We start from the raw sequence: 57671 nt of genomic DNA on the forward strand, positions 1-57671 counted from the left end.
GTGCTACTTAAATAGCATAGCCTGCTCCTTTTTTATTTCCCTTATAATATTGCGTAAAATGTTTATCCATGCCAAATTTTGTATTACAAGGTTATATCCTTGTCCCTGAATCAGACTTGGCTGCGGTTAAGGCGGAACTACCTAATCACATAGCTCTGACGTGTAATGAGAAAGGATGTATTGTGTTTAGCGTGAATCAATGCGTTAAAGAACCGCTGCGTTTTAATGTGTATGAGGAGTTTGTTGATCAGTTAGCATTTGATTTACACCAAAAACGCGTAAAAGCTTCACTTTGGGCCGAGGTGACTGTAAGGGTTGAGCGTCATTATGAAATATTAATAAAGTGAAATTTTACTTCTATTAAGACTTTCGTTTTTAATCGAAACAAGTAAAAATGCCTGATTGATTACTTTGATGTCCGACACTAACGGATGTCTGCCTCTTAGATATGTGAAGTTAAAAAAGCGAATCTTATAATGAGTCAAATTGACAAGGAAGTAGAGCGTAGCCTGGTCGGAAAAGGTGTGCTGTTGTGTTTGGCTGCTATGCTGGTCTTCGCTTCCCAAGACGCCGTCACAAAGATGTTGGTGCAAGAAATGTCAGTAGCTCAAGTAGTGCTCGTTCGCTACTGGGTATTTGCTCTGTTTGCGATCATATGGGTGACACGTACTAGCACGATTCGTCATGCATTACGCTCTGTGCGCCCTAGGTTGCAGGTATTTCGTTCGTTGTTATCGATTGCCGAAATTGCGATTTTTAATTTAGCGCTACGCTATCTTGGTTTAGCGGAGTCACATGCTCTGATGGCAGTGTTTCCATTGATGGCAATTGCCTTGGCGGCTCCGATTTTAGTTGAGCACGTTAGCCGTAACTGTTGGCTGGCTGTCATGGCCGGTTTTGTCGGCACACTGATTATCCTACGACCAGGATTAGAGGTGTTTAAAATAGAATCACTGATACCTTTGTCAGCAGCGTTATGTTTTGCTGGCTATCATGTTGTCACTCGACAGGTCAGTTCGGCGGGTGATGGTTTTAATACCAATGTATTGTATATGGCTCTGGTCGGCTGTATTTGTGCCACGCTTTTTGGTATCACAGCTTGGCGAGAGCCTAGCATGCAAGAGTGGTTCTTATTGAGTGTGATTTCAGTGATGAGTGTTGCAGCACAATTATTACTAGTGAAGGCACTTGAGCATGCACCAGCTTCCGTTCTGCAGCCCTTCAATTACAGTCTGTTGGTGTTCGCTACAATTATCGGCTATTTAGTGTTTAATGAATTTCCGGACAGCTGGACCTTGGTGGGGGCCAGTATTGTTATTTTGAGTGGTCTGTATGTGATCTATTCCCAACGAATGAGTTGATTCCTTCGCTAAATCAAATTTTTGCATTTTTGGTTCATTCAACGGTTTATATCTGCACAGTTTTAACTTTCTATTAAAATGTGTTCGTAAACATGCATATGTGCAAAGACAAGATATGAAGCTTTACATCCCCCTTTCGCTGTCTCAGCGTACTCTGTACTGACTTTTCCGTAAAATATCCCCTATCGCATACATCATATATAGGGAAAGTACATGACACATCTATTTGGACAGGCGCTGAAGTTTGGCTCTATTGGTTTAATGTTGTTGGTGTCAGGCATACTGGGAGCTTCTTCACTTAATCAAGTCTCCTCGACGTCAGACAATAATGATCACTATTGATTCTTATGGTTTGATTGTACTACTCGCTACTTGAACACCTAAAAGGAGGGAGCATGCAAAAATTGATTGCCACAGCTTTATCAGCAGCTATTTTATCCGGTTGTAGTCCGACAGAAGACGTTAGCAAAGAAACGTTTAAATACGCAATCAATAACCAGATGTCGCAAGACTGCTTAATGCTGAATACTCGGGACTCTAATTTCCCTGTGAGTGTTGATGTTCCTCAAACGGAGCGTGAAAAGTTAATTTCAATAAACAGTGACAGAATCGCTCAATATGATGCATTGGTAGAGGCGGGTCTACTGACTGTCGATAGTAACACGAAGACCATTGAATCTGCTTTTGAAGATGAATCGAGCACAATTACCTTAAATGTATACTCTCTTACAGATTTGGGGCAGAAGTCTTTTAAAGAAATACCGTCAAATAGCAATATGGCCGGTGACACCAAAGGGTTATGTGCAGCATCTTATCATGTGGGTGAAGTATTAGAATTTTCTGAGCCAACTCAGTCTATGTGCGAAACCATTTCTCATGTACGTTACACTATGTTGCCGACGGGTATTCAAGACTGGGCTCGAAATGACAGTGTTCAAAATGCTTTTCCAACGATGGTAAGTCTTCTTAATGCTGAGCGTCGTCAAAGTGCGACCTTAGTTTTAAAAGAGGATGGCTGGGTTTTTCAAGACAACATTAGGTAATCAGGTCAATTCATTTAATGACTGTTTATAAGGGCTTTTCTAAGAGCTTGGAAGGTCCTAATTAAGCATACTGAGCATTGTTTTTAGCATCTTTTAAATGGTTCGTTATTTTCAATTTTTCAAGATAAGTGGTCGCGGGAAAATCTTTCTTAACAGGAAGCATTTTTCTCTTCTAAACTCAAAGTTATCACGCATTTAAGCAATAACATCATGCTTAATACTCATTTCCTGTCCATCACGATTCGCGGCTCGATGTGAATGTTTCTCAGCCTCTAGTATTAAAGAATATTTACGGAGTGCATTGGCAAGGTTAAATTCTCCTGCTTGAAACAGCTTATCAGTCAAGTCTGGTATTTCATTTCGCATCAACCTGTTTGGATCAAGACTTTTACTAACTCAGCTAATGAACTTGTTGCCGATGCTTTCGCTGGCAAACCATTATCTGTTTTTGAGCTAAATACATTTGTTATTTGACTAGTCAGTCCTTCTGTTCGCATAAATCACCTGTTGTTTATGATCTTGATTTGAGTAATGGGCGTGCCTACTAATGTTTAGTAAAAAGTTTTGTGGTTCAGGTGTCATATTCAAGCCTTTATTTCATGTGTGCTTGCGAATTAAAGGCCAATTACTGCACAGTCGTATTAAGAGAACATATTTCTTGGTTAATCAATAACTTGTGCATTGCCTACTGCATTCACTTTACATAGCCTTTGCTTTCCTTTAATACAAATTGACGCTGTAATCGTCATAATAGAAGTCACTTAAAGCACATTCAAAGAGGTACGAAACATGACTATTTCAGCGAAGAAAGCAGGTAAGTTAGGTGTGGTCGGATTAGCCGTTGCGATGGCAGCCTCCGTGGCGACAACGTCCTTTGCCGGAGAGGCAATGCAGGCAGCCCCAAATGCTGTTAAACCTTACTCTGAACAAATGGTGCAACGTATGTCCACTCAGCTTAAGTTTGATGAAGAGACCAAAGCGGACGTATCAGAACTGTTTGCAGAAGCCCGTGAAGAGCATCAGGAGTTGTTAGATGACATGCGCGCTTTCAGCAGTCCTGTTAAAATGCTGAGCCCTAAAGATGATGGCTATGTTGACCAGATCGAAGAGCTTGCAGAAAAACGCAGTGAATTGATGGTACGCATGGATGTGCAGCAAGCCGAGATTCGTCATGAGTTCTACGAGCTACTGAGCGATGAACAAATTGCGATGTTAGAAGCTAAGAAGCAAGCAGGTAGCTAGTCGGTTTGTAATGCAGAATTTTCTGCTAGACCAAAAAAATAGCCGCATCATGTGATGCGGCTATTTTAGTTGTATTTAGCGTTTCTTACCGCCTTTATTGTTTCCACCTTTGCCTTTCGCTTTGCTTTGAGGCTTTGGTTTATAGGCTTTTTTCTCAGGCTCGGTACGTAGCGCCAAGAATAGGTCTGTTACCAATTGCGGGATTTGATCGATGCAAGATTGTGTCAGTTTTTCGCTTTCACGAATTTGCTGAACTTCTTCGTCTTCAAATAATCCGGATGCCACCATAAAGGGTAATAGAAGCTCGGCAATCTCTTCTTCTTTATCTGTTTCAAACCAATGACGTTCAGTGAAAAATACACCTTCCATGAAGCCTGATGCCCATTCTTCCAGTTCGCTTAGCTCATCTGGGTTGGAGCTAACTTCGATTTCACAAGGCACTAGGAAGTCATCTTCTGACTCTAATTCTTTTTGAATGTCCCCAAAAAGACGAGTAAATAAATTCTCAATGTGCTTTTGTTCTTTATCAGAGGTAAAATTAGGCGTTTCCTCGAATACAATAGGTAACCATTGGGACGCAGCAGGTGCTTCTGTACTGATCGAAAGGGCTGTTAAAAAGCCATGTGCCATAACAAAGTTTTGGCAATCTTCGTGAACAGAGTCCGAGTCCAAAAAGTTTTCTAGTTCTTCAAATTCTAGATCATCAAGAGGTTGGTGTTGCATTTAGGTTTTCCTATTATTCAATCGCAACACAGTTTAAACACATCAGTTGTAAAAAACCATGAGCAAGCCAGTCAAAATCAATACAGTTGTTGCCATTAATCCTGTGCAGACAGCATTAAAGCGCTTAGGGTTCGATGATTTCATTGGGTCGCAGCAAATCTGTGTCGAATCCCTGATGCGTGGTCAAGATGTTTTAGCCTTGTTACCAACAGGGGCGGGTAAATCCGCCATTTATCAAGTCGCGTCAATGGCTCGGACTGGAGTAGGTTTAGTCATCAGCCCTTTGATTGCCATTATGCAGCAACAAGTGGTCAGTCTTCAGGCGCTTGGAGTCAGGGCGGAATTTTTAAACTCTACTCAAAATGGTGCTGAACAAAACGACTTGTACTGGCGCTTGCGACATAATGATGTGGAGATTTTGTATATGTCTCCTGAAAAATTGTTACAGGCTAGTGTTCTTGGATTGTTGGAAGATGTTGATGTTTCATGCATCGCTATTGATGAAGCGCATTGTGTGATGCGCTGGGGCAGCCAGTTCCGTCCAGAATATGCTCAGTTAGGTTGCCTAAAAGAAAAGTTTCCTGAAGTACCTGTCATCGCGTTAACGGGGACGCTGTTGCCAGAAAATCAGCAACAAGTTCAAGTGGCGCTTGGTCTTTTTGAGCCTAATGTGGTTCGAGAAAGTGTGAATCGCCCCAATATTCGGCTACAGGTATCGCAAAAACGTCGTGCAAAACAGCAGCTCTTATCCTTTTTAATGAAAGATGGCATGGCTCAGCCAGGAATTGTTTACTGTCGATCGCGCTCGAAAACTGAGGAGCTATCAGAATGGCTTACATCCCATGGTATTCAAGCGACTTGCTATCACGCCAACTTATCATCGAGTGAGCGTGACTTTGCCCATCAGCATTTCGCTCAAGGTGAAGCGCAAGTTTTGGTGGCGACAACGGCTTATGGAATGGGGATCGATTTAGATCACGTAAGATTTGTTGTGCATATGGATTTACCTCTGTCAATTGAGAACTATGCCCAAGAAATTGGTCGAGCAGGACGCGATGGCAAGCCCGCGCAAGCACTTCTTTTTTATGGTCTACAAGACATTATGCAGACATGGGAATTTGTTCAGCAAGAAGGGTTAGAGCCTGAATTCTGGCGTTTGATGAGCTGTCTGGAACACCCTCAGTGTCGAAGAGCCTCGCTGCTGTCCGCGTTTGACGAAATGGTAGAAAGCGAGTGTGGTAATTGTGATCGTTGTACGAACAAAGGCAAGCAACACAACGTCACGGTCGCCGCGCAGAAGTTTTTGAGTTTAGTGCATTTTACTCGCGGAGGAGTACCCTTTGCCTCACTTGTAAATACCCTATTGGGTAAAAGTATTAAGAGTGTGACCAATTTTGGTCTTGAAAAGCATGGGCTATTTGGAGCAGGGAAATCACTGGATGAATTACAGTGGAAGGCGGTGGTGCGTCAGCTGTTAGCAAAAGGTTTTTTGACTCAGCGAAGTGTGAGGCCATTTTCTGTTATGTTGACAGAAAAAAGCCGTTTGGTATTGCGTTCGGAAGAGCAAATCATTGTTTCATCTGACTGGTTTTATCCTGCATTAAAAGACACTGATTTGGAAATGCTTAGCCAAGGAGCTTGGAGCGAGCTAATGCAATGGAGTGTGGCAAACCGAGTATCGGAATATTTATCAGAAACTCAATTGCATAAAGTGTTTGAATCGCAGCCGAGCTCTTTAGCGTCTATGAGTCGAATCACGGGATTAAGTAAAAACCGCCTAACCGAGTTGAATGCCCATATGTTGTTCGTAGAGGGGCAATATGAGTAGTGTTGTCAGTCACAAAAATGTTGAGAGAATCGAGAACAAAATCTGTGACTGTCTTAATAAAGCAGAACGCTATTTCAAAATTGGCCTTCAGCGTCCCAGTTTTAATTTTAAGCAGCGAGGTCGAACCGCTGGCACGGCATATTTGCAACGCAATGAGATGCGCTTTAATACCTATATGCTACAACAGGACCCAGATAAATTTATTGACCACGTAGTGCCACATGAGTTGGCGCACATTGTGGTCTATCAGGTGTTTGGTTCAAAAGTTCGTCCTCACGGGAAAGAATGGATTGCTGTGATGGAGCATTTGTTTGATGTTGAAGCCAGCCGCACCCATGACTTTGATGTACCCAAGCCACGTAATCTATTCCTATATCAATGTGCCTGCCAAGTGCATGAGTTTACCGCCCATCGGCATGGTCGTGCAGTGAAAGGCACGCAGTATATATGTCGTCTTTGTCGAAAAAATTTGAATTTTCTAAAAAAGAAGTAAACCTATTCATCCATTCGTTGATAGGGTGCTTCAACAAAGTGGTTGTAGTAAGATACCGCCATCTGTTTTATGGTAATTAAGAATGAACGCTGAGATCGATCGAAAAGAAAAGCTTGAGCTAAATAAACTGCAAAAACGTCTTCGTCGAATGACTGGACAAGCGATTGCGGACTTCAACATGATTGAAGATGGCGATAAGGTAATGGTGTGTTTGTCAGGCGGCAAAGACTCTTACACAATGTTAGATATCCTTTGCAACTTGAAAAAGAGTGCGCCAATCCACTTTGACATTGTGGCCGTCAACTTGGATCAGAAACAGCCGGGATTTCCAGAGCATATTCTGCCTGCTTACCTTGCCGATTTGGGTGTGGATTATCATATTCTTGAAAAAGATACTTACAGTATCGTTAAGGAATTGGTGCCTGAAGGTAAAACGACTTGTGGCTTATGTTCTCGCTTGCGCCGCGGCTCTTTGTACGGTTTTGCTGAAGAAATTGGCGCAACGAAAATTGCGTTAGGTCATCATCGTGACGATATCCTTGAAACCATGTTTTTGAATATGTTCTTTGGTGGCAAGCTTAAGGCAATGCCGCCAAAACTATTGAGTGATGATGGCAAGCATGTGGTGATTCGTCCCCTTGCTTACTGTAAGGAGTCCGATATTGAGCAGTATTCTTTACGAAAGGCTTTCCCGATCATTCCTTGCAATCTTTGCGGGTCTCAGGAAAATCTACAACGTCAAGTAGTGAAAGAAATGCTTCAAGGATGGGAGAAACAATACCCTGGCCGTCTTGATACTATGTTCTCAGCGGTTCAAAATGTTGTACCGTCGCATTTAGCCGATACTGAACTGTTTGACTTCAAAAGTTTGACGCAATCCGAAGATGCATTGAAACGCTTAAATATTATTGAGCTTTAAAAAAGGAAGCAGTATGTCGATGAAGAAACTTTTACCAATCGTATTAGGGGCCGCTATTTCAATGACAGCCCATGCGAGTGATACCGTAGAAGGCAGCCTTTCAAATGATGCTGTTAAAGTGGATATGAGCCTTGAACAAGGTAAATACTTCTTTGATGCAGGCGGCATGTATCACACTGATGATGGCAAATACGGCTACATCGGTGCTCATATTGAAGATATTGATACAGCTAAAGATTATCCAGTACAAATTGGTTTAGGCATGCGCTTAATGGCTATTGATACTGAGTATGATGTAGATAATGCTGGTATGGCAATTGCGCTAGGTGGTTTCTACCGTTATACCTTCCCGCAAGCAAACCGTTTTAGCGTATTGGGCTCGTTGTACTTCTCGCCTAAAGTACTGGCGTTCCAAAATATCGACAGCATGTATCAAACTGAAATTCGTGGTGAATACCGTACTTTACGCAACGCTCGCGTATTTCTTCGATATGGGTTAACAAGTGTAGATCTAGATAGCTATAGTAACGATGTAGACATGAACAAAGGTGTTGCCATTGGTGTTTCCACTACATTTTGATAGTGGCTTGATAGATTGTTTATAACGAGTATATAAAAAAGGTGGCTTAGGCCACCTTTTTATTAATCAAAAGAAGGGTTGGGTTACTCACCTTCAAAAGCACATAATGAAAACACTGGAATGTCCATTCCTTGAATCTTTGTACTGCCGCCTAAGTCAGGTAAATCGATGATTGCCGCTACTTCATTAATATTTGCACCTTGCTGCTTAAGCAAGCTAGTAGCTGCAATGAGAGTGCCGCCTGTGGCGATTAGATCATCAAACAATAAAACTTGATCACCTTCCTCGACTGCACCTTCTTGGATTTCTAATTCAGCGCTGCCATATTCCAAATCATAACTTTGCGAAATGGTTTTACCAGGTAACTTGCCCTTTTTACGAATCAGCACTAGAGGCTTGCGTAATTCATAGGCTAATACTGATGCGATTAAAAAGCCACGTGCATCAATGCATGCAATGTGAGTTATATCGCTATCAATGTAGCGGTGTACGTAAGCATCCACCACCATGCGCAACCCCTTAGGGTTGCTAAAAATCGGGGTGATATCACGAAAGCTGATGCCCGGCTTAGGCCAGTCTTCAACAGTGCGAATTAAAGACTTAAAGTAAAAGTCGTCAAAGAGCATAGATAAACCTTAACTAACTGGTTAGATTAAACGTGCTCAATAGTAGCACATTCCCCAGCAGCTCCGACAAGTTTCTCCATTTCGGGAAGGTTGATAATGGAAATTTCTTTACCATCCACATCAATCAAACCGTTCTTTTGGAAGCGTGTCATCACTCGACTTACTGTCTCTACAGCTAAGCCTAGGTAGTTACCAATTTCACCACGAGACATCGATAAGCGGAAAGAAGTTGCTGAGTATCCACGCTTTTTAAAGCGGTGTGATAAATTAAGAAGGAAAGAAGCAACTTTTTCATCAGCATTTTTCTTGCCAAGCAATACCATCATTTGTTGATCATCACAGATTTTTCGGCTCATTAAACGAAAGAGTTGATGCTTTAATGATGGGATTTGAGAAGACAACTGTTCAAGGTGCGAGAAAGGAATTTCGCAAACAGTGGTTGTTTCAAGAGCTTTTGCGGATACAGGATAATGATTCTCATCGATACCACTTAGGCCAACAAGCTCGCTTGGACAGTAGAAGCCGGTGATCTGTTCTTCACCAGAGTTTGTGATGTTAAATGTTTTTAGTGTGCCTGTGCGGACTGCAAACACAGAGTCGAATTCTTCACCTTGATGAAAAAGCATTTCGCCTTTTTTTAAAGGACGTTTACGCTCAATAATTTGATCTAGACGGTTTACGTCCTCATCCGCTAATGCAATTGGCAAACATAATGCGCTTAAGCTGCAATTCTGACATTGTGATGTCAGTTTACTGTTAAAACGGTTGTTTGAATTGGAAATTGCCATGGAAACTCTCCCTGAGCTCGATCGGGTAATTTATATTACTTTAGAAAAATTAGATTGGGTTGTTAGGTATTTATCAAACGCCATACACACGCAGCGTACGAGTAAGCGACCTTCTTCCGTTATTTTTATAAAGATATTGTTATTGTCATAATTGAATTTTATCACGCCATCTTCCTCTAGATTTTTTAGAGAATCCAGCTCTGAACTGAAATATTCAATAAAGCTAATACTAAAGTCTAATTCGATGTCTTTGCAATTTAATTCGTTATTACAAAGTAATTTCATGATAACTGCGTGTCGAATTCGGTCATCTAAGCTACTTATATAGCCTTTCATAATGGCTAGTTGACCATTCTCGATACTATTTTGGTAAAGTGAAAGGTCGGTATGGTTTTGAAAGTACGCTTCTCCAATTTGGCTGATAGCTGAGACGCCAAAAGCTAATAAGTCCGTTTCTGCGTGGGTCGTGTAACCTTGAAAATTACGCTGTAGATGACCTTCTTTTTGTGCTTTTGTTAATGTGTCTTCTGGCTTTGCAAAATGGTCCATACCAATATAGACATAGCCTGCATTAGTGAGCTTATCAATGCTTAATTTTAATAGAGCAAGCTTTTGATCTGGAGACGGTAAATCTTCATCCAGAATGCGTCGTTGAGGTGCGAAGCGTTGCGGTAAGTGAGCGTAATTGAATACAGAAATACGATCAGGAGACAGTTCGATTACTTTGTCTAATGTGTCTTCAAAACCTTCTAAGGTCTGCTTGGGAAGCCCGTATATTAAATCAAAGTTAATTGAGCGATAGTCTAAATCACGTACGTCCGCCAATACATCGCTTACTAGCTCAATTGGTTGAATTCGATGAATAGCTTTTTGAACATCATGATTAAAATCTTGAATGCCTAAGCTTACTCGGTTAAAACCAAGGGTTTTAAGCAATTCAAGTTTCGACCTATCTACTTCACGAGGGTCTATTTCAATGCTGAAATCTTGCGTACCATCGGTAACTAAATTGAAGTGATCCCCAATCATAGAAAAAAGGTGTTTAAGATTATCTTCGCTTAAAAAGGTTGGTGTGCCACCCCCAAAATGCAGTTGAGTAACAGGGCGTGACTGGTTAAGCATTAGCGCTCGTAAACGCATTTCTTCACCTAAAAGTTCTACATATTCAGTACCTTTATCGTACTGCTTAGTAACGATTTTGTTACAAGCGCAGTAATAGCAAAGGTGAGCACAAAAAGGCACATGAAAATATAAACTCAATGGCGCACTGGAGGGCTCAAGCATCTTACCAATCAATTCCATCTTGCTAATATCAGTGCTGAACTGAGGTGCAGTAGGGTATGACGTGTATCGCGGCCCTGCAAGGTTGTATTTCTGGATAAGTCTGGAGTCCCAAAGCATAAGGTTTTTCCTATTAAAATTTCTAATAGGAAGTGTACTCGGATCTTTATTTGGCTTGATGACTTAGATCAATTATTGAGTTTATACGATATTAGAAAGCAGGTTTTTTATAAAAGGGATTGTGTACAGACCATAGCACGTCAAGCTAATGCCAAAGATCCAAGCGAGATGGTAGTGGCTCCAAATTTGTTTGAATTGTTGACTAAATAAAGCAGCTAGAAGCATTGCTGGTAAAGTACCCATTGCGAAACCAAAAATGGCGATAAGGGATAATTCGATAGAACCTAATGATGATGCCCATAAAACTGTTGAGTAAACCAGTCCGCAAGGGAGCCATCCCCATATCATACCCGCCCCGAAAGCTTGACCAAGGGTTTGGATGGGTAAAAATGATTTAGCAAAAGGTTGGACGTATTTCCAAATGTAACGTCCCAATGACTCGATCCGAAGAATAGCTTTAGACAATCCGCAGATATACAGGCCCATTAGAACCAACAAAATACCAGCAAATGTACGTAGTGGTATCATCAACTCTGAGTAAACGGAAGCAAAACCAAGGTTTATAGCTAGCGCAAGTATTAATGTTAAAGTGCAGTAAGATAAAATGCGGCCAAAGTTATAGGCTAAAATAGTTTGAAAAGCAGTTTTATTACCAATTGACAGCATGGATGCTAAACCTCCACACATCCCCAGACAGTGCCCAGCGCCAGCGAGCCCTACTAATAATGCGCTGATGAAAATCGAAATCACAACTTTTTGTCCGTATCATCATCTTCAAATAAAATACGTTCACCTTCTCGATTTAAGTCATCAAACTGGTCTCCTTTAACGGCCCAAATAAATATGATGATGGCGATGACAACAAATATCCCAGCTATTGGGATAAGTAAAAAAAGGCTTTCCATGAGTTAGTCCTATACATTTGTAAGTCGAGTAGCGTTCACGACGACCAGTAATGAGCTTAACGCCATACCAATGGCTGCAACCCAAGGAGGTATCAATCCAGCAATTGCTAAAGGCAGTAATGTTGCGTTATATGAAGCAGCCCAAATCAGATTTTGCTTAATAACCTTACGACAACGTTTTGCAGAACTTATAGCGGTTATAATGGTGGATAAATGCTCGCTTAACAAAATCGCATCTGAATGAAGCTTGGCTAAATCCGAACTTGCACCCATTGCTAAAGATGTTGTTGCGCCAGCAAGCGCAGGTACATCGTTCAAACCATCACCTACCATTAAAATATTATGATTGGATTGTTCTTTAATCCATTGCCATTTCTCGTCTGGCAAACAGTTAGTTTTAAAATCATCAAACCAGCTAGAGCTAAGAATACCTCTGGCTGATTCAAGTGTGTCACCCGTTAGTAAGCTAACTCTAATACCCTGCTGCTTGAGAGCTTTGATGGTAGATTCAGTTTCAGGACGCAGTACATCACAAAGTGTTATTTTCGCTATCACATGTTGAGTGTTAGCTAGGTAAAGGCTTAGTTCTGCAGCGTTAGCCCCATCACATTTAGGAACACTTAAACCGATATTTTGGATGAGAGATGAATTGCCAAAATAAAAGGTATTTTGGTCTAATATGCCTTGAACTCCTAAGCTTGAAAGGTTCTTGATTTGGGTTACATTTGCGGGAATGAAGCTACAAAATGCATTTGCTAACGGGTGCTTAGAGTGTTGTTCTAGACCACTGATGATGCTTAATATCTGTTCCTTGGACAGAGACAAATCAAAGCACGTCACGTCAGTGATTGAAAAATTTCCTTGAGTTAACGTCCCTGTCTTATCAAATACAATATGGTTTGTGTTAGCTAATGCTTCAATAACGTGTCCACGAGTGATTAAAAAACCATTGCGCTTTAATGTATTGGTAATAGTAGTCAATGCTACGGGTGTGGCTAATGATAAAGCGCAGGGGCAAGTCACCACCAATACGCTGACCATAATCCAATACGCTTCGCTTTCTCCCATGTAACTCCAAAAAGCATACGTCAATGATGCGGTAATCAGAACTGCGATAACGAAGTAGTGGGCAACTTTGTCGGCAACGATAGCGACTTTTGGCTTGTCACCAAGAGCACGCTCAGTAATTCTAGAGATAGCTGCAGCGTGTGTATTTTGGCCAACATTTTCGACATGTATTTCTATCTGCTGTTCAATATTGATGGTTTGAGCTTTGAGGCGATCGCCTTGTCTTTTTGTAATTGGGGTGTATTCACCAGTTAGGCTTGATTCATCAACACTGGTCGTATTACTCAGTAGTACTCCGTCAACAGGTATCGTTTGCCCTGGCTCAATAATTACCGTATCACCAGCTTTTAGCTGTTGCTGCGGAATGGTTTTCAATTCATTTTTTAATTTGATTTTAACGGCCGCTAGTGCGTCTTGTTGATGAGCGCCAATGTGGTATGTGCGGGCAATTGTCTCTAGAAAACGTCCAAGAAGTAAGAAAAAAATAAACATCGTGACCGAGTCGAAATAGACGTGGCCCGTTTGCGTATATAGCGCTAGAACGCTGGATCCGAAGGCTAATAGAACGCCAATAGATACGGGCAAATCCATTGTGAAGTGGTGATTCTTTAAATCACGTACTGCACCCTTGTAGAATGGCCACCCAGCATACATCACAACAGGTGTAGCAAAAATAAAGCTTATCCAGCGTAGCATTTGGCGATAGATATCATCCATCCCTTGTAAGTCGCCTGCGTACATAGCAATAGCGCTCATCATAACTTGCATCATGCCTACGCCAGCGATGCCTAGACGAATAATCGCTTTCTTTTTTTCTTTACGGGATTGTTGGTATTGCTCGCCGGGTAAGTATGGGGTTGCAGCGTAGCCGATGAACTGCAGTTCTGATGCTATGGTTTGAACTGAGGCTTGCGCTGGGTCCCATGTAATAGTCGCCACTGAACTACTAAGGTTTACATGAATATTCTTTATTCCAACTTGTTGACCTAAGTGTTTTTCTATTAGCCAAGCACAAGCTGAGCAAGTAATGCCTGTTAACGAGACTTGGATAACATGCTCATTTTCGGTCTGGTGAACATATTGGTTGTACAGCTGTTTATTATCTAATAACTCAAAAATCGGAGTATTGTCTTCAGTAAGTCGGCTACCTGCACTGCTTTCTCTGCGCTCATAATAAAGGGATAGGTCAGCACCACAAATATGCTCTGCTATGGCTTGGCAACCATAGCAGCAAAATTCGCAATGCATATTTTGAAGGTTGCTGGTGATGTTGATACTCGCAGGAATCGGATCACCACAATGGAAACAACTTTTGCTCATAAATTAAAGTTTAAGCTGGTATGAACGTCACTGTTAATTCGACCATTCAGTTGCCAGCCGTTATCTGATTCTAAATAGATGTTCCAAATACCGCTAAGGGGCTTATTTAGTTGGGCTCGATACTCATTTTCAGCAACTCGAATTAGCTCTACATTGAAGTCTTTTTTGGATAAGGCGGCATGAGCAAATAATACAGACAGGGTATTTGCAGTTGCGTTTTTAGTTGTCAGCAACAATTCACCAGTTAAGTTATCTAGGCGAAGGTCAGCTTCGATACCTAAGTCTCTCGCCGCTTCACGCTTTGTAATTACCTGATTGATTGCTAGACCGTCTTTATAGTAATCATCTTTTACAAGGTCACTTGAGGAATGCAGTGCAGCATAAACTTGTACCACTGCAACCAAAACTGAAGAAAGAGGAACGCTAATAATAAACCACGGCCAAAATTGTTTGTACCAGACCGGAGCTTCTGATGTTGACATAAAGGTACTCCAATAAATAAATGTAATAAGCGGTGATATTATCACCGCTTATAGTTAATTATTTTGATACAGGACCAATAAATCGACTTTCAGTCACTTTTTCTATTGGATAATCTGGATCTTGTGATGTCACTTTGAAGTAAATGGTATTGCGTTGTTGTGAAATGGCAGTCGGTGGTACTTGAATAGAAAAGGGCACCGATCGAACTTCACCCGCATTTACGGTAACTTTTTTACGACCAATCATGTCCATGTTATCGAGGCCATTTACGGACAGTAAAAAAACGTGAGATATCTGATCCATATTGATGACTTTGACCGTGTAGATGTTCTCTATCATGCCGCTTGGTGTCTCGTTGAAAAGACGATTTCGATCGCGGATCACGTCTAGTCCTAATGCTTCACGGTCGCTTGCAAAATAAAAGAATGCAGTGAAAACAACCAACATGCTCATCGCATAGCCAATGACTTTAGGGCGCAACATATGAGTAGTTTTCCCTTCCAAACGTCGCTCTGTGGTGTAACTTACCAAGCCTCGCTCGTAGCCCATTTTATCCATAATGGAATCGCATGCATCGACGCATAGGGCACAGCCAATGCACTGATACTGCAAACCATCACGAATATCAATACCCGCAGGACAAACATGAACACATAGGCTACAGTCAATACAATCACCTAGTCCTTGGGATTTATGATCTGCTGAGCGTTTACGTGCACCGCGTTGTTCTCCGCGATTGTAATCGTATGAAATCACCATGGTGTCTGGATCAAACATTACAGCTTGGAAGCGAGCGTAAGGGCACATGTAGGTACAAACCTGCTCACGTAACCAACCCGCAAATAAGTAGGTTGCACCCGTGAAAAATGCTACCCAGAAGTAGGCCCATGGATGCGCTTGGTAGGTAAATAAGTCAATAAGTAACTCACGGATGGGAGTGAAATACCCGACAAAAGTCAGTCCGGTTAGCCAGCCAAATATGAACCACAAGCTGTGCTTGTTAAATTTCTTGAGAAATTTGCGTTTGGACATGGGTTCTTTATCAAGCTTCATTCGTGCATTGCGAGAGCCTTCAGTCTTTTCCTCAATCCACATAAACACCATAGTCCAAACTGTTTGTGGACAGGTATAGCCACACCATACTCGACCAAAGAGCGTGGTTACAAAAAATAAACCAAAGGCACAAATGATTAATATCCAAGCCAATAGGAAAAAATCTTGCGGAAAAAAAGTAATGCCAAAGATATGAAACTGTCGCGCTGGCAGGTCAAATAAAACACCTTGTCGATCATGCCAGTTAATCCAGGGCGTTAGAAAGTAACCAAGCATTAAGATCCATAGGGCACGGGTACGAATCTTTTGAAAAAATCCTGAGATTGCTCGTGTATAAATTTTTTTGCGCTTCTCATACAAGTCGAATTCAACAGTTTCAGGCTCGACATTTTGAACAGGTATTTTTTCACTCATGCTGCTTTCCTTAACGATCAACAGGCTGTTTAAGTACTGACTAATATTACAATTTATAATGAAAAAAGGGTGTGCCTTTCGGTCACACCCTTTTGATTCACATCAGAGGTTTAATGATTTACTGATTTGATAAACTGTAAACGTAACCTGCTACAACGTGCGCTTTGTCTTTACCTAGAATTCCTTCCCAAGCAGGCATTTGTCCATTACGTCCATTACGAATGGTTTGCATGACTTGTTGTGGACTGCCGCCGTATAGCCAGATGTTATCTGTAAGGTTAGGGGCACCAAATAAGTGATTACCTTTACCTTCAGCACCGTGACACGCTAGACAGTTAGTTGCGTAAAGTTGCTGACCTTTTTGTACTGCTTTTACGTCAGTTTCTTTACTGCTTAGGCTTAAAACGTATTGAGAGACGTTATGAACACCTTCTTCTCCTAACATAGGGCCCCAAGCAGGCATAGCAGCCATTCGGCCATTCAAAATGGTATGTGAAATTGCTGCGGCGTTACCGCCATATAGCCAGTCATCGTCCGTTAAGTTAGGGAAGCCGTAGCTACCAGTTGCTGCAGAGCCATGACATTGTGCACAGTTGTTGGCAAACAAGCGTTGACCGATGCGCATGGCCTGATCATTTTGTGCTAGCTCTTCAATGGGTGTTTGAGAGAACTGAGCAAACATTGGACCAAACTCTGCTTCTGCTTTAGCGACTTCTCGCTCGTAAGATGACTCTTGTGTCCAACCTAATAGCCCTTTGTAGTTACCAAGGCCTGGGTAAAGCGCCAAGTAAGCTAATGCAAAGATAACGGTCAAAACAAACATCCAGTACCACCAGCGTGGTAAAGGGTTGTCATATTCTTCAATGCCATCGAATTCATGGCCCATTGTTTGTTCAGTCTCAGAGTTGAATCGTTGACCTTTACGTACAACACTCAACAAGATGAAACTACCGAATATGGAACCTAGCGAGATCACAATGATCCAGCCGCTCCAAAAAGAAGTTAATTCATTCATTTTGTATTCTTCTCCACGGATGGCTCGCGCTGAACGTTGCTTGCATAATCTTCTTCGTCTGCAAAAGGGAGGTTAGCGGCTTCATCAAAGCCCTTCTTACGTCCACGACTGAATGTCCAAAAAAAGATTCCTATGAACGCAACGAATGCGATCGGTGTAGCAAGTGCTCTTAGCGTATTAATGTCCATGATTAGCCCTATCGTTCGATCACTGTGCCAAGTTGCTGTAAGTAAGCAACTAGGGCATCGATTTCACGTTTGCCACGCACCTCAGTTTTTGCCGATGCAATTTGCTCATCAGTGTAAGGTACACCAACCATGCGCAGTGCTGACATCTTGTCTGCAGTGTCATTGCCGTCAATTTTGTTTTCAAACAACCATGGGAAGCCAGGCATATTTGATTCAGGCACAACGTCGCGAGGATTGTATAAGTGAGCACGTTGCCACTCATCACTGTAACGCTGACCAACTCGAGCAAGGTCAGGTCCAGTTCGTTTAGAGCCCCACAGGAAAGGGTGATCGTATACAGACTCCCCTGCAACACTGTATGGGCCGTAACGTTCTGTTTCTGCACGGAATGGACGAATCATTTGAGAGTGGCAGCTTAAGCAGCCTTCTCGTTGATAGATGTCGCGTCCTTCTAACTCAAGCGCTGTAAGAGGCTTTAAGTTCTCTACCGGTTGAGTGGTTTGTTTCATAAAGAATAGAGGAATGATCTCAACCAAGGCGCCGAAACTGATTGCGACGACAATTAGGATGATCATAAGCCCCATATTTTTTTCAATAACTTCATGGCGCATTTGTAAAACCCCTATGCTGTTTGAGTATCGGCTTCGAAGCTTTCAGCTTCTTTGCTGTTCGCTTGACGGACAGTCATGTAGGTGTTGTAAGACATGATCAACATACCTAGCAGGAACACTGCACCACCTAGAACACGAACAAACCAACCGGGGTAACTTGCATCAACGGCTTCTACGAACGTGTATGTCAAAGAACCATCGTCATTGAATGCGCGCCACATTAGTCCTTGCATGATGCCATTTACCCACATTGAAGCGATGTAAAGTACTGTGCCAATAGTCGCTAACCAGAAGTGAACATTGATAAGACGAGTTGAGTACATTGCACTTGCTTTTAAGCCTAGGACGACTGGTAGCATGTGATAAACCGCACCAATACTCACCATTGCAACCCATCCTAACGCACCTGCGTGTACGTGGCCGATAGTCCAGTCGGTATAGTGAGATAAAGCGTTTACAGTCTTAATTGACATCATCGGACCTTCAAATGTAGACATACCATAGAAAGACAATGAAACAACCAAGAAGCGTAGAATTGGGTCATGGCGGAGTTTGTGCCATGCACCAGAGAGTGTCATCACACCGTTGATCATCCCCCCCCAAGATGGCGCTAATAGAATTAACGACATAACCATACCTAAACTTTGCGTCCAGTTTGGTAGCGCTGTGTAATGTAAGTGGTGAGGGCCAGCCCAAATGTATAGAGAAATCAATGCCCAAAAATGGACAATAGATAAACGATACGAGAATACTGGTCTTCCGGCTTGTTTAGGTACGAAGTAATACATCATGCCTAAGAAACCAGCTGTTAAGAAGAAGCCAACCGCGTTATGGCCATACCACCATTGCACCATTGCATCGGCTGCACCAGAATATACAGAGTACGATTTGAATGCGCTGACAGGGACAACGGCACTGTTACCAAGATGCAATACTGCAACGGTAATGATGAAGGCACCAAAGAACCAGTTTGCAACATAGATATGTTTCATTTTGCGCTTAGCAATCGTACCGAAGAAATTGATAGCAAAGGCTACCCAAACTAAGGTAATTAAAATGTCGATTGGCCATTCTAGCTCTGCATACTCTTTGGTTTGAGTATAGCCAAGCGGTAATGTAATGGCGGCAGCAACAATGATGATTTGCCAACCCCAGAAGGTGAAACCTGACAAGACGTCAGAAAACAGTCTGGCTTGTGTGGTACGCTGTACAACATAGTACGACGTCGCAAACAAGGCAGAGCCACCAAATCCAAAGATGACTGCGTTAGTGTGAAGTGGGCGTAAACGTCCAAAATGAAGGTAAGGTATGTTAGCAAGTAAATCTGGCCAGACTAATTGTGACGCAATTAATACGCCGACGGCCATGCCTACTACGCCCCATACCACCGTCATAATGGTGAATGCGCGCACCACTCGATAGTTGTATGTTGGGTGATCAAAAGCTGTGCTCATAGTTTCTTCCACAAACCACGTTGAGTGATAGACCTTGTTAAAGATAATGCTGTATTGATTAAAGTGATGGGCTGGTTTGCTTCGAACGAATTGTGCGCAGCAGTCGGACCTTCCCTCTAATTCCAACAGCGGTAAACTAGCAGAATTGATTCTAAGTCTTTTCACATTTCAAAGAACAGGAGCGCCGAATGCTTTGTGGAGATTCCTTGTCACAGAGCAACGTTTTTAACCAATATGATTAAAGTTTATCTCTTACACGGCGCGGGTGCTGGGCATCAGAGTGATTTTCTACAAAGCTTCAAGCAACGTTTTGAAGATGAAGTTGGCTTGCAGGTGAATCCTGTAACGCTTGATTATATGGTGCAAATTGAGACAACTGGAAAAATGCGTCCGCCGCCACGTATTCCTAAGTTGGTTGAAGAAGTGCAGCAGAAAATTGACCCGGAAACACCAATTGTTTTGATTGGTAAGTCAATGGGATGTCGGATCATTGCTGAGCTTTGTGCCAGCCATAATGTTCAAGCATGTATTGCATTGGGATTTCCTTTTTACCCAGCTAAGAAAACAGATAAACATCGATTAGCGCATTTTGAGCAGACTGGCGGCGTGCCTTATTATATTTTGCAAGGAACAAGAGATAGTTTAGGTAATCATGAATGGGTAACTGAGCAGAACTTGCCAGAAAATGTTCATGTTAAATGGATAGAAGGGGCTGATCACGATTTTCGCGTATTAAAACGCTATAATATGTCCGATTTAGAGGTTGTTCAAAAGTTGGCCGCTCATTGTGCGGTCATTTTGCATGACATTGATATCATTCGATAACGTAGAGGTCGTTCGTGGATACAGAAGAGTTCAACCAGATACTAGATACCCAAGGTTTATATTGCCCAGAACCTGTCATGATGCTGCATGGAGTGGTTCGCAAAATGGCAGCCGGTGAGGTGGTTAAAATTATTGCAACAGACCCTTCCACTGAGCGTGATATCCCCAAGTTTTGTAACTTTCTTGGGCATCCCCTATTAAAGCAAGCACAAGAGAACGAACTCTATTATTATTGGGTGCAAAAGAAAAAGGCCAGCGACTAGGCTGGCCCTTTAAGTTTTATATTCTAAGCAACTCGTATTCTTTTGCTGTCAGCATATTCGTGCTCAAGGATCTCATTTAGTTTGGCAAAACTAGTGGATGTCGCTACATCAATGTTCAGTTTTAATTGACGTACTATATCATTTGCTGAGATCAGTCCGCGTATGCTCATGGTTTCTTCATCGACCACTAGTAAGTGCTGATGAGGATTGTTTTTTTGACTTAAGATGAGTGACTCAATGTCTCCACTAGCCAAAGACTTATATGAGACAGCTAGCAAGTCATCTTTAGAGCGCATTAGGTCAATTGCGAGCAGTTCATCACGTACGTAGCCAGCTGCAATGTGCTTAATAAAGGCTTCTTCAGATAAATCCTCTAAGCTCACCACTCCCAGAAAGTTGTTTTGGGAATCAACTACGATTTTCATACGAACATGCTCTTTTTTCATGATTTCTACCAGCACGTCAGCACGAACGGTTGGTTCTATCAGACGAGGGCTTGAACTTTTGAAGTCAGTTAAAACATGCAAAGCTGAAGTGAATAGACCAACGTTTTCTTCTATTACAGGCCAAGTCAAATCACGGATGTCAGTAGTCGTTACATAAGTAAGTGTTTTCATAGTGGTCACCATTGAGCTTATTTAGTTATTTAATATGTATGTGTTATCAACAAAATTAAGCAACAAAAGGTGGGTCACGGCAGGACAGTGTGTAAGCAAAATTGGATACGTTGGTTGGAGCAAAATAATAGAGAGGTTTAGCTTCAGATTCACTGAGTTTAGTTCGTGCTATAGGTAGCAAGGTGTGATCTAAATCTGGTGTAACTTCAGCGGAAGGTAATTCGAAAGGGGCTTCAAGAAGACCGCTTTTAACAAAGCTATGATCTAAATTATCATCAAACGCCTTAGCACTGATACTAAAGAGCACAAGCAGCGGTATGAGTAATAAAATGCGAGTCATAGAAACGCTCCGTTAAAGTAATAAATTCAGCATAGCCTGAAAAACAGAGCTTTGACAATGATCAATTTTAAGTTTTCTATTTTGATCAAATTTATTTCACTTTCCATATTTTCTTATGCTAGTGAAAAAGCATATCGATACGAATGTTTTTGAAAATGACTGAAACAAATGATTGTTTTCGATTATTATTCTATATAATTATATTTTATTACCTCTTCAACTAGAAGGTTGCCCTAAGCGCTATGGACACAGATCCTTTTGCTCAATTATTGATCCCTGTTAATGTCATGACACTTGTCGTTTTTCTCGGATGTTGGTGGGGATATGCTTGTTACGCTCTTTATCATTCTAAGCGTCGGACTTGTTTGGTGAGTGTTTTGCACCAATTTAGGATAGCTTGGATGTCACGTCTACTACGTAGAGACAACCGAATCGCCGATGCGTCCGTTATGGCGAATTTGGAGCGGAGCAGCTTATTCTTTGCGTCCAGCAGCTTATTGATTATTGCCGGCTTATTTACAGCGTTCAATTATTCTGAACAAGCCTTAAGTATCATCAACGATTTTCATTTTCTGACGCCTACTACTCAAACAGAATGGGAACTCAAAGTCATAGTACTAGTTGTTATTTTTGTTTATGCCTTTTTCACATTTACGTGGTCTGTACGTCAATATAATTTCTGCTCTGTGCTGGTAGGTAGTGCGCCACTTGCAACCGAACGCGGAGTTGAAGAAAGTGAGCGTGAACTGTATGCCATGCACATGGCTAAGGTATGCAGTCTTGCTGCGAACCAATTCAACTATGGGTTACGAGCTTATTACTTCGCTATGGCCTTTTCCGCATGGTTTTTGGGTCCATACTTTTGTATGGCTGCATGTTTTATGGTTGTAGCTGTGTTGTATAGGCGCGAATTCCGCTCAAAAACGTTTAAAACATTAAGTCGTGGACTGGTTATTAAATCGCATGCTTCCTAATTTTCCAAAACAGGTCACTGTTTCAAATCCACCTGTTAATCGAACAGTAAAGGTGGATGACCAACTTTATAACTACATTATTAATCATTCGGTTAATGAGCCAGCTGTGCTTGATGATTTGCGTCGTGAAACTGCTCAATACCATATGGCGCGCATGGCTTTATCTCCGGAGGTTGGTCAGTTCTTAGGTTTGTTGATTACGATGCAGGCACCTAAACGCGTTTTAGAGATAGGCGTATTTACTGGATACAGTACCATCTCCATGGGGCTAAAGTTGCCTAAAGATGCGCAGCTCTTGGCGTTAGATAAAAAGCAAATGTGGTTGGACATCGCCAATAAGTATATCGATCAAGCAGGATTGTCTTCGCAAGTCGAAACGCGATGTTGTGATGCAAAAATAACAATGGCCCAATTGCAGGAAGAGCAACCAGAGACCTTTGACTTTATTTTTATTGATGCAGATAAAGCCAATTTACTTTCCTATTACAGCATGGGTAAAGCGCTTTTGCGTCAAGGCGGTTGTATGGTCATCGATAATACCTTGTGGTGGGGAAATGTTGCCGATGAGTCTTTCGATGACAAAGACACTCGTATCGTTAGGGCTCTCAATGATCGTGTTCACCAAGACTCTGAAGTGACAGCAAGCTTGCTTCCAATAGGCGATGGATTGACGATCATTCATAAGTCTTAACTTTTTACGCTTGAATTTTTTTTCTGTGCCTCCATATCCTTTAACATCATAAAGTTATGCGCTAATGCGCGTTGTTGTAACAAAGGAGCATGGAGAAACATGACAACTGAAACTCAAAAAGAAACCTTAGGATTCCAGACTGAAGTAAAACAATTGCTTCATTTAATGATCCACTCTTTGTATTCAAACAAAGAAATCTTTCTACGTGAGTTGATCTCAAACGCGTCGGATGCAGTAGACAAATTGCGTTTTGAATCAGTATCTAACGCAGATCTATTGTCTGACGATCCTAACCTACGTGTTCGTATTGGTTTCGATAAAGATGCGGGTACGATCACGATCGATGATAACGGTATTGGTATGAGCCGTGATGAAGCGATCTCAAACCTTGGTACCATCGCGAAGTCAGGCACAGCTCAATTCCTAGATCAACTTAGCGGTGATCAGAAGAAAGATAGCCAATTAATTGGTCAATTCGGTGTGGGTTTTTACTCAGCGTTTATTGTTGCAGATAAAGTGACTGTAGAAACACGCCGTGCAGGCCATGAAGAAGCGATTCGCTGGGAGTCAGAAGGCACTGGTGAGTTCACTATTGAGGCAATCGATAAATCAACTCGCGGAACAAGCATCACGCTTCATTTAAAAGACGATTCGCAAGAATTCGCTGATAACTGGCGCCTACGTTCTTTAGTGTCTAAGTATTCGGATCATATTTCTATTCCGGTTGAAATGCTTAAAGTGGCGACACCAGAATACGATGAAGAGGGCAATGTTAAGCCTGTTGAAGAGAGTGCTGAGCCTATTTGGGAAGCTGTTAACTCTGCTAAAGCCCTTTGGACTCGTCCGCGTAACGAAGTGTCGGACGAAGAGTACCAAGAATTCTACAAGCATGTTTCTCATGATTACCAAGATGCTTTGAAATGGTCTCATAACAAAGTTGAAGGCAAATTAGAGTACACAAGCTTATTGTACATCCCTGCTAAAGCACCACAGGATTTGTGGAATCGCGATATGCTGCGTGGTCTTAAGCTTTACGTTCAACGTGTGTTCATTATGGACGACGCGGAAGCCTTTTTGCCTCCTTACATGCGTTTTGTTAAAGGTGTAGTGGATTCAAACGATCTTTCTCTTAATGTCTCTCGTGAGATTCTACAAAACGACAATGCAGTCGACTCAATGCGTTCTGCGTTGACGAAACGTGTGCTGGACATGTTGTCTAAAATGGCGAAGAATGATCCAGATACTTACCAGTCTTTCTGGGATGAATTTGGTAATGTGCTGAAAGAAGGTCCAGCTGACGACTTTGGTAACAAAGATAAAATTGCTGAACTGCTTCGCTTTAGCTCGACGCATACTGACAATGTAGCGCAAACAGAATCTTTAAAAGGCTATGTTGAGCGCATGGCGGAAGATCAAGACAAGATTTACTACATTTACGCTGAGAATCATAACACAGCGAAAAATAGCCCTCACTTGGAAGTGCTTCGCAAGAAAGGTTATGAAGTGCTGTTATTGAGTGATCGTATTGATGAGTGGATGATGTCGTCTCTACGTGAGTTTGATGGTAAGACATTCCAAGATGTGACTAAAGGTAAGTTAGACATTGAAGTAGAAGAGTCTGAAGAACAGAAAAAAGAGAAAGAGCAAAAAGCCGAGCAAATGAAGCCGCTGCTTGATCGTATGAAATCTGTTTTGGAAGGCAAGGTGACGTCTGTTAACAGTACTGACCGTTTGACGAACTCTCCAGCGTGTTTGGTGGTAGGTGAGTTTGATATGGGTCTACAGATGCGTCGTTTACTTGAACAGGCGGGTCAACAACTGCCTGAATCTAAGCCATCATTGGAAATCAATCCTGATCATCCAATTGTTCAGAAAATGGACGCGGAATCGGATGAAGAGCGTTTTGCTGATATGGCTTGGTTATTGTACGAACAAGCAACCCTTGCAGAGGGTGGTCAACTAGACGACCCTGCAACGTTTGTAACACGTATGAATAAGTTGATTGTTCAAATGTCGAACTAATCAAAATTAGAGCCCAAGCATTGCTTGGGCTTTTTTGTATCTGTCGCATGACAAGGAGGTCTTATGCGTCTATGTTTATCGGCTGCTTTATGCTGCCTAATCGGTAATTCTATTGCTCAACCTGTACAGCTGGCTACGATTTATGATGGTGAGCGTGTTGAGTCTTATCTTGTCAGTGAAAAGCTAGATGGAATACGTGCTATCTGGGATGGCCATCAATTGACAACTCGACAAGGCAATCTAATAGTCGCACCTTATTGGTTTATCAATGGCTGGCCTGATCAATGGATGGATGGTGAATTGTGGGCAGGTCGTCAAGGCTTCAACACAGTTCAAAAGACCGTATTAGATCAAGTACCAAACGAATCACAGTGGAGACAGATTCGTTATATGGTTTTTGACGCACCAAGTGTCGAACATACCTTCGCTGATCGCTATAAAATCTATTTAAATGCTATTGAGTCAACTCAGAATGAATATTTGCAGCCTGTGATTCAGCATGCCATTACGACTTCTGATGAATTGTATCTGCTGCTGGATGAAATTGTGTCTCAGGGAGGAGAGGGTTTAATGCTTCACCGTAAAGATGCTTCTTTTAAAGATGGTCGAAGTGATGCGTTACTTAAGTTGAAGCCCTATAAGGATGCTGAGGCGAGAGTTGTTAAGCATGTTCCTGGAAAGGGCAAATATTCAGGTCAAATGGGATCTATGGTGGTTGAACTGGCCAATGGAAGGCAGTTTAGAGTTGGCTCGGGGTTTAGTGATCAAGAGCGATCTGAGCCGCCCGCAATCGGTGAATACATTACCTTTCGCTATCAAGGCTTAACCTCAACTGGACTGCCTAGGTTTGCTAGTTTTATAAGAGTTCGCAAAGGGCCGTTTGAGTTTAGAGAGCCAAACTAATAGCCTCTTTTTAGGTATTGATAGTGTCATAAATTGTGTGCACAGTTCGGGATCTCAAGAGGCCATGTGTTACTGCTTGAGATCCTGACATGCGAAGTTTTGAAATTACTTATTAATCAGATTAAACACAAAATAAATCGTGCAGCTTCTGAATTAATTCTTTCACTCTAGAATCTCCAATAGAGTAGAAAATGGTTTGTGAGTCTCTGCGTGTACTTACTAAGCCATCTTTTCTAAGTACGGCTAAGTGTTGTGATAAAGCCGATTGACTGAGCAAGACTTTTTCATTTAGTGAGCCTACCGAGAGCTCTCCTTGTAAAAGGTTGCAAAGAATAATAAGTCTGTTCTCGTTGCTCATTGCTTTTAGGAAGCCAGAGGCTTCGCTCGCGCGTTCGAGCATTTCTGCGATAGTAAGTTCTGATTTAGGCATAGGTGTAAGTATCGTTATTAGTATAATTGAGAATGAATATCAGTGTTATAACAAAAATTTATGGGAAAATAAATAATCCACATCTATTGTGGATAAGACTGGGGGTATGAGGCGTAAAAGCAATTGCATCAGATGAATATCCTCAGTCTAGCTGTGTTGATTAAAAAAGCACCATCTACAGTTTGAACTCAGCCCAAATTGGAGCGTGATCAGATGGCTTTTCTAATGCACGAATTTCATAGTCAATTCCCGTTGATATTAGGCGCTCGATAAGAGGTGCTGTTGCAAGCACACCATCAATCCTTAGACCGCGTTTAGGTGTGTCATCAAATCCCTTGGAACGATAGTCAAACCAGCTAAAGAGTTCGTTAGAGGTAGGATGTTGAAGGCGGTAGGTGTCAGTTAGTCCCCATGCTAACAAGCGATCAAACCACTCTCTTTCTTCTGGAAGGAAGCTACACTTGCCCGTTCTTAACCAGCGTTTTGCATTTTGGTCACCAATGCCAATGTCCAAATCCAAATGGGAGATATTGAAGTCACCCATAATGACAATTTGAGCTTCTTTAGGTTGGTCAGAAAGGTAGTCCATAAGGTCTTGGTAGAATTTACGTTTCGCAGGAAACTTTGTCTCATGATCTCGATTTTCACCCTGCGGAAAATAGCCGTTTATAACCTTCAAGGGGCCATTTTCGGTATCGAACGTAGCAATAATCATGCGGCGTTGGTCATCTTCTTTGTCACCTGGGAAACCATACTCTACTTCAAGGGCTGGTTTTTTGCTGAAGATTGCTACACCGTAATGTGACTTCTGACCATAATAGTAGGCATGATAGCCCACTGATTCTGGAATCTCATGAGGGAAAGCGTCGTCATGCACTTTAATTTCTTGAAGTCCAATGATGTCAGGTTGTTGTTTTTCAACAAGTGCTGAGATCTGGTGCGGGCGTGCTCTTAAACCGTTGATGTTGAAGGATACTACTTTCATAGAGCTGATGATTCCTGACCTAATTATCAATATTACAAATAGTTACAGATTAAAGTCTTATTGACAATAACAACAAGTCAGAATATTAAAAATAATCATTTACATTAGTAGAGTTGAAATTACTGAACCAAAACCCAATTGTTTGATGATAATTAATTTAAAAAGGTCTCTTATTGTGAACTATCAATATGATTTATTCGTTATCGGTGCTGGATCAGGTGGTGTGCGCGCTAGCCGTGTTGCTGCCTCAAAAGGATTTAAAGTGGGGGTTGCAGAGTCTCAAGCGCTAGGGGGAACTTGTGTCAACATTGGCTGCGTGCCGAAGAAGCTGTTTGTTTACGGTTCCGAATACAGTCATATTGCAAGTCAGGCAAAGGGGTATGGTTGGACGTTTTCTGAGCCAAGTTTTGATTGGGCAACGTTAAGGGACAATAAATCTAAAGAGATTGAGCGTTTGAATGGCATCTATAAAAATCTGCTTGAAAACCCAGGCGTTACCATTCATCAAGGCTATGGTGAGCTAGTAGATGCTCATACTGTTAAAGTAGCTGATGAGATTATTACAGCCGAACGTATTCTAATCGCCGTTGGTGCTCAGCCATTTGTTCCAGAATTCCCCGGCAATGAGCATGTACTGGTCTCCGACGATATGTTCTTTCTAGAAGAGCTGCCGAAATCGATTCTAGTCGTAGGTGGTGGTTATATCGCCGTTGAATTTGCTGGTATTTGTAACGGTTTGGGCGTCGAAACGACGTTGATGTACCGCGGTGATAAATTATTGCGCGGTTTTGATGAAGACGTACGCGATTTTGCAAGTAACGAATACAGTCGTTCTGGTGTCAATGTTCAACTAAACAGTGATGTTGCGAAAATTGAATTACAAGGTAAGCAAAAACGTGTGATGTTAAAAGATGGCCGTGAGTTGGTGTTCGATGAAGTGCTTTATGCGACCGGCCGTGTACCTAACACTGATAAGTTGAATGTGGCGTCAGCAGGCATTGAAACCACTAAAAATGGTGCGATTGTGGTGAATGATCGTTATCAAAGTACAGCAGATTCTGTTTATGCCATCGGTGACGTAACAGATCGTGTTCAATTAACTCCTGTGGCAATTAAAGAAGCGATGGCATTGATTGGCTATTGGTTCGATGGCATTGAACCAAACTTTGATTACGATAATATTCCGACCGCTGTTTTCTCGCAGCCACCAATTGGTACTGTAGGACTAAGTGAGCAAGAAGCGGATCGACGTGGTTTAGATATAGATGTTTATCAAACAGATTTTCGCGCCATGAAGCATACGTTATCGGGTGCACAAGAGCGCAGTTTTATGAAGTTGATTGTTGATAGATCAACTGACAAGGTTATTGGTGCTCATATGATTGGTGACTATGCCGGTGAGATTATTCAAGGCCTTGGTATTGCGATTAAAGCAGGCGCGACAAAAGCACATTTTGATTCGACGGTGGGTGTTCATCCAACCAGTGCTGAAGAATTTGTTACGTTTTCAGCAGGCTCGCTTAAAAAGCGATGAAAAAATGTTTTAAGCCGTTTAGCGCTTAGTTAAACGGCTTATTTTATTGGAGTGTATAAATGAACGAATGGTTAGAGTCGCTTCAGCCACAAGCTGTATGGCGACAGTTTCGTCTGATGTGTGATACCCCGCGCCCGTCTTTTCACGAAGAAACGCTACGTAGCTATTTATTTGAATGGTCTCAGAGTTTAGGGTTGAGAGCCAGTATTGATGCGGCCGGCAATTTATTAATTTGTAAGCCTGCCACGACAGGTATGGAAGCTTGTGAGACCGTTGTGCTACAGGGGCATCTAGATATGGTGGCTCAAAAAGAAGCGACCTCTAATCATTGCTTTGAAAATGACCCAATTGAAACGTATGAGCAAGACGGTTGGGTGCATGCAAAAGGTACGACTCTTGGGGCGGACAATGGCATCGGCGTCGCGGCTATTTTGGCCGTTTTAGAAAGTAACGATATTCCCCATGGCCCCATTGAGGCACTGTTCACGATTGAAGAAGAAACCAGTCTACGTGGTGCATCTCAACTTCCTGAAGGCATTCTTAAGGGTACCCGACTGCTAAACCTTGACTCAGAAGATCGTGGTGATGTTTACATCGGTTGCGCCGGTGGTGTTGATATCAATGTGTCCAAACGTTTCCCGTTAGAGCATGAACCGGAATTTGATAGGGCCTTCTTGATTACTATCACAGGGCTAAAAGGTGGGCATTCAGGCCTAGACATCAATAAAGGTCTAGCCAATGCAAATGTGCTGATGGCACGATTACTGAATGACTTAAATGATGCAATGGATTTTCGTTTGTCTTCAATAGTGGGTGGTACACTGCGAAATGCCATTGCACGAGATGCCAATGCTACTGTGTTAATGAACGCCTCTGAAATTGGTAAATTTGAAGAATGGCTTACTGAGCAAGCCGAACTCTATCAACAAGAATATGTAGATACAGATCCCAACTTATCCATTTCAGTTTCTACTTCTGATGTAACTGGACACCTTTCTAAAAGTGATCAGACGAGTGTGATACAAGCTTTATTATCGGCACCGCATGGTGTTCGTCGCATGTCACCTTCTATTGCTAATGTGGTGGAAACCTCCTGCAACTTGGGCGTTATTAGAATCTTGGTCAATCAGGCTGATATTGAATTGTCTGTTTGTCTATTAGTACGTTCTTTAGTGGACAGTCAAACTGAATACTTAGCGAAGATAGCTAAAGCGCCATTTCAATTAACTGGCTGTGAGGTGTTGCTAGAAAATGGCTATCCTGGCTGGAAGCCTGAGCCACATTCTAATTTACTGACACATTTCCATCGTGTACATGAACAGGTAATGGGCTTTGAGCCTAATGTGAAAGTGATTCACGCAGGGCTTGAATGCGGTATCATCGGCGCAAAATACCCAGCAATGGAGATGGTATCGTTTGGGCCGAATATACGCGGTGCGCATTCACCCTCTGAACGCCTCCAAATCGATTCCGTAGCAGAGTTTTGGAACATCCTTAAAACACTGCTTAAAGACACGCCGAAAGCCGTTTGATTATGTCAAAAGTTTGTGCTGTTACCCTTGATGGGACAACGTATGAAATTGAGTCTGGCGAGAATTTACTGGCTGGCTTGACCTCCAAAGGAGTCATTGTTCCGCACAGTTGTTTAGCTGGAGCGTGCCGAAGTTGTTGTTTATATGAGGCGACAACCACTACTCCTTTGTTAGCGTGTCAGCAGAGAGTTACGGAGGATCTATCCCTAACGACACAAGCACATCATGTATATGATGTTATCCTAGAACACGTAACCGTGAGCGAGTTGACACAGCGGTGGGCTGTGGTGACGGGTCGCACGAAAATGGCGCTACCGTTAGGCGCAGACATTCGTTGGCAATGTGGCGGACAAGAGGGGCGCAGTACCTGCTGTTCACCCGATGGCACGACACTTGATTTCTACTTCCCCACCCATCTTTGTAATCAAATAGACACGTTGAAGCTAGTGAATAAGCCTCAGCGAGCATTGTTGGACCCAAATGCCACGTTTCTCTTACTGTACGGCGCTAAGAATGAACCCATGGCGCGGCATTTTGCAGAAGCGCTTACGGCTAGTAATTTGGGCACCAAAATCGAGTTGGCGTTAATAGATTTGTCGAAGTCTGATGCCAGCTTATCCTTCAAGCGGTTTGACATGGCGGTCGTAATGGCCGATGAGTCCATATCCCTGCATGCCTTAGAGACTTGGCTAACGAACAGTCGTTGTCGAGTGAATGAATTTACCTATCTAATAAACCACTCCTAATGAAAATACTGCACACATCCGATTGGCACCTTGGTCAGAGTTTTATGGGCAAAAGCCGTCTCGAAGAGCATCGTTTATTTGTTTCTTGGCTTGCGAATATTGTTGAACAACATCACATCAAAGCCGTGATTTTGGCGGGAGACGTATTTGACACATCAACTCCGCCCAGTTATGCCCGAGAGCTCTATCATGAATGTGTTCTAAAACTGAATGCCTTAAATTGCCAGTTTATTGTGGTTGCAGGCAACCACGATTCGGTCAGTGTATTAAACGAAAGTAAAAGTCTTTTGAGAACGCTCGATACCTATGTCGTGACGCAACCAGAGTGGGCAGCACTGGATAATGCTGTCATTCCATTGCGGGATGAGCAAAACACACTACAGGCGATGGTATGTGCCATTCCATTTCTTCGCGCAAGAGACATGGTGCGTTACGAAGCAGGGCAGGCAGGGGATGAAAAACAACAGCTGCTTTCCCATCAAATACAGCACTATTACCGAACTTTATTTTCAGAGGCGAAGCGATTATCTGGCGATGTGCCCATAATTGGTACGGGTCATTTCACCGTGTTAGGCGGACAGAAAACAGAGTCAGTGCGCGATATTTATGTGGGTACGTTAGAGGCTTTCCCGCCAAGCATGTTGCCTGAGTTTGATTATTTGGCGCTGGGTCATATTCATAAGCCAATGTCAGTGGGAGGCAATCACTGCTGGCGCTATTCTGGTTCGCCGATGCCAATGAGTTTTGATGAAGCCAGCAGTCAAAAATCCGTTTGTGTGTTTGATACTGAGACCCATGATGTTGAGCGTATTGATGTGCCGGCGTTTCGTGAACTCAGAAGCATGAAAGGAAGTCGTGATCAACTGATTTATGAAATTGAGCAACTACCATGTAGCGAGCATTTGACCGTATGGCTTGAGATTACTGTTACAGAAGATATCAATCTAGGTCCATTTCAGGAACAGCTAAGACAGATAACCGAGCATAAGAAGATTGATGTCGTCAAAGTGCGCCGAGAAAAGAGGCTCGTCGATTTGGTCGATGGCTTGTCTGAAACCGCTACGTTAGAGGATGTAACCCCGGTGGAAGTATTTGACAAATTATTGCTTGAGAAGGACGTATCAGAAGAGCGAAGTGTGGAGCTTAGAGGCTTATTCCAGCAAATCATTATGGACGATGAGGAGCCTAACTCATGAAAATCTGCTCACTACGTTTTGAAAATTTGAATTCTTTGAAGGGTAAGTGGTTTATAGATTTTGAATCTGCCCCCTTAGCAGACGCTGGCATTTTTGCTATCACTGGCCCTACGGGGGCAGGGAAGTCCACGTTATTAGATGCGATTTGTTTGGCGCTCTATCATCAGACGCCCCGTATTAATGTATCCCAATCTGCTAATGATGTAATGACTCGACACACTGCCCATTGCGCTTCTGAAGTAGTGTTTGAAGTGAAAGGTAAGCGATACACCGCGTCATGGGAGCAAAAACGTGCTCGTAATAAAGCCGATGGCAAGCTGCAACCGATTAAATGCAGTTTGTCGCAAGCTGACGGTAAAATCATTGCCGATAAAATTGCCTTAAAACTTGACGGCGTCGCTGAATTAACTGGACTGGATTTTCCACGTTTTACTCGCTCGATGATGCTTGCTCAAGGCGGATTTGCGGCGTTTTTGAATGCTAAAACGGACGATCGAGCTGAGTTATTAGAAGAACTGACTGGAACGGAAGTATATGCGGACATTTCACGACGAATATTTGAAGCCCATCGTGAGAAAAAAGCTCATATCCAGCAACTTGAGGCCGTTCAAGCGAGCCACAAGTTACTGTCTATTGAAGAGTGGCAAGTGTTGCAAGATGAGCATGACGTTGCTAAGAAAAACGTTGATCAAACGAAACAGTCGCTAAATGCGCTGCATCGAGTGCTCGCATGGAACCAATCAGCTCAAGAGCTGACAGAGAAAAAATCAAAACTCAATGATGAGCTTGTTCAGGCTCAAACAAATTGGACTGAGCTTGCGCCGTCTTTTAATTTGCTTGAGCAAGCGTATCTGGCACAACAAATAGAGCCCAAACACGCACATCTACAGCAGCTTAAAGTTGAGCTAGAGCAAAGTAAAAGTCTAGAAAGAAACTTAAAAACAGAGTTATTAAAAAGTCAGCAGTCTTATGATGACACTCAAGCCCGTTTTAATGATGCTTCTCACACACTTTCTGAGCATCAGGCTGCATTTGCAAAATTTGAACTGGCCGCTGAGAAGACTTGGTCGCCAAAAGAACACGAATGTAATCGACAGGCTCAAGCGTTGCAAACGCATCAAGATAATCAGCGAGCGCTGTTACAACAGTTGGATGCTTTAGAACAGGATATTTCGAATCAGAACTCTACGGTAACCCAACTTCAGAATGAAAAACTGAGCTTAATGGAGTCGCTAAATGTTTGGAAAGATGGCGCGAAAGCCTCAGAACTAATAGAAAAGTGGCGCCTGCAAGATGATCAGATAAGCCAAAATAAACAGCAGTCTATAAATAAACAAACACAACTGACTTCACTGCAGTCTGTCAAAACAGATATTGAGCAGAAATTAGCGTCTGCTGAGCAACAGCTAAGTCTAACTCAAAAGCATCAGTCAGGGCTGAATCATCATTTACAGACGGTCGAGTCCGATCTTGCGTCTTTGTTGAATACTTATGACGCAGCAAGTTTGGCGCACAAAATTGACAGTCTTGAAGTATATGTAGAGCAAAAGCGAACGCTTCAAACCACTTTGAGTCGATTGGCTGAATCAAGACAAGAACTGGAGCGGTTAAACTGTGCTCAGCAAACGTTAAGTGACGAGTTGACCCAAAACACCGAGCAAGTTAAGCAAGCGCTGTCCAATATCAAACGAATCGAAGCGCAAATAGCCGACCTTGAGCAGCGGATTTTTTTGCAACAACGTGTTGCTGTATTGGAGCGTGAGCGTCAATTGCTTATCGAGGGGGAGGCCTGCCCTCTTTGTGGAAGTGACAGTCATGATTTGGTGGCGGTAGAAGCTTTTACTATCGATGACACGCTCACCAAGCGGTTATCTGAATACCAAGTTGAGCGTTTGCAAAGCGTTAATGACATAAAGCCTATTGAGCAAGAGGGTGCGAAGTTATTAGGTAAACTTGAATCAATAGAGGCGCAGCGTTCGATCATTAGAGATCAAATTATTGGCTATGAAATAGCGGCAGCAGAAGATGCGTCAGTTTCCTTGCAAGCGCTAGAAACGAACATTGAAAAGGCCAGTGAAGAGCTAAAGATCCTAAGGCAAACCCAGAGGCGATCTCAGGCATTAGAGCAAGAGCGTCATAACCTATTGAAGCAAAAGCAGGATGTTGATCAACAGCTCGCCAATCAGTTAATGCTTCAGAAGCAATGGTTGCATGAACGAGACAGTAAACAAACCGCTATTGATCAACTAAATCATGCGCTTGCTACCTTAGAAATAGACACAAAAGAGCAGTTGCAAAACTTATCAGATAGTGTGGTTGAATTGGCGAATGATGCTTCTTGGCGTGAGCAATATTCGACTAATTTAGTGGTCATTACCGAGGCGGTTCAGCAATGGCAGAGCGCTTCTCAAAAAATAGCTGAGCTTGATAAGTCCCTAGAGGCTTGCTTATGGCAAAAAGATCAAACCCAAAAAACCATTAACCAAGTTAGCCATCAGAAAGAAGTACTTACAGATGACATTGCGGCATTGGTGCAAACCGTTGAGCGACTTGGAAATGAGCTGGCAGAAGGGTTACAAGGAAAGTCTGTTCAAGCCTTACGTACTGAGTATCTAAGCCAGCTGGATGCCTTACAATCGACAAAAGACCTGTACGCAAGCCAGTTGTCTACACAGTCTATTCAGCACACACAGCTCACCACAAAATTAACCAATGTATCGGAAATGCTCGATCAGCTTAATCAGAAGACAAAAGCGGCGGAGCAAGATTGGTTAGAGTGCCTTGAAAGCGTTGGCTTTATATCATCAGACGCTTGGAAGAGTGCGTCTATCGACGCGACAGAGGTCAAACGAATAGAGCAAATGCGTGATGATGCGCAAAATACAATTCAACGACTTAATGCACTGGTTGAGCAAGTTAATCATGATTTAGCAGAACACGAAGTCGTGTTTGCAACGTTACCGGTATTGTCTGAACAGCAGGACTTGCATGCATTAGAGCAAAGGTTTGAAACGCTTAAAGATGAGTACGATGAGCAAATGGTTCAGTTAGGGCAAATTGCTGAGCGTGTTCATTCAGAAAGTGTTAAACGTAAAAATAACCAGTCCATGTTAAAAGATATTGCAGATCAAAAACATGAATTTATTTTGTTGGACGATTTGAATGCTTTAATTGGGTCTTCCGACGGGGCTAAATTTCGACGTTATGCGCAAAGTGTGACGTTAGATCATCTCGTGTGGTTAGCGAATCGACACCTGAATACCTTGCACGGCCGCTATCAATTACAGCGTCAGCGTAATGAGGGGTTGCAGCTTGAAGTTATTGATCAGTGGCAGGGTGATATTACGCGAGACACAAAAACATTATCTGGTGGAGAGTCTTTCTTGGTGAGTCTGGCGTTGGCGGTGTCTCTGTCTGAACTTGTGTCTCACAAAACCTCGATTGATTCATTATTTTTAGATGAAGGGTTCGGCACGTTAGACAGCGAAACCTTAGATATCGCTCTAGATGCGCTAGATCGCTTAAACAGTTCCGGTAAGACAATTGGTGTGATTAGTCATGTTGAGGCTCTCAAAGAACGAATTTCGGTACAAATTCAAGTGAACAAGCAAGCGGGACTAGGTGTTTCCAGTCTTGAACCACTCTACAAAGGATAAAGTCGCTATTATTATTCATTAGCGAGTTGTCCCCAGAAATGATGGCAAAACCTTGTAAATAAGCTGTAAAAGTTTAATAAATACAATGGGTTGCTGGTTTGGTTTAATTTGCGCACAAGTGTTATATTAAGGCACAATATGTAAACTTAAGTTATTTGTTTGCACGGAATTGCTTCATTTCTACTTGTATATTGTTAAAATAGGATATTGCAAAATTCGCTTATTTTATAAGCGTTACCGCACTGATTTAATTAAGGAAATTCTTTAGATGTCAGATAATGACTTTCGCCTCAAAGGGAGTGTTGTGACCACTGTTGTATTAGAGGTCAAAACACCCAATCTAGAGCAGATCAAATTGGGGCTGAAGGAAAAGATTGCTCAAGTTCCTCAGTTTTTTAATCAAGCACCTCTTATTATCGACATCAATCAATGCTCTGAGCCTGTTTCATTGGATCTTTTTCAAACACTTGTCGCGGGCTGTCGTGAATTGGGACTGGCTGTAATTGGCTGGAGGACGTCAGAAGGTAATATTCCAAGCTGGCGCTTCGATTGCGAGTTGCCGCTGTTACCTAATGCAAACAGTCGACAGATTAATATTAAGAGTGAAACACCTGCGCCTGCGAAAGATCCGCATGTGGTCATTAAAACGGTGGTTGAAGAGCGTGAGGTATCGCAGCCTACCAAGCTTATTACAAAGCCTGTTCGCTCGGGGCAGCAAGTGTATGCGCCAGGCGATTTAGTGGTCGTGTCTCAAGTGAGTGCTGGTGCGGAAGTGTTAGCAGAAGGCAATATTCATATTTATGGCGCCTTAAGAGGTCGCGCTTTGGCTGGAGTGAAAGGTGATACTTCGGCTCGTATTTTTTGTAAAAACATGGAAGCAGAGCTGGTCGCGATTGCAGGCAACTTTATGTTGAGCGACGCTCTGCAAAAAATCATTTGGAAAGACGCCGCGCAAGTGCTATTAGTGGATGAAGCATTAGAAATCGCCTCACTATAGGTTATGGCAAAGGCTATCAGAATTTGTTTCTCGGGGGATATATAGTTGGCTAAAATTATCGTCGTAACCTCAGGTAAAGGTGGGGTTGGTAAAACTACATCTAGCGCTGCAATCGGTACTGGATTGGCGCTGAAAGGACATAAAACGGTTATTATCGACTTCGATGTGGGTCTACGTAATTTAGACCTTATTATGGGTTGTGAACGTCGAGTTGTGTACGATTTTGTGAATGTCATTAATAAAGAAGCAACGCTTTCACAAGCTTTGATTAAAGATAAGCGTACTAAGGATTTGTTTCTTCTTCCGGCATCACAAACACGTGATAAAGATGCTTTGACAACTGAAGGTGTAGAGGCGGTTTTGAATGAGCTGTCTAAAGATTTTGAATACATAGTTTGTGATTCGCCTGCAGGTATAGAGAAAGGCGCGCAAATGGCGTTGTACTTTGCGGATGTCGCTATTGTGACAACCAATCCTGAAGTATCTTCTGTACGTGACTCGGATCGCATTTTAGGTATTTTGCAGAGTAAGAGTCGCCGTGCCGAGCAAGGTTTGCCGCCCATTGAAGAGCATCTTCTGGTGACGCGTTACAACCCTGATCGTGTTTCGGAAGGTGAGATGTTGAGTGTTGCTGATGTTGAAGAGATTTTGGCAATCCCGTTATTAGGTGTTATCCCAGAGTCGGAAGCTGTTCTAAAAGCATCGAACCAAGGCGCACCGGTTATTCTAGATGTTCAAGCAGAAGCGGGTCAGGCTTATTCTGATGCGGTTGATCGTTTACTGGGTGAAGAGCGTCCGTTGCGTTTTACGGATATTCAAAAGAAAGGATTCTTTAAGCGTTTACTAGGAGGCTAGCGTGGGGATTTTTGATTACTTTAAAAGTAAAAGCGAGCCAAGCTCTGCGTCAGTAGCTAAGGATCGTTTGCAAATCATTGTGGCGCATGAACGTAGTCGTCGCACTCAGCCAGACTACTTGGAGCAGATGCAGCAAGAGATTATTGCAGTTATCCGTAAGTATGTGCAGGTTGACAATGAGCATGTCCAGATTCAGTTAGAAGATACGGACGATTGTTCAGTGCTGGAATTAAACGTTACTTTGCCTGAAAAGAACGATTAATTTTTCTAGTATTATAGTGGCTGATGTCTCTATGACATTGGTCACTTATAATACTGTTAGTTTTCATTCTCATTCATTTACCTCTTATCTAATCAAGTTGTATCATGTGACCATCTGAAAAAATGGTAGTCATATGAAGAATACAATCTCGTCTATTTTGTTGCTGGCTGTCTTGTTGGCGTCTGGTTGCAGTCAAAAGTCTGAAGAATTAGCGATTGAAACGTCCTCTGTCGATTCGATCTCTGATCTACCTGTGGCATTAAACCACCCGAAAGCACAGCTTGGTAGTCAATTATTTTTTGATGTGAATCTGTCTAAGTACCGTAACCAGTCTTGTGCTAGTTGTCATGATATTGGTCATGCTTTTGCTGACAGTCGCCAAACAGTCGATTTAGGGGCCGTATCTTTAGGAAGTGATGAGGTTTCTCATGGGAAGCGTAATGCGCCTACTGCGAGCTATGCAGCGCTAACACCTGCTTTTCATCAAATGAAAGATGGAGAGTTTCGTGGTGGTATGTTTATGGATGGTCGTGCAAACTCGCTTGCGCATCAGGCAGCAGGACCCTTTGTGAACCCTGTTGAAATGCAGATGGTAGATGAGGGGGCTGTCGTTGATAGAGTGCTTGAAAATCCTACATATAAGTCATCATTTATAAAGCTTTATGGTGATGATCTTTTTGAGCAAAAAGAGCGTGCGTTTAATGCGATCACAGATGCTATAGCTCATTTTGAGCAAACTGAGCTTTTTATGCCATTTGACTCAAAATATGATCGCGTCTTGCGTGGTGAGGAAGTATTCAGCCAAGAAGAAGAATTGGGGCGTACTTTATTCTTTTCTCAACAGTTTACTAATTGTAATTCGTGCCATCAGTTAAATAGCTCTCCTTTCTATAAGCGTGAAACCTTTACCAATTATGAATATCGAAATATTGGTGTGCCGGCTAATTCTGCTTTGAGTCTTCAGTCGCTTGATGAGGGGTTATTTGATAACCCAAAAGTAAGTGATCCTAAGCAGCGTGGTAAGTTTAAGGTACCTACGTTACGTAATGCTGCGATTACTGGTCCTTATATGCACAATGGTGTATTTAAGGATCTTGAGACGGTCGTATTGTTCTATGACCACTATAACAACCCAATGAGAAAATTGAACCCTGAAACTGGAGAGCCTTGGGCTGAACCAGAGGTGCTTGAAAATATTGACCATGATACTTTGCAGATAGGGCCGCCGCTTGATGACCATCGTGTTAATGCGTTGGTGGCATTTTTAAAGACGCTAACTGATAAACGATACGAATACATGTTGGAAAATAAATAATCCATTGTTTAGGTGCTTTTTAGCAGCCAGCCTCCACATTCTTTCCAAGTGGAGTGCTGGCTTTGTTGCCTTTGATTTATTACATTCTTAAAGTTGATATAAAACTTTTAAAGGAATGTATATACATGAAATACAGTAAGTTAGGTCGTACTGATATCGATGTGTCCAGTGTTTGCCTTGGTACAATGACGTGGGGTAAACAAAATACTCAGCAAGATGCCGATCAGCAAATTGAGTTTGCCTTGGATCAAGGTATTAACTTTTGGGATACAGCGGAAATGTATGCCGTTCCCCCTACGCCTGATACCTATGGTAAGACCGAGTCTATTATTGGTGATTGGTTTTCACGTCATGAATCGCGTCGTGATGAAGTTGTACTGGCGACTAAGATTGCTGGTAACGGATTGTCATGGGTGCGTGATGGTGGAGATGTAACTGGTGAAGCGATTGTGCAATCTGTTGATAATTCACTTGCTCGTTTAAAAACAGATTATATCGATCTTTACCAAATTCACTGGCCAAATCGTACCTCCCCACATTTTGCGAAGCATTGGCCTGGGCGCTTACGTTTTTCTGATGTTGATACGCAGCAGCAGTCTGCTGGGATGTTAGAAATACTGCAAGCGTTAGATGAATGCGTCAAAGCGGGTAAGATTCGTCATTTTGGTCTTTCTAACGAAACCCCTTGGGGCGTTAGCGAATACCTTCGTTTAAGTGAAAAACATAATTTGCCTCGTGTGGCGTCGATCCAAAATGAGTTCAGTTTGTTGCACGCGAAAGATTGGCCGTATCTGATTGAAGGCTGTGTTCGCGAAGATGTGGCGTATTTGCCATGGTCGCCATTAGCTGCAGGAGCATTGTCTGGTAAATACATTGATGGTGCGCGTCCGCAAGGTAGTCGTTGGAGTTATGCGCAGCGAAATGGCTTATTCAGGGATACAGAGGCGTCTAACCTGGCAATTAAAGCTTACAAAGATATTGCTGAGCGTAATGGTCTGACTGCTTCTCAGTTAGCGTTAGCGTGGGTAGATCAAGTGGATGGAGTGACCTCTACCATTATTGGTGCGACTACCTTGGATCAGTTGAAAGAGGACATAAAGGCTTTTGAGGTCGCTTTGAGTGAGCAGGTGATATCGGAAGTGGCTGAGGTCTTTAAGCAGTATCCTGTTCCTTACTAGTAGGTATGAGTTACTGGATATATGATGTGAAATTTGAGCGTAAAAAAACCCGGCATATGCCGGGTTTTTTGTGTCGTAAAGAAAAGAGTGTTACTTCTCTTCTTTTTTAGCTTTCGCTTTTTCGATCACAGTTTCAGCAACGTTCGCAGGACATGGAGCGTAATGAGCGAATTCCATAGAGAATTGGCCACGACCAGATGTCATTGTACGAAGAGAACCGATGTAGCCAAACATTTCAGACAGAGGTACATCTGCTTTAATGCGTACGCCAGTTAGACCTGCTTCTTGGTCTTTGATCATGCCGCGGCGACGGTTAAGGTCACCGATTACATCACCAACGTGATCTTCTGGAGTGAACACGTCAACTTTCATGATTGGCTCAAGAAGTTGCGCGCCCGCTTTCGGGATAGATTGGCGGAATGCGCCTTTCGCTGCGATCTCGAATGCTACTGCAGAGGAGTCAACTGCGTGGAATCCACCGTCGAAAAGCTCAATTTCTACGTCAAGAACAGGGAAGCCCGCTAGAACACCCTCGTCCATCATAGACTTAAAGCCTTTCTCAACAGCAGGCCAGAATTCTTTCGGTACGTTACCACCCACAACAGAAGATGTGAAAGTGAAGCCAGAGTTAGGCTCACCTGGCTTGATGCGGTAATCGATCTTACCGAATTGACCAGAACCACCAGACTGTTTCTTGTGCGTGTAGCTGTCTTCAACTTCGCGAGTGATTGTTTCACGGTAAGCAACTTGTGGTTGACCAACGATCAAATCTACACCGTAAGTACGCTTAAGAATGTCTACCTTGATGTCTAGGTGAAGCTCACCCATACCTTTAAGGATGGTTTCACCAGAATCTTCGTCTGTTTCAACTTGGAAAGATGGATCTTCTGCAACCATTTTACCGATTGCGATACCCATTTTCTCGTTGCCGCCTTTATCTTTAGGCTGAACAGCGATAGAGATTACTGGTTCAGGGAAGATCATCGCTTCAAGTGTACATTCATGCTTAGGATCACAAAGAGTGTGACCCGTTTGAACGTTCTTCATGCCGATGATGGCAATGATATCACCCGCTTGAGCTGAAGTGATCTCGTTACGATCGTCTGCTTGCATCTCAACCATACGGCCAACACGCTCAGTTTTACCTGTTGCAGAGTTAAGGATTGTATCGCCTTTGTTTAATTTACCTGAGTAGATACGAACAAACGTTAGGGCGCCGAAACGGTCGTCCATAATTTTAAACGCAAGTGCACGTAAAGGCTCATCAACAGAAACCACAGCAAACTCACCAGTAGATTCACCAGTGTCTTTGTCAGTTAGTTCTTGTGGGTCAACTTCTGTTGGTGCAGGTAGGTAATCTACTACGGCATCAAGTACGTTTTGCATACCTTTGTTCTTAAACGCAGAACCACAGTATGTTGGGAAGAATGCTAGATCACGAGTACCCTTACGGATGCATCGCTTGATCTCAGCTAATTCTGGCACATCACCGTCTTCTAGGTAAGCCATCATTAGATCTTCATCTTGCTCAAGAGCCGACTCAATCAATGCTTCATGGTACTCTTCTACTTTTTCTACCATATCAGCTGGTACATCAGTGATTTCGTAGTTTTCAGGAAGACCTGTGTTATCCCAGATGTAAGCTTTCTTAGTCAGAACGTCTACAACACCTACGAAGTCATCTTCTTCACCGATTGGAAGTGTCATAACAAGAGGGTTAGCAGCTAGAACGTTTTTAACTTGATCTACAACGCGGTAGAAATTAGCGCCTAGACGGTCTAGTTTGTTAACGAAGATTACACGAGCAACTTCAGACTCGTTGGCATAGCGCCAGTTTGTTTCTGATTGTGGCTCTACACCACCAGAACCACAGAATACACCGATGCCACCATCAAGTACTTTCAAAGAACGGTATACTTCAACTGTGAAGTCTACGTGTCCAGGAGTATCGATAACGTTTAGGCGGTGGTTTTTCCACTCACAAGTTACAGCCGCAGACTGGATAGTAATACCGCGCTCTGCTTCTTGTTCCATGAAGTCTGTAGTTGATTCGCCGTCGTGAACTTCACCAGTCTTGTGGATTTTACCAGTAAGCTTAAGGATACGTTCAGTGGTGGTAGTTTTACCCGCGTCAACGTGGGCAAAGATACCGATGTTTCTGTAAAGTGATAAGTCAGCCATTACATTACTCTAAAAAGTGTCGGATGAATTTTTCGCATAGTTAGTATACAAGACCTTTCAGCGAAGTAGTCAGGTATTCGCGCGTATTCTATTATACTTTGATAGCGCAATAAAAGAGGCATGCTGACTAGCACCGATATTTATTTCACTATTTTGGTCTAATCACGCCTTAATCGGTCCGATATAGCAATAGGGTTAGGGTAGCTCAGGATCACAACATAGGTTGATAGGGCAAAGGTCAAAATCGCTGTGGCTTGGATGACATGGCTGGCTTCAACACCTATTAAACCCAGTGATGCGGCTAGATATGCAATCAGTAGGGAAAATTCACTGACTTGACCTAATCGAAAGCCAACCTCCCAGCTGGTGGACTTGTCCTCTTTTAGACCTTTCAGTAAAAAGCGAAAAACAGCTGGTTTGATAATCATTGATAGCAATGCCAAAGCGAGTGCAGGCCAAATGACAAGCCCGAGTAAGTCTAGGTTGAAGCTTGCACCAATAGAAAAGAAGAAGAGGATAAGGAAGAAATCTCTTAGTGGTTTCAAGTTGGTTGCGATGTATTGGGAAATCGGCGATGTCGCCAAAGCCACACCCGCAACAAAAGCGCCCATTTCAGCAGACAGCCCGAGTAGTTCCGCTATGGTGGCCATTGATAAGCACCAACCGATTGAAAGTAAAAAGATGTACTCATGAAAGCGGTCGAATCGTGTAATGAGGGGCAGCAATACGTATCTGACCAGTAAAAAAGCGCCGCCAATTAAAGTAGGTAGGCCTATTAAAGGCTTAAGGTATTGCATGTAGCTATTCGTTGCTTCTGAAGAGCTGCCTATGGCAACTAAAGCAAGCAGGGCTGCGATGGCGATAATGTCTTGCAGCAGAAGTAAGCCCACAACTAACTCACCGGTGTGTTTGTGGTGCAGTACAGTGGTAGGAAGAAGTTTAATGCAAACAATAGTGCTGGAAAACATCATTGCAAGGCCAATGATAAGGGATTCCATTTGCGTATAGTGAAACGCGATGGCCGTAAAATACCCAAAGGCAGCAAAAGTGATAGATGAAATAACGGCGACCCAGGATGCTTTCTTAAGCATGTTAAAAAGGTGGCTCGGTTTCATGTCAAGGCCAAGTAAAAATAGTAAGAAGATAATGCCGATGTGAGACATGCCTTCAAGAAGTTTCGGGTGATCAACAAGTTGAAGAGCTGAGGGGCCAAATAATGCACCTAGCGCGATGTAGGCCAGAATAAGAGGTTGCTTAGTATAAAGGGCAATGGAGGCGACTACTGCGGCGCCCCCAAAGATGAGAAAAAAAGAGTGTACGATGTTCACATCCATGTTTTGCCCTCATGTAAATGCCTACCAAGAGCTAGATGATACCTTCTTTTTGCGTGTCATTGGAAATAGTAAGCCTAAAATGCCGCCAGCAATTAATGTCCCTGCACCGATTAGGAACCAGCGCTGTTCAATTGAACTGCTAAGTTCTTCGTTTTGCATGGCAAGCGTGTCGACTTGTTGTTGGAGCGATTTGATCTTGTAATCAGACTCCTGATTGGCGGACACAATCTCTTTAGCTTGCTGAGCTAAGACCGACACATCCATCAGTTGCTGTTCAAGTGCTTGCTTTTGAGACGTGAGCGATTCTACTGAGGAAATCAGTTCGCTATTCGTATCTTTGGTCTCTTGCAAAACGTCCTGAGCGTCTACTTTTGCTTCTTTCGCTTGGGTGAGCTGATTCTGAAGATAAACAAGTTGGTCTCGGCTTACACGGTCTTCGCTGATGAAGTAATTTGGAAGCCAGCCTTGATTTCCACTAGGTGTGCGAACTTTTACGTAGTCATTACGACGTTGTAAGACGGTAAGAGGGGTGCCGCTCTTTATGCCGCGTTCTGTGGCGCGAGTGTCATTGCTTAGTCCTTCGCGGATGGCAACGAATTGAATATCAGAAACATAAACTGTTTCTGCCTGCGCTGAAAGTATAACGCTAAAGGAAGCCGTTAATCCGAACAGTATCTGTTTTAGCACGTGAAGACCCTTTTACAATCAATTACTTGTAACGAGACAATAACTCTACTAGCACTTAAGCGCAATATCTTGCAGGTCTGCATAGCAAAGGTATTTCGTCAACAATGTGTAAAACAAAAAAAGCGCAACCGAAGTTGCGCTTTTTTAGACTGGTCTTCCTGTGGGATTATGCTGCGAAGTTAGTCGCTGCGAATTCCCAGTTTGCAAGTGCCCAGAAACCTTTAAGGTAATCAGGACGAACGTTGCGGTAGTCAATGTAGTAAGCGTGTTCCCAAAGGTCAACTGTAATCAAAGCAGTTTGACCAGCAGTCATTGGCGTACCAGCATTGCTAGTGTTAACGATTTCTAGTGAACCGTCAGCGTTTTTCACCAACCAAGTCCAGCTAGAGCCGAAGTTGTTTACGGCTTTGTCGTTGAATGCTTCTTGGAACGCTGCGAAAGAGCCCCATTTAGCATTGATTGCATCAGCTAGAGCGCCCGTAGGCTCGCCGCCGCCGTTTGGCGTTAGGCTATTCCAGAAGAAAGTATGGTTCCAGATTTGTGCCGCATTGTTAAATACTGGGCCAGCTGGAGCTGAAGAGATGATCTCTTCTAGAGATTTGCCTTCGTACTCAGAACCAGGAACAAGACCATTTAGCTTAGTTACGTAAGTGTTGTGGTGTTTGCCATGGTGAAACTCAAGTGTCTCTTGGGACATATGTGGTTCAAGAGCATCTTTAGCGTAAGGTAGAGCTGGTAGTTCAAAAGCCATTTCTTTTCTCCTTGCTTTATTGTAATGAAAAGTGCTTGTGATCAAGCAGTTAATGGTGCTTATATAGTAGCATCGAACATTTGAATATTATATTCATTCTGTTTGTATGGTTATTTATTCCCAAAGTTTTCATAGTTGTACAAAGATTGACGGCTGACCATAGTTATGCACAAAGATGATGATGTAGAAATCCCAAGTCTAACACTCGATCAAGATGAAATTAGTGATCGGGGCACAAGTAGTTCGCAAGTGCCTAAAGCAGGCAAGCAACGCCTAAACCCTCCACCAGCAAGACCTACAGGATCTCCTGGTGCTGCTGGATATGCGCCAGCTAAGAAAACCAGTCTAGCGTTTGTGTATTTTCTTCTCCTGTTGATTGTAGGTGGTGCAGGAGCAGGTGGCTACTGGCTGTGGATGGAAAATCAGGCGTTGCGTGATGAGCTTCTTGGCGCTCGTAGTCAAATTCAAGACTTAGACAGTCAATTGGTTGCGGCTGATGTGTCGACCAATGCATTAGGTCAAACGGTTGAAGAGACATTAAAGACTCACGATAGTGAAATTCGGAAGCTATGGGCTGTAGCGTATGATCGAAACCGGACTGGTATTGCGAATAATGATCAGCAAATTGAAGTGTTACAAGAAAAGCTGTCAGAATTGAGAGAGGTTGTTTCAACGCAGGGTAAGCGTTTCGCTGTTCAAGCGGATGCGTTTAATGATATAGAAAACGGCTACAATACGATGGTCAATACAGTCGCTAAGATTGAAGAAGCTCAGAGACAACAGATAGAAGAGGTTAGCACTCTTGCAAACGGTCTTAATGTTAAAATCGAACAGCAAGACTCAATAATTGATTCACAGCGAAACCGTGTTGCAGATTTAGACCGTCAACTTTCTGAATTCAGGCGTTCATTGAGTGGTTTGGACTCTAGGATGTCTAAACAAGCAGAGGGTATTGATGAGTTATCAAATGCAACCAACCAACCTGCTGTCCCTAGCAACTTGTCAACGAGACTTCAAAATACAGAAGAAGCTATTCGCTCAATAGATCAGTTCCGCCCTCAAGTGTTACGCGAAATTAATAATTTGAAATCACAAGTTCGCCAAATGTCGTTGGAGTTGAGCTTAAAGGGTGGCTGATTAGTTTTATTGTTTTTGCAGATTGATTTACATCAAAGAATGGCCGACTTGTTCGGCCATTCTTGTTTTTACACTACGAGGCAGGGGGCTATTTTCGCTAGAATTCGCGCCATCTTAATTTCTATATAAAATTTCATTATGACTGAATTGCTTTCCCCTGCTGGTACTCTTAAAAACATGCGGTATGCCTATGCATATGGCGCTGATGCTGTCTATGCTGGCCAGCCTCGTTACAGTCTGCGTGTGCGTAATAATGATTTTACGATGGCAAATCTTGCACAAGGCATTGAAGAGGCCCATGGCCAAGGTAAAAAGTTGTATGTTGCGACAAATATCGCTCCGCACAACGCTAAGATTAAAACCTTTATAAAAGATATGGAGCCTGTAGTCGAAATGGGGCCTGATGCTTTGATTATGTCTGACCCTGGTTTGATGATGTTGATTAAAGAGAAATGGCCGAATATGCCAATTCATCTATCTGTCCAAGCAAATGCGGTGAACTGGGCAACGGTAAAATTTTGGCATAACTTTGGTTTGGAGCGTGTCATTTTGTCGCGTGAGCTTTCATTGGAGGAAGTGGGTGAAATTCGTCAGATGGTGCCAGAAATGGAGATCGAAACGTTTGTTCACGGTTCTTTATGCATTGCTTACTCTGGACGTTGTTTGTTATCAGGTTACTTTAATCGCCGCGACCCAAATCAGGGCACATGCACGAATTCTTGTCGTTGGCAGTATGATATGAAGTCGGCGGTGCAAGATGAAAATGGTGACATTGTGCCAGCGGATGGCAGCCACCTTAAAGGTGTGCAAAGTTTTGACCCGAATGGCTTCGTAGCGCCAACGCTTGGGGAGGGGAAGCCGTTCGATGATGTGGTGCTGCTTCGTGAACAGGGTCGTGAAGGTGAGTTTATGCCTGCTTTTGAAGATGAGCACGGTACCTATATTATGAACAGCCGTGACTTACGTGCCATTCAGCATGTAGAAAAGCTAATAGAACTGGGTGTTCATTCTTTAAAGATTGAAGGGCGCACAAAGTCTCATTTTTATGCAGCAAGAACGGCGCAGCTTTATCGCAAGGCTATAGATGATGCGACTCAAGGTCAGCCTTTCGATATAACATTAATGGATAAGCTTGAAGGGTTAGCTAATCGCGGATACACCGAAGGTTTCTATCGACGCCATGTTCATGACCAGTATCAAAATTATCAATACGGTAATTCTATTTCTGATCGTCAGCAATTCGTGGGCGAAATGCTTGATTGGAATAATGGTTGGTTAACGATTGAGGTTAAGAATCGTTTTAAAGTTGGTGATTCGATCGAACTCATTACGCCTAAGCGAAGTTTGTTCTATAACATAGAAGTTATGGAGAATACCAAAGGAGAAACTATGTTAGTAGCGCCAGGTTCCGGTCATAAAGTACGTATACCGCTCCCGCATCAGCCAGAGCAATTAGAGCTTGGGTTGATTATGAGAAACTTACCAAACGGGCAATGATTTTTGCTGCATAGATATCGCGTTAATTAAAAGGCTCATTATGAGTCTTTTTTAATATCTATATGCCATGAAAATCTATTTAGGTTGGTTTTTATAACTTTCTGGCATGTTATAGTTAACGAAATGCCGAAGACTTTACAAAATTTGAGACGAGATACTATGACAGTGACAGAGGCAAGACTGACACACCTTAAACAGCTTGAAGCTGAGAGTATTCACATTATTCGAGAAGTGGCTGCCGAGTTTGATAACCCAGTCATGCTCTATTCCGTAGGTAAAGATTCAGCGGTAATGCTGCATCTGGCGATGAAAGCGTTTTACCCTGGTAAGCCGCCATTTCCACTGCTCCACGTGGACACAGGTTGGAAATTTAAGGAAATGATCTCATTTCGTGACCAAATGGTTGCGAAGCTTGGGTTGGACTTGCTGGTTCATCAAAACCCAGAAGGCCTTGCTCAGGGTATTGGGCCATTTTCGCACGGTAGTGCAGTACACACTGATGTAATGAAGACACAAGGGCTGAAACAAGCGCTTGATCAATATGGCTTCGATGCTGCTTTCGGTGGTGCTCGTCGTGATGAAGAAAAATCTCGTGCGAAAGAGCGCGTTTATTCTTTCCGAGATAAACAGCATCGCTGGGATCCTAAAAGTCAGCGTCCAGAGTTGTGGAATATCTACAATGGTAAGGTAAATAAAGGTGAAAGTATTCGAGTATTCCCTTTGTCTAACTGGACGGAACTGGATATCTGGCAATACATCTACCTAGAGAGTATTCCCATTGTTCCTCTTTACTTCTCTGCAAAGCGACCTGTCGTTGAGCGTGATGGTGTGCAAATCATGGTTGATGATGAGCGTATGCCACTTAAAGAAGGAGAAGTGCCAGAAATGAAATCAGTGCGTTTCCGTACACTAGGTTGTTATCCGCTTACAGGTGCGGTTGAATCTGAGGCGGATACGTTGCCAGAGATCATTCAAGAGATGCTATTGACGACAAGTTCTGAGCGTCAAGGCCGTGTCATCGACCACGATTCAACGGGTTCGATGGAAGAGAAGAAGAAGCAAGGTTATTTCTAAGGGTAGGAGTTGTAAATGTCTCATCAATCAGAATTGATCAGTCAAGATATCCTTGGCTACTTAAAGCAGCATGAAGAGAAAGACCTGCTTCGCTTGCTTACCTGCGGTAACGTAGATGATGGTAAAAGTACACTAATTGGTCGTTTGTTGCATGATTCTAAATTGATCTATGAAGATCACTTGGATGCAGTGAAGCGCGATAGTAAAAAATCTGGTACACAAGGTGAAGAGGTTGACTTGGCGTTGCTCGTCGACGGTCTTCAGGCAGAACGTGAGCAAGGCATTACCATTGATGTGGCATATCGTTACTTCTCAACGGAGAAGCGTAAGTTCATCATCGCTGATACGCCAGGGCATGAACAGTACACGCGTAACATGGCAACGGGCGCATCATCTTGTGACCTTGCTATTATTTTGATCGACGCGCGTTACGGTGTGCAAACGCAAACACGTCGTCATAGCTTTATTGCTTCTTTGTTAGGTATTAAGCACGTTGTAGTTGCTGTAAATAAAATGGACTTGGTGGATTTCTCTGAAGAGAAATACAATGAAATACGTGCTGATTACTTACAATTCATTGAGCAATTAGGTAATCGTAAACCTGAAGATGTGTACTTCGTGCCAATGTCTGCTTTGCAAGGCGATAATGTTGTTAACGCATCGGAGAAAACACCGTGGTATCAAGGTGGTCCTTTGATGCAGATTCTTGAGTCGGTTCAGATTAATCGTGATGTGAAAAGCGATGCTTTCCGCTTCCCTGTGCAATATGTTAACCGTCCCAATCTAGATTTCCGTGGCTTTGCTGGGACGATTGCTGCAGGCCTTGTTAAGCCAGGCGATGAGATTATAGCTTTACCATCAGGTAAGAAGTCAAAAGTTGCTGAAATTGTAACGTATGACGGTAATCTTGATGTGGCTAAGAAAGGTCAAGCTGTTACGTTAACGCTTGAAGATGAAATCGATATTAGCCGTGGTGATATGATTGTTCATCCTGGTCATGAGCCAGAAATTAGCTCTAACCTTCGAGCATCTGTTGTTTGGATGGCTGAGCAACCATTAGTGCCAGGCAAGCTGTATAACTTCAAACTGGGAACTCAAACGGTTCCAGGTAAAGTTCATCATATAAATCACCGTGTTGACGTGAATACTCTTGAGCACATTGAAGTTGATCAAGTTGAACTAAATGTTATTGCTGATTGTGTGATTAGCTTTGACGCGCCAGTTGCATTTGATGATTATCAAAATAGCCCGCTGACGGGTGCTTTGATCATTATTGATCGTTTAACAAACGTGACCGTTGGTGCGGGTATGGTTGAAGAAACCATTGGTGATCTTGATCAAGATACTTTGGTAACGGCTGAAGAGCGCGCTGCTCGTCTTGGACAGAAGCCGGCTGTCGTTGCGTTGGCGGAAGGTGAAAGTGTAGACGTTCAGTTATTAGAGCGCGGATTGCTTCGTCGTGGTGTGGTATCTCTTGCTAAGTTGGACGCCAGTTTAGCGGAGGTGGAATTACTCAAGCAGACCGGTGTTGTTGTGATTGTTGCGGATGCGACAGTTGCAGATATTCAACTTTCGGCTGGTGCTATCGATGATCTTGTTGAGCAAGTTTTATCAGTTGTAAGCCTGTAAATATCTGCTGAATCGTGTATAAAAGCCACTGTTTTTACAGTGGCTTTTTTGTGTGTGGTTGGTTATGTCTTTAGATCTTCTTTTTGAGCGGTTGCTTAATTATATTGCAGGGCGAGTTGCGATTGCGGCAGATGCTGTAAGTCAGGCAAAAGAGGCCGCTACGAGTATTGAAAGTGTTGCGGAAACAAAATGGGACACGTTTGGATTGGAAAACTCCTATTTGGCGCATGGGCAAGCAATGCGTTTGGCAGAGTGTGAGGAAGATCTGGCGTATTTCCGGAAGTTTAGCTTCTCCGATTCAGAGCTGGTTGAAACAGGGTCTATTTTGTTACTTTCACGTAGAGATGGTTGGCGGCGGATTATAATTATTGCTGATCGTTGTGGTGGAGGTGAGTTTGAGCTTGAAGATGTTAAGGTGCTCATTGTGACGCCAAAGACGCCGCTCGGTATGTCATTGTTGTCGAAAGAAGAGGGTGACGATATCCCCATGAAAAACCATGGTGTCGAGGTTGAAGCCGAGATCGAGCGAATTTTTATGGCTCAAGTTTAGAAATTTGAACCAGCCTCTAGAGAGTGTTAGGTACTTGGCATATAATGCTCGGCCTTAAATGATTAATATCTCCCTGTTGCCAGCATTTGACTGCACTTAAATTGAACTGCGGCGGGATGAAATAACGGTACGTTCTCGAAAAGCGAGACAGTAATAGGATAGAAATTATGCGCAGCCATTATTGCGGCGAATTAACAGCAAAAAACATTTCAGAAGTCGTGACTCTTTGCGGATGGGTTCACCGTCGTCGAGATCACGGTGGTGTGATTTTCTTGGATCTACGTGACCGTGAAGGCGTGACTCAAGTTGTATTTGACCCAGATCGCGCGGAAAGCTTTGCGCTAGCGGACAGCTGCCGTAGTGAATTCGTGGTTCAAGTTAAGGGTCTGGTTCGTGCTCGTCCTGAAGGTACTGTTAACCCAAACATGAACACGGGTGAAATTGAAATCCTTGGTCATGAAATCGAAATTTTAAACCGTGCTGCGACGCCTCCTTTCCAATTGGATGAGCATCAGGCAGTAGGCGAAGATATTCGCTTGAAAAACCGTTTTTTGGATTTGCGTCGCCCTGAAATTCAACAAAAACTTCGTCTTCGTTCAAAAGTAACATCGATTTTACGCAGTTACTTAGATGACAACGGCTTTCTTGATATAGAAACTCCGATTCTTACTCGTGCAACACCAGAAGGTGCGCGTGATTACTTGGTGCCAAGCCGTACACATCAAGGCAGTTTCTTTGCATTGCCTCAGTCACCGCAGTTGTTTAAGCAGTTATTAATGGTGTCTGGTTTTGATCGTTACTACCAAATTGCTAAATGTTTCCGTGACGAAGATTTGCGTGCTGACCGTCAACCAGAATTCACTCAGATCGACTTGGAAACCTCTTTCCTAGGTCAAGAAGAGATTATGTCTCTTACGGAAGGCATGATCTCTAATCTATTTAAAGAAGTGAAAGACGTTGATTTGGGTGCATTCCCACGTATGCCATTCTCAGAAGCTATGGAAAAATATGGCTCTGATAAACCAGATCTGCGTATCCCGCTTACGATTGAAACTGTATCTGACTTGATGACAGAAGTGGACTTTAAAGTTTTCTCTGGTCCAGCGAAAGATGCAAATGGCCGCGTTGCTGCCCTTAAAGTGCCAGGTGGTAACTCTCTAACGCGTAAGCAAATTGACGAATACACTAAGTTCGTAGGTATTTACGGCGCGAAAGGTCTTGCTTACATCAAGGTTAACAACAAAGCAGATCTTGAAGAGGGTTTGCAGTCTCCAATCGTTAAGTTCCTGCCAGTTGAAGTGCGTCAAGCGTTGCTTGATCGTGTTGAGGCACAAGATGGCGATTTGATTTTCTTTGGCGCAGATCAAACAAATGTTGTCAATGAGGCGCTAGGCGCGCTTCGTTGTAAACTGGGTGCAGATCTTGACCTTTACACCTGTGAGTGGGCGCCTCTTTGGGTGGTTGACTTCCCAATGTTTGAGCAAACATCAGATGGTGGTATTACTGCCATTCACCATCCATTTACTGCGCCTTCTTGTTCTCCAGAAGATCTGAAAGCGAACCCTTTGACAGCACTGTCGCAAGCTTACGATATGGTACTTAATGGTACTGAGTTGGGTGGTGGTTCGATTCGTATTCACCAATCTGAGATGCAAGAAACGGTATTTGGGCTGTTGAATATCTCTGCTGAAGAGCAAGAAGAAAAATTCGGCTTCTTGTTGGATGCACTGAAATTTGGTGCGCCTCCGCACGGTGGTCTTGCATTCGGTCTTGACCGTCTAGTGATGCTGATGACGGGCTCTGCGTCGATCCGTGATGTGATTGCTTTCCCTAAAACTCAAAGTGCTACGTGTCTGTTGACTCAAGCGCCGGGTGAAGTGAGCGAGAAGCAGCTTAAAGAATTGAGTATTCGTGTACGTAAGCCTGTTACTGAGTAATAGGTGAAGCGTTAATGATTGCATGAAAAGGGCCATTTATATGGCCCTTTTTTATTGCCTTGCATTGTTTGCTTTATGCTGTTGAAATATACAGTATTTTATGTGAATGAGTATCCAAAGGAATCAGTTTGGCACGTATATTAGCAATTGACCCAGGCTCAAGAATCACAGGCTTTGGGGTGGTAGATATTGTCAATGGTAAAGTGAATTATGTCAGCAGTGGCTGCATTAAGTTGCCAGATGAAAACCTAGCCGTTCGACTAAAGAGAATATTTGAATGTGTTAGCGAAGTGATTGAAGAATTTAAGCCTAATGAATTTGCGATTGAAGAGGTATTTTTAGCAAAAAATGCCAACTCTGCATTAAAGCTCGGACAAGCCCGTGGTGCCGCCATTGTGGCTGCTGGTATGGCTAATTTGCCTGTCTATGAATATGCGGCGAGGCGTGTGAAGCAGTCCGTTGTAGGGAATGGCAATGCTGATAAAGCGCAGGTTCAATCAATGGTGCAGTTGTTGCTAAAACTAGAGACAACTCCGCAGGCTGATGCGGCGGATGCTTTGGCCATTGGACTGTGTCACGCCAATACCCGCACCTCGGATGGGCTGGAGTATGGTGTTGGTAAGCGCGCAGGGCGCTCTTCTAAGCGCTGGCAAATATCTGATTTGAAGGTGAAGTGATGATAGGTCGTATTGTAGGAACTTTAATTGAAAAAACACCGCCAGAGCTACTGGTGGATGTAGGTGGTGTGGGCTATGAAATTATGGCGTCAATGAGTACCATTTATGAATTACCTCAGATTGGGCATAGCGTGATACTGCACACGCATTTTCAGGTCAAAGAAGATGCACAGTCTTTGTACGGTTTCGCTACCAAAGATGAGAGGGCTTTATTTAGGATATTGATCAAGGTAAATGGTATTGGCCCTAAAATGGCACTGTCAGTCTTATCGAGTATGAATCCGCCCGAGCTAATTACAGCAGTGCAAGAGTCACAGATTGACTCGTTAACAAAAGTACCTGGTGTTGGTAAGCGTACTGCGGAGCGCTTGGTGGTTGAGTTACGAGATAAACTTGGGACGGCTGCTAAGCAAGATTTGTTTACTGAGCGTTCTGTAGTGACGCAGGTCCAAGCCGATCCGCGCCAAGAAGCAGAGGCAGCCTTGATATCATTGGGATATAAGCCCCAAGAAGCCGCTCGCATGATTGCCAAGTTGCCAAAGGATGAATCAAACAGTGAGTCTCTCATTAGGGCTGCATTAAAGAGTATGTTGAAATAACTATGATAGAACATGACCGTATTATTTCGCCGCAGCTAAAAGGCAATGATGGACAAGTGGATCGTGCAATACGTCCGCAAAGTCTTGCTGAGTATATTGGTCAGCCTGTGGTTAAAGAGCAAATGGATATCTTTATGCAGGCAGCTCGTCAGCGCGGTGAGCCTTTGGATCATTCTTTGATTTTTGGCCCGCCAGGATTAGGAAAGACAACATTGGCTAATATTATAGCCAATGAAATGGGGGCGGAAATTAAAACCACCTCAGGGCCAGTGCTTGAGCGAGCAGGGGATTTAGCAGCTTTATTGACCAACTTAGAAGAGGGGGATGTGCTCTTCATTGATGAGATACACCGTTTGAGTCCTGCGATTGAAGAGGTGCTTTATCCAGCAATGGAGGATTACCAAATTGATATTATGATAGGCGAAGGTCCTGCGGCACGCTCTATTAAAATTGATATTCCAGCTTTTACGTTAGTTGGTGCAACAACTAGGGCGGGCTTGCTGACATCACCTTTACGCGATCGTTTCGGAATCGTGCAACGATTAGAGTTTTATGATGTCGAATCTCTGACTACAATCGTTAAACGATCTGCATCTAAGCTTGGTGTGCATTTAGATGACTCTGGTTGCTTTGAAGTGGCTCGACGATCTCGTGGTACACCGCGTATTGCTAACCGCTTGCTACGTCGTGTTCGCGATGTTGCTCAGGTGGGAGGCGATCTTGTTGTTGGTCAAAAAGTTGCTCAACGTGCTCTGGATATGTTAAGTGTAGACAGTCAGGGCTTTGATCACTTGGATCGACGTATGTTGTTGACCATGATAGAAAAGTTTGATGGTCGCCCGGTTGGCTTAGACAGCATTGCTGCAGCGGTTGGGGAAGACAAAGATACGATTGAAGATGTGATTGAACCATTTTTAATTCAGCAAGGTTTTGTTATTCGTACGCCTAGGGGGCGACAGGTGACAAAGCGTGCTTATGAGCATTTTGATTATCAATTACCTCAAGACTTTGAATAGAGGAAAACAGACACATGTCCATTTGGGGCTTAATTTTAAACGCTAGTGTTGTAGTTCAATTAGTCATGCTGACGCTTTTGTTGGCATCCGTCTTTTCATGGATTGTTATTTTTCAGCGTAAAAGAATCCTTGGTCGTGCTACAAAAGTGCGCCGGAATTTTGAAGATCAATTTTGGTCTGGTATCGACCTGAGTAATTTATATCGCCAGTTAACCGTTGAAGGTCGAAAAGTAGAGGGGATGGAAAACATTTTCGCTGCTGGCATTAAGGAATTCACTCGATTGCGTCAAAATGGAACGGTCGAAGCCGATGCCATTATAGAAGGTGTTGATCGTGCCATGCGAGTTGCTTTGTACCGTGAGGAAGAGAAATTAGATCAGCACTTACCATTTCTAGCGACGGTTGGGTCAATTAGCCCTTATGTTGGTTTGTTTGGTACGGTGTGGGGTATCATGCATGCTTTTATTGGATTATCTGAGGTTCAACAAGCCACCATTGCAACCGTAGCGCCCGGAATTGCTGAGGCATTGATTGCTACGGCTATTGGTTTGGCTGCTGCGATCCCTGCAGTGGTTGCTTATAATAAATTTTCATCTACGGCAGACTCTTTAGCATCTAGCTATGAAAACTTTGCTAATGAGTTTAGTAGTGTCCTGTATCGCAAAGTACATGTCCGCGAAGGGAGCTAATCATGCTATCAAGACGCCGTACGAAGCGACGCAAGCCAGTAGCTGAAATTAATGTTGTACCCTATATTGACGTAATGCTGGTGCTGTTGGTTATTTTTATGATTACTGCGCCAATGTTAACTCAAGGGGTGGATGTTGAGCTTCCTAATGCAAATGCTGCTCCGATTGAGAATGATGAATCCGATGTGCTTGTGGCATCAGTGGACAAAGACGGGAATTACTTTATTGATATCGGTGGCGAACAAAGTGCCATTTCTTTAACTGACCTGAAAGATCGTGTGAGTAAAGTGCTGGCACAGAATCCTCGATTACCTATTTTAGTGCGTGGTGACAAAAATGTGCCTTATGGTGAGGTGGTTGGTTTGATGGTAGCTTTGCAGGGCGCAGGGGCTCCCAATGTTGGCTTGGTTACGGAGCCTGAGTAAGCGATGAAGTTTACTGATAAAGAGAGCTATTCATTACCTGTCATTTTCGCTGTTAGCTTGCACGTTGCTGTTATCGTCGGTGGTGTATTGGTTGCGGGATTGACTGAGAGTGCGCCAGAGCCACCCAAGCGTCCCCCTATTGTTAATGCAACCATTGTTGATATCTCAGATACTATTATAGGTAAGCGTGAAGCAGACGAACGCAGGGCAGCTCAAGCGGCTGCTCAGGCTGAGCGTGATGCTCAAAAAAAGGCGCAAGAACAAGCCCAAAGAAAAGCTGAACGGCAAGCAGTAGAGCAGCAGCGTCGAGAAGCTGAAGCCACTCGCAAGAAACAAGAGGCGGTGCGTAAGAAAGCGGAAGCTGAGCGTCAGGCTTTGATTGAAAAGCAAAAAGCAGCGAAAGAGAAAGCTCGTCAGCAAAAAATTGCACAACAGAAGAAAGCGGCAGAGGAAAAAGCGCGCAAAGAGCAAGCTCAGCGTAAGAAGCGTGAAGCAGAGGAAAAGGCGCGCAAAGAGGCTGAACGTAAGCGACAGCAAGAACTTGAAAAAGAAAGAGCAGCCGAAGCAGAGCGAAAACGTAAGGCACAAGAGCAAGCTGAGCGCCGCAAGCGTGCTGAAGAAGCTGTTCAGCGAGCGGTCGCAGAGGAAGAAA

58 protein-coding genes (1 of these 58 running past the window's edge) are annotated in these 57671 nt (G+C 43.1%); 37 read left to right on the top strand and 21 right to left on the bottom strand.

Annotated elements, in window-relative coordinates; all coding sequences use genetic code 11:
- Positions 1-68 precede the first annotated feature (68 nt).
- The 5 genes from AYW75_RS13705 to AYW75_RS13720 all read left to right on the top strand — a co-directional run bounded on the left by AYW75_RS13705 (position 69) and on the right by AYW75_RS13720 (position 3646).
- On the top strand, positions 69-347 hold the full coding sequence (locus AYW75_RS13705; protein WP_067100418.1) for a putative quinol monooxygenase: 279 nt from the start codon (positions 69-71) through the stop codon (positions 345-347).
- A 129-nt stretch (positions 348-476) separates the two neighbouring features.
- The gene (locus AYW75_RS13710) at positions 477-1361 is read left to right on the top strand and encodes a DMT family transporter (protein WP_067100422.1); all 885 of its coding nucleotides are present in this window, start codon (positions 477-479) and stop codon (positions 1359-1361) included.
- Positions 1362-1574: 213 nt separating this feature from the next.
- Entirely contained in the window at positions 1575-1703 is a 129-nt protein-coding gene (locus AYW75_RS19135) for a hypothetical protein (RefSeq protein WP_269447790.1), read from the top strand.
- 53 nt (positions 1704-1756) lie between these two features.
- The gene (locus AYW75_RS13715) at positions 1757-2404 is read left to right on the top strand and encodes a hypothetical protein (RefSeq protein ID WP_067100425.1); all 648 of its coding nucleotides are present in this window, start codon (positions 1757-1759) and stop codon (positions 2402-2404) included.
- 789 nt (positions 2405-3193) lie between these two features.
- Positions 3194-3646 (top strand): Spy/CpxP family protein refolding chaperone, encoded by a 453-nt coding sequence (locus AYW75_RS13720; protein ID WP_067100428.1) that lies wholly within the window; start codon positions 3194-3196, stop codon positions 3644-3646.
- A gap of 75 nt (positions 3647-3721) precedes the next feature.
- Here AYW75_RS13720 and AYW75_RS13725 read toward each other — a convergent pair whose 3' ends face one another.
- Positions 3722-4369, bottom strand: coding sequence for a YecA/YgfB family protein (locus AYW75_RS13725; RefSeq protein WP_067100430.1), 648 nt, complete (start codon positions 4367-4369; stop codon positions 3722-3724).
- Between the two features lie 58 nt (positions 4370-4427).
- Between AYW75_RS13725 and AYW75_RS13730 the strand changes: the two genes are divergently transcribed.
- The 4 genes from AYW75_RS13730 (at position 4428) to AYW75_RS13745 (ending at position 8189) form a co-directional block, all read left to right on the top strand.
- On the top strand, positions 4428-6197 hold the full coding sequence (locus AYW75_RS13730) for a RecQ family ATP-dependent DNA helicase (protein WP_067100433.1): 1770 nt from the start codon (positions 4428-4430) through the stop codon (positions 6195-6197).
- A complete protein-coding gene (locus AYW75_RS13735; RefSeq protein WP_067100436.1) occupies positions 6190-6690 on the top strand; it encodes a SprT family zinc-dependent metalloprotease in 501 nt (166 codons plus the stop codon). The genes AYW75_RS13730 and AYW75_RS13735 overlap by 8 nt, the downstream gene beginning before the upstream one ends.
- An 82-nt stretch (positions 6691-6772) precedes the next feature.
- Positions 6773-7609 (top strand): tRNA 2-thiocytidine(32) synthetase TtcA, encoded by an 837-nt coding sequence (ttcA, locus tag AYW75_RS13740; RefSeq protein ID WP_067037653.1) that lies wholly within the window; start codon positions 6773-6775, stop codon positions 7607-7609.
- A gap of 13 nt (positions 7610-7622) precedes the next feature.
- Positions 7623-8189, top strand: coding sequence for a YfaZ family outer membrane protein (locus AYW75_RS13745; protein ID WP_067100438.1), 567 nt, complete (start codon positions 7623-7625; stop codon positions 8187-8189).
- 83 nt (positions 8190-8272) lie between these two features.
- Here AYW75_RS13745 and AYW75_RS13750 read toward each other — a convergent pair whose 3' ends face one another.
- The 12 genes from AYW75_RS13750 to ccoN form a co-directional block, all read right to left on the bottom strand.
- Positions 8273-8815: an adenine phosphoribosyltransferase gene (locus AYW75_RS13750; protein ID WP_067100441.1), complete on the bottom strand. Its 543-nt coding sequence runs from the start codon at positions 8813-8815 to the stop codon at positions 8273-8275.
- A 26-nt stretch (positions 8816-8841) separates the two neighbouring features.
- Positions 8842-9603 carry a fumarate/nitrate reduction transcriptional regulator Fnr gene (gene fnr / locus AYW75_RS13755; protein WP_067100444.1) on the bottom strand — a complete coding sequence of 254 codons (762 nt, stop codon included), beginning with the start codon at positions 9601-9603 and terminating at the stop codon, positions 8842-8844.
- 30 nt (positions 9604-9633) lie between these two features.
- Complete coding sequence (hemN, locus tag AYW75_RS13760) at positions 9634-11004, bottom strand: oxygen-independent coproporphyrinogen III oxidase (protein ID WP_067100446.1); 1371 nt, start codon at positions 11002-11004, stop codon at positions 9634-9636.
- Positions 11005-11085: 81 nt separating this feature from the next.
- Entirely contained in the window at positions 11086-11754 is a 669-nt protein-coding gene (locus tag AYW75_RS13765) for a sulfite exporter TauE/SafE family protein (protein WP_067100449.1), read from the bottom strand.
- Complete coding sequence (ccoS, locus tag AYW75_RS13770) at positions 11751-11909, bottom strand: cbb3-type cytochrome oxidase assembly protein CcoS (protein WP_067100452.1); 159 nt, start codon at positions 11907-11909, stop codon at positions 11751-11753. Before ccoS ends, AYW75_RS13765 begins: the two co-directional genes overlap by 4 nt.
- A 9-nt stretch (positions 11910-11918) precedes the next feature.
- A complete protein-coding gene (locus AYW75_RS13775; RefSeq protein ID WP_067100455.1) occupies positions 11919-14297 on the bottom strand; it encodes a heavy metal translocating P-type ATPase in 2379 nt (792 codons plus the stop codon).
- Positions 14294-14779 carry a FixH family protein gene (locus AYW75_RS13780; protein WP_067100457.1) on the bottom strand — a complete coding sequence of 162 codons (486 nt, stop codon included), beginning with the start codon at positions 14777-14779 and terminating at the stop codon, positions 14294-14296. Before AYW75_RS13780 ends, AYW75_RS13775 begins: the two co-directional genes overlap by 4 nt.
- Before the next feature lie 58 nt (positions 14780-14837).
- The gene (ccoG, locus tag AYW75_RS13785) at positions 14838-16247 is read right to left on the bottom strand and encodes a cytochrome c oxidase accessory protein CcoG (protein WP_067100460.1); all 1410 of its coding nucleotides are present in this window, start codon (positions 16245-16247) and stop codon (positions 14838-14840) included.
- 118 nt (positions 16248-16365) lie between these two features.
- Positions 16366-17262, bottom strand: coding sequence for a cytochrome-c oxidase, cbb3-type subunit III (gene ccoP / locus AYW75_RS13790; protein WP_067100462.1), 897 nt, complete (start codon positions 17260-17262; stop codon positions 16366-16368).
- Complete coding sequence (locus AYW75_RS13795; protein WP_067100466.1) at positions 17259-17450, bottom strand: CcoQ/FixQ family Cbb3-type cytochrome c oxidase assembly chaperone; 192 nt, start codon at positions 17448-17450, stop codon at positions 17259-17261. The genes ccoP and AYW75_RS13795 overlap by 4 nt, the downstream gene beginning before the upstream one ends.
- Positions 17451-17458: 8 nt before the next feature.
- Positions 17459-18061, bottom strand: a complete 603-nt coding sequence (ccoO, locus tag AYW75_RS13800) for a cytochrome-c oxidase, cbb3-type subunit II (RefSeq protein WP_067100468.1) — start codon at positions 18059-18061, stop codon at positions 17459-17461.
- An 11-nt stretch (positions 18062-18072) separates the two neighbouring features.
- A complete protein-coding gene (gene ccoN / locus AYW75_RS13805; RefSeq protein WP_067100471.1) occupies positions 18073-19515 on the bottom strand; it encodes a cytochrome-c oxidase, cbb3-type subunit I in 1443 nt (480 codons plus the stop codon).
- 195 nt (positions 19516-19710) lie between these two features.
- On the opposite strand from ccoN, the gene AYW75_RS13810 reads away from it, so the two are divergent.
- Both AYW75_RS13810 and tusA read left to right on the top strand, forming a co-directional pair.
- Positions 19711-20340: an alpha/beta family hydrolase gene (locus tag AYW75_RS13810; RefSeq protein ID WP_156490861.1), complete on the top strand. Its 630-nt coding sequence runs from the start codon at positions 19711-19713 to the stop codon at positions 20338-20340.
- Positions 20341-20354: 14 nt separating this feature from the next.
- On the top strand, positions 20355-20603 hold the full coding sequence (gene tusA / locus AYW75_RS13815) for a sulfurtransferase TusA (protein WP_067100475.1): 249 nt from the start codon (positions 20355-20357) through the stop codon (positions 20601-20603).
- Positions 20604-20626: 23 nt separating this feature from the next.
- Here the strand turns inward: tusA and AYW75_RS13820 are convergent, their stop codons facing one another.
- Positions 20627-21220, bottom strand: a complete 594-nt coding sequence (locus AYW75_RS13820; protein ID WP_067100477.1) for a CBS domain-containing protein — start codon at positions 21218-21220, stop codon at positions 20627-20629.
- A gap of 55 nt (positions 21221-21275) precedes the next feature.
- Positions 21276-21560 (bottom strand): hypothetical protein, encoded by a 285-nt coding sequence (locus AYW75_RS13825; protein ID WP_067100480.1) that lies wholly within the window; start codon positions 21558-21560, stop codon positions 21276-21278.
- 287 nt (positions 21561-21847) lie between these two features.
- On the opposite strand from AYW75_RS13825, the gene AYW75_RS13830 reads away from it, so the two are divergent.
- The 4 genes from AYW75_RS13830 (at position 21848) to AYW75_RS13845 (ending at position 26150) form a co-directional block, all read left to right on the top strand.
- Positions 21848-22534, top strand: coding sequence for a DUF599 domain-containing protein (locus AYW75_RS13830; protein ID WP_231886224.1), 687 nt, complete (start codon positions 21848-21850; stop codon positions 22532-22534).
- The gene (locus tag AYW75_RS13835) at positions 22524-23225 is read left to right on the top strand and encodes an O-methyltransferase (protein WP_067100486.1); all 702 of its coding nucleotides are present in this window, start codon (positions 22524-22526) and stop codon (positions 23223-23225) included. Before AYW75_RS13830 ends, AYW75_RS13835 begins: the two co-directional genes overlap by 11 nt.
- Positions 23226-23324: 99 nt before the next feature.
- Positions 23325-25247: a molecular chaperone HtpG gene (htpG, locus tag AYW75_RS13840; protein WP_067100489.1), complete on the top strand. Its 1923-nt coding sequence runs from the start codon at positions 23325-23327 to the stop codon at positions 25245-25247.
- Between the two features lie 63 nt (positions 25248-25310).
- Entirely contained in the window at positions 25311-26150 is an 840-nt protein-coding gene (locus AYW75_RS13845; protein ID WP_067100491.1) for a DNA ligase, read from the top strand.
- 121 nt (positions 26151-26271) lie between these two features.
- Here the strand turns inward: AYW75_RS13845 and AYW75_RS13850 are convergent, their stop codons facing one another.
- Positions 26272-26580: an ArsR/SmtB family transcription factor gene (locus tag AYW75_RS13850; RefSeq protein WP_067100492.1), complete on the bottom strand. Its 309-nt coding sequence runs from the start codon at positions 26578-26580 to the stop codon at positions 26272-26274.
- A gap of 175 nt (positions 26581-26755) precedes the next feature.
- On the bottom strand, positions 26756-27565 hold the full coding sequence (gene xthA, locus AYW75_RS13855) for an exodeoxyribonuclease III (RefSeq protein WP_067100495.1): 810 nt from the start codon (positions 27563-27565) through the stop codon (positions 26756-26758).
- A 175-nt stretch (positions 27566-27740) separates the two neighbouring features.
- Here xthA and gorA point away from each other — a divergent pair, with 175 nt between their 5' ends.
- The 10 genes from gorA to AYW75_RS13905 all read left to right on the top strand — a co-directional run bounded on the left by gorA (position 27741) and on the right by AYW75_RS13905 (position 40836).
- Positions 27741-29099: a glutathione-disulfide reductase gene (gene gorA / locus AYW75_RS13860; RefSeq protein ID WP_067100497.1), complete on the top strand. Its 1359-nt coding sequence runs from the start codon at positions 27741-27743 to the stop codon at positions 29097-29099.
- A 59-nt stretch (positions 29100-29158) separates the two neighbouring features.
- Positions 29159-30631 carry an aminoacyl-histidine dipeptidase gene (locus AYW75_RS13865; protein WP_067100500.1) on the top strand — a complete coding sequence of 491 codons (1473 nt, stop codon included), beginning with the start codon at positions 29159-29161 and terminating at the stop codon, positions 30629-30631.
- 2 nt (positions 30632-30633) lie between these two features.
- Positions 30634-31377: a 2Fe-2S iron-sulfur cluster-binding protein gene (locus AYW75_RS13870; RefSeq protein WP_067100503.1), complete on the top strand. Its 744-nt coding sequence runs from the start codon at positions 30634-30636 to the stop codon at positions 31375-31377.
- Entirely contained in the window at positions 31377-32573 is a 1197-nt protein-coding gene (locus AYW75_RS13875; protein WP_067100504.1) for an exonuclease SbcCD subunit D C-terminal domain-containing protein, read from the top strand. Before AYW75_RS13870 ends, AYW75_RS13875 begins: the two co-directional genes overlap by 1 nt.
- On the top strand, positions 32570-36229 hold the full coding sequence (locus AYW75_RS13880; RefSeq protein WP_067100507.1) for an AAA family ATPase: 3660 nt from the start codon (positions 32570-32572) through the stop codon (positions 36227-36229). The genes AYW75_RS13875 and AYW75_RS13880 overlap by 4 nt, the downstream gene beginning before the upstream one ends.
- Before the next feature lie 268 nt (positions 36230-36497).
- Entirely contained in the window at positions 36498-37226 is a 729-nt protein-coding gene (gene minC / locus AYW75_RS13885) for a septum site-determining protein MinC (RefSeq protein ID WP_067100510.1), read from the top strand.
- A gap of 45 nt (positions 37227-37271) precedes the next feature.
- Positions 37272-38081 carry a septum site-determining protein MinD gene (minD, locus tag AYW75_RS13890; protein ID WP_067100512.1) on the top strand — a complete coding sequence of 270 codons (810 nt, stop codon included), beginning with the start codon at positions 37272-37274 and terminating at the stop codon, positions 38079-38081.
- 1 nt (position 38082) lies between these two features.
- The gene (minE, locus tag AYW75_RS13895) at positions 38083-38343 is read left to right on the top strand and encodes a cell division topological specificity factor MinE (RefSeq protein WP_067037710.1); all 261 of its coding nucleotides are present in this window, start codon (positions 38083-38085) and stop codon (positions 38341-38343) included.
- A gap of 133 nt (positions 38344-38476) precedes the next feature.
- Complete coding sequence (locus AYW75_RS13900) at positions 38477-39658, top strand: cytochrome-c peroxidase (RefSeq protein WP_067100515.1); 1182 nt, start codon at positions 38477-38479, stop codon at positions 39656-39658.
- Positions 39659-39783: 125 nt separating this feature from the next.
- A complete protein-coding gene (locus AYW75_RS13905) occupies positions 39784-40836 on the top strand; it encodes an aldo/keto reductase (RefSeq protein WP_067100518.1) in 1053 nt (350 codons plus the stop codon).
- Positions 40837-40926: 90 nt separating this feature from the next.
- On the opposite strand, the gene fusA is transcribed toward AYW75_RS13905, so the two are convergent.
- The 4 genes from fusA to AYW75_RS13925 all read right to left on the bottom strand — a co-directional run bounded on the left by fusA (position 40927) and on the right by AYW75_RS13925 (position 45789).
- Positions 40927-43017, bottom strand: a complete 2091-nt coding sequence (gene fusA / locus AYW75_RS13910) for an elongation factor G (RefSeq protein ID WP_067100522.1) — start codon at positions 43015-43017, stop codon at positions 40927-40929.
- A 158-nt stretch (positions 43018-43175) separates the two neighbouring features.
- On the bottom strand, positions 43176-44351 hold the full coding sequence (locus AYW75_RS13915) for a cation:proton antiporter domain-containing protein (protein WP_067100525.1): 1176 nt from the start codon (positions 44349-44351) through the stop codon (positions 43176-43178).
- A 21-nt stretch (positions 44352-44372) separates the two neighbouring features.
- A complete protein-coding gene (locus tag AYW75_RS13920; RefSeq protein ID WP_067100527.1) occupies positions 44373-45038 on the bottom strand; it encodes a TIGR04211 family SH3 domain-containing protein in 666 nt (221 codons plus the stop codon).
- A 166-nt stretch (positions 45039-45204) separates the two neighbouring features.
- A complete protein-coding gene (locus AYW75_RS13925; RefSeq protein ID WP_067100530.1) occupies positions 45205-45789 on the bottom strand; it encodes a superoxide dismutase in 585 nt (194 codons plus the stop codon).
- Between the two features lie 165 nt (positions 45790-45954).
- On the opposite strand from AYW75_RS13925, the gene AYW75_RS13930 reads away from it, so the two are divergent.
- The 12 genes from AYW75_RS13930 to tolA form a co-directional block, all read left to right on the top strand.
- On the top strand, positions 45955-46926 hold the full coding sequence (locus tag AYW75_RS13930) for a coiled-coil domain-containing protein (protein ID WP_067100532.1): 972 nt from the start codon (positions 45955-45957) through the stop codon (positions 46924-46926).
- A 138-nt stretch (positions 46927-47064) separates the two neighbouring features.
- Positions 47065-48423 carry a prephenate-dependent tRNA uridine(34) hydroxylase TrhP gene (trhP, locus tag AYW75_RS13935; RefSeq protein WP_067100535.1) on the top strand — a complete coding sequence of 453 codons (1359 nt, stop codon included), beginning with the start codon at positions 47065-47067 and terminating at the stop codon, positions 48421-48423.
- A 165-nt stretch (positions 48424-48588) separates the two neighbouring features.
- Positions 48589-49497, top strand: a complete 909-nt coding sequence (cysD, locus tag AYW75_RS13940) for a sulfate adenylyltransferase subunit CysD (RefSeq protein ID WP_197478960.1) — start codon at positions 48589-48591, stop codon at positions 49495-49497.
- Between the two features lie 15 nt (positions 49498-49512).
- The gene (gene cysN / locus AYW75_RS13945; RefSeq protein ID WP_067100541.1) at positions 49513-51126 is read left to right on the top strand and encodes a sulfate adenylyltransferase subunit CysN; all 1614 of its coding nucleotides are present in this window, start codon (positions 49513-49515) and stop codon (positions 51124-51126) included.
- Positions 51127-51190: 64 nt separating this feature from the next.
- Positions 51191-51676, top strand: a complete 486-nt coding sequence (locus tag AYW75_RS13950) for a hypothetical protein (protein WP_156490862.1) — start codon at positions 51191-51193, stop codon at positions 51674-51676.
- Positions 51677-51843: 167 nt separating this feature from the next.
- Positions 51844-53613 carry an aspartate--tRNA ligase gene (gene aspS, locus AYW75_RS13955; RefSeq protein ID WP_067100547.1) on the top strand — a complete coding sequence of 590 codons (1770 nt, stop codon included), beginning with the start codon at positions 51844-51846 and terminating at the stop codon, positions 53611-53613.
- A gap of 128 nt (positions 53614-53741) precedes the next feature.
- On the top strand, positions 53742-54290 hold the full coding sequence (gene ruvC / locus AYW75_RS13960) for a crossover junction endodeoxyribonuclease RuvC (RefSeq protein ID WP_067100550.1): 549 nt from the start codon (positions 53742-53744) through the stop codon (positions 54288-54290).
- A complete protein-coding gene (gene ruvA, locus AYW75_RS13965; RefSeq protein WP_067100553.1) occupies positions 54290-54889 on the top strand; it encodes a Holliday junction branch migration protein RuvA in 600 nt (199 codons plus the stop codon). The genes ruvC and ruvA overlap by 1 nt, the downstream gene beginning before the upstream one ends.
- 2 nt (positions 54890-54891) lie before the next feature.
- Positions 54892-55905, top strand: a complete 1014-nt coding sequence (gene ruvB / locus AYW75_RS13970) for a Holliday junction branch migration DNA helicase RuvB (protein WP_067100556.1) — start codon at positions 54892-54894, stop codon at positions 55903-55905.
- Between the two features lie 14 nt (positions 55906-55919).
- Positions 55920-56594 (top strand): protein TolQ, encoded by a 675-nt coding sequence (tolQ, locus tag AYW75_RS13975; protein ID WP_156490863.1) that lies wholly within the window; start codon positions 55920-55922, stop codon positions 56592-56594.
- A gap of 2 nt (positions 56595-56596) precedes the next feature.
- Positions 56597-57019 carry a protein TolR gene (gene tolR, locus AYW75_RS13980; protein WP_067100562.1) on the top strand — a complete coding sequence of 141 codons (423 nt, stop codon included), beginning with the start codon at positions 56597-56599 and terminating at the stop codon, positions 57017-57019.
- Between the two features lie 3 nt (positions 57020-57022).
- A protein-coding gene (tolA, locus tag AYW75_RS13985; protein ID WP_067100565.1) for a cell envelope integrity protein TolA crosses the window boundary here: on the top strand, positions 57023-57671 show its 5' portion. It continues 326 nt past the right edge of the window; 649 of the gene's 975 nt are visible here — the first part of the coding sequence; its start codon is at positions 57023-57025; its stop codon lies off the right edge, out of view.

Source organism: Marinomonas atlantica, from assembly GCF_001639725.1.
Lineage (GTDB): Bacteria > Pseudomonadota > Gammaproteobacteria > Pseudomonadales > Marinomonadaceae > Marinomonas > Marinomonas atlantica.

What these genes read in the sequence shown, in the direction of transcription:
- AYW75_RS13705 (WP_067100418.1), top strand. Translation starts at nt 69, where the DNA reads ATGCCAAATTTTGTATTACAAGGTTATATCCTTGTCCCTGAATCAGAC.
- AYW75_RS13710 (WP_067100422.1), top strand. Translation starts at nt 477, where the DNA reads ATGAGTCAAATTGACAAGGAAGTAGAGCGTAGCCTGGTCGGAAAAGGT.
- AYW75_RS19135 (WP_269447790.1), top strand. Translation starts at nt 1,575, where the DNA reads ATGACACATCTATTTGGACAGGCGCTGAAGTTTGGCTCTATTGGTTTA.
- AYW75_RS13715 (WP_067100425.1), top strand. Translation starts at nt 1,757, where the DNA reads ATGCAAAAATTGATTGCCACAGCTTTATCAGCAGCTATTTTATCCGGT.
- AYW75_RS13720 (WP_067100428.1), top strand. Translation starts at nt 3,194, where the DNA reads ATGACTATTTCAGCGAAGAAAGCAGGTAAGTTAGGTGTGGTCGGATTA.
- AYW75_RS13725 (WP_067100430.1), bottom strand. Translation starts at nt 4,369, where the DNA reads ATGCAACACCAACCTCTTGATGATCTAGAATTTGAAGAACTAGAAAAC.
- AYW75_RS13730 (WP_067100433.1), top strand. Translation starts at nt 4,428, where the DNA reads ATGAGCAAGCCAGTCAAAATCAATACAGTTGTTGCCATTAATCCTGTG.
- AYW75_RS13735 (WP_067100436.1), top strand. Translation starts at nt 6,190, where the DNA reads ATGAGTAGTGTTGTCAGTCACAAAAATGTTGAGAGAATCGAGAACAAA.
- ttcA (WP_067037653.1), top strand. Translation starts at nt 6,773, where the DNA reads ATGAACGCTGAGATCGATCGAAAAGAAAAGCTTGAGCTAAATAAACTG.
- AYW75_RS13745 (WP_067100438.1), top strand. Translation starts at nt 7,623, where the DNA reads ATGTCGATGAAGAAACTTTTACCAATCGTATTAGGGGCCGCTATTTCA.
- AYW75_RS13750 (WP_067100441.1), bottom strand. Translation starts at nt 8,815, where the DNA reads ATGCTCTTTGACGACTTTTACTTTAAGTCTTTAATTCGCACTGTTGAA.
- fnr (WP_067100444.1), bottom strand. Translation starts at nt 9,603, where the DNA reads ATGGCAATTTCCAATTCAAACAACCGTTTTAACAGTAAACTGACATCA.
- hemN (WP_067100446.1), bottom strand. Translation starts at nt 11,004, where the DNA reads ATGCTTTGGGACTCCAGACTTATCCAGAAATACAACCTTGCAGGGCCG.
- ccoS (WP_067100452.1), bottom strand. Translation starts at nt 11,909, where the DNA reads ATGGAAAGCCTTTTTTTACTTATCCCAATAGCTGGGATATTTGTTGTC.
- AYW75_RS13775 (WP_067100455.1), bottom strand. Translation starts at nt 14,297, where the DNA reads ATGAGCAAAAGTTGTTTCCATTGTGGTGATCCGATTCCTGCGAGTATC.
- AYW75_RS13780 (WP_067100457.1), bottom strand. Translation starts at nt 14,779, where the DNA reads ATGTCAACATCAGAAGCTCCGGTCTGGTACAAACAATTTTGGCCGTGG.
- ccoG (WP_067100460.1), bottom strand. Translation starts at nt 16,247, where the DNA reads ATGAGTGAAAAAATACCTGTTCAAAATGTCGAGCCTGAAACTGTTGAA.
- ccoP (WP_067100462.1), bottom strand. Translation starts at nt 17,262, where the DNA reads ATGAATGAATTAACTTCTTTTTGGAGCGGCTGGATCATTGTGATCTCG.
- AYW75_RS13795 (WP_067100466.1), bottom strand. Translation starts at nt 17,450, where the DNA reads ATGGACATTAATACGCTAAGAGCACTTGCTACACCGATCGCATTCGTT.
- ccoO (WP_067100468.1), bottom strand. Translation starts at nt 18,061, where the DNA reads ATGCGCCATGAAGTTATTGAAAAAAATATGGGGCTTATGATCATCCTA.
- ccoN (WP_067100471.1), bottom strand. Translation starts at nt 19,515, where the DNA reads ATGAGCACAGCTTTTGATCACCCAACATACAACTATCGAGTGGTGCGC.
- AYW75_RS13820 (WP_067100477.1), bottom strand. Translation starts at nt 21,220, where the DNA reads ATGAAAACACTTACTTATGTAACGACTACTGACATCCGTGATTTGACT.
- AYW75_RS13825 (WP_067100480.1), bottom strand. Translation starts at nt 21,560, where the DNA reads ATGACTCGCATTTTATTACTCATACCGCTGCTTGTGCTCTTTAGTATC.
- AYW75_RS13830 (WP_231886224.1), top strand. Translation starts at nt 21,848, where the DNA reads ATGACACTTGTCGTTTTTCTCGGATGTTGGTGGGGATATGCTTGTTAC.
- AYW75_RS13835 (WP_067100486.1), top strand. Translation starts at nt 22,524, where the DNA reads ATGCTTCCTAATTTTCCAAAACAGGTCACTGTTTCAAATCCACCTGTT.
- htpG (WP_067100489.1), top strand. Translation starts at nt 23,325, where the DNA reads ATGACAACTGAAACTCAAAAAGAAACCTTAGGATTCCAGACTGAAGTA.
- AYW75_RS13845 (WP_067100491.1), top strand. Translation starts at nt 25,311, where the DNA reads ATGCGTCTATGTTTATCGGCTGCTTTATGCTGCCTAATCGGTAATTCT.
- AYW75_RS13850 (WP_067100492.1), bottom strand. Translation starts at nt 26,580, where the DNA reads ATGCCTAAATCAGAACTTACTATCGCAGAAATGCTCGAACGCGCGAGC.
- xthA (WP_067100495.1), bottom strand. Translation starts at nt 27,565, where the DNA reads ATGAAAGTAGTATCCTTCAACATCAACGGTTTAAGAGCACGCCCGCAC.
- AYW75_RS13865 (WP_067100500.1), top strand. Translation starts at nt 29,159, where the DNA reads ATGAACGAATGGTTAGAGTCGCTTCAGCCACAAGCTGTATGGCGACAG.
- AYW75_RS13870 (WP_067100503.1), top strand. Translation starts at nt 30,634, where the DNA reads ATGTCAAAAGTTTGTGCTGTTACCCTTGATGGGACAACGTATGAAATT.
- AYW75_RS13875 (WP_067100504.1), top strand. Translation starts at nt 31,377, where the DNA reads ATGAAAATACTGCACACATCCGATTGGCACCTTGGTCAGAGTTTTATG.
- AYW75_RS13880 (WP_067100507.1), top strand. Translation starts at nt 32,570, where the DNA reads ATGAAAATCTGCTCACTACGTTTTGAAAATTTGAATTCTTTGAAGGGT.
- minC (WP_067100510.1), top strand. Translation starts at nt 36,498, where the DNA reads ATGTCAGATAATGACTTTCGCCTCAAAGGGAGTGTTGTGACCACTGTT.
- AYW75_RS13900 (WP_067100515.1), top strand. Translation starts at nt 38,477, where the DNA reads ATGAAGAATACAATCTCGTCTATTTTGTTGCTGGCTGTCTTGTTGGCG.
- AYW75_RS13905 (WP_067100518.1), top strand. Translation starts at nt 39,784, where the DNA reads ATGAAATACAGTAAGTTAGGTCGTACTGATATCGATGTGTCCAGTGTT.
- fusA (WP_067100522.1), bottom strand. Translation starts at nt 43,017, where the DNA reads ATGGCTGACTTATCACTTTACAGAAACATCGGTATCTTTGCCCACGTT.
- AYW75_RS13915 (WP_067100525.1), bottom strand. Translation starts at nt 44,351, where the DNA reads ATGGATGTGAACATCGTACACTCTTTTTTTCTCATCTTTGGGGGCGCC.
- AYW75_RS13925 (WP_067100530.1), bottom strand. Translation starts at nt 45,789, where the DNA reads ATGGCTTTTGAACTACCAGCTCTACCTTACGCTAAAGATGCTCTTGAA.
- AYW75_RS13930 (WP_067100532.1), top strand. Translation starts at nt 45,955, where the DNA reads ATGCACAAAGATGATGATGTAGAAATCCCAAGTCTAACACTCGATCAA.
- trhP (WP_067100535.1), top strand. Translation starts at nt 47,065, where the DNA reads ATGACTGAATTGCTTTCCCCTGCTGGTACTCTTAAAAACATGCGGTAT.
- cysN (WP_067100541.1), top strand. Translation starts at nt 49,513, where the DNA reads ATGTCTCATCAATCAGAATTGATCAGTCAAGATATCCTTGGCTACTTA.
- AYW75_RS13950 (WP_156490862.1), top strand. Translation starts at nt 51,191, where the DNA reads ATGTCTTTAGATCTTCTTTTTGAGCGGTTGCTTAATTATATTGCAGGG.
- aspS (WP_067100547.1), top strand. Translation starts at nt 51,844, where the DNA reads ATGCGCAGCCATTATTGCGGCGAATTAACAGCAAAAAACATTTCAGAA.
- ruvA (WP_067100553.1), top strand. Translation starts at nt 54,290, where the DNA reads ATGATAGGTCGTATTGTAGGAACTTTAATTGAAAAAACACCGCCAGAG.
- ruvB (WP_067100556.1), top strand. Translation starts at nt 54,892, where the DNA reads ATGATAGAACATGACCGTATTATTTCGCCGCAGCTAAAAGGCAATGAT.
- tolQ (WP_156490863.1), top strand. Translation starts at nt 55,920, where the DNA reads ATGTCCATTTGGGGCTTAATTTTAAACGCTAGTGTTGTAGTTCAATTA.
- tolR (WP_067100562.1), top strand. Translation starts at nt 56,597, where the DNA reads ATGCTATCAAGACGCCGTACGAAGCGACGCAAGCCAGTAGCTGAAATT.